Here is a 57,671-nt window from a genome sequence, read left to right as displayed (position 1 = left end):
GCAGTACAAGGCGCGATTGAGTCTGGTGCACTCAGCCAAAGGCGGCTTAACAACTATCTTAAGCTGAATAGGGAAAATGCGTTTAACACTGCCAGTCTGGCGCAACGGCGTGCCAAAGATAAGTCGTTTGGTAAGATGGTGAAGCAGACAGTGAAAAACAAAGCCCGCTTGAGAGACGGCTAGTTCGGGTTTAAGGTCATGCCTTTGGCATGGCCTTAATTTATTCAACTACTTACATACCTGATCTGAAGGTGCATTATGTTTTTTAAGAACGGTAACTTTAGGCTCTGTCTTTCAAGTTTGCTTATCGCTTTTGGTATCACAGGCCTGGCTGCTGGATGTGCTACGACTGATGAGCAAGTGAACAGGACATCTTTGGTGCATCGCTACACAGATAATCAAAACGGCATAGATGGACTGGACAATGTGCGCCGCCTGCTATTCGATGACATCCGCAGAGTGCTGTACGCGGTCAGTGCCGATGACGATGCCCTGGCCGTTTATCGTGTGGCTGAGGATTTATCACTGACTATGCTGGACATGATGTCGGGTAATGAAGCGCACGGCGCTTTGGTGGGGGCATCGGATATGACATTTTCTGGTGTCAACCAAGATATCCAGGTGGTTAGTTTTTATAGTGGTGCAGTTGCGCAGTTTCGTTTGCAGGACAATGCATCGCTGCATCTATCATCTTATCTGACCGATCGCATCGATATCCAACGAGTGTTTAAGCAAAGCAAACCGATTTCAGCACAGCAAGATACGCTGGCGCTCTTGGGCCCTTATGCCATTGTTGGTAGTCATAATGGGATCAGTTACGTGGCGTCCAATGTGTCGCAGGCCCTGGTCAAAGTAACATCAACGCAGGGTAAGCTGAGTGTGAAGCAGATCCTTCGCGCCAGTCAGGTTAACGCGCTGGCGGGGGCGGTATCGGTTGCCTTGTCACCAGATGAAAACCTGGTCGCGGTTGCTGGCATGCAGGCCAACCAGGTCACCATATTCAAAGCGGGGGCGTTGCAGTCACTTGTTTTGCAACACACCTTACCGGATGAGCAACATACAGAATTGACAGAACCTGTGTTTGTGACTTTTGTGCCAGAGACCGGGGGCTTGATGGTTGCAACGCAATCGGGTGTTTATCATTACCAGCAGAACCCCGCCGGGCGCTTTATACTGCTCGAGCAGCTTAGCGTTGCAGATCCCCAGCCACTGCCAGGTGTAACGCGCATAGTCTTTTCACCTGACGGACACTGTTTGCTGGCACTGTCTGAGTCGAGCGATCAGGTTAATGTGTTTGCTCGCCAGTCAAACGGACGCTGGCAGTTTTCTGAGCTGATCAATGTCGCGGGGGCAAAATCGCCAACCTCGGCAGCTTTTTTCTCCCCCACTCAGGTGGCAATCAGTTTTGCCAAGAGTGATGCGCTGCATATCTATGGCAATGTATGCACTCACCAACGCGGCGAACGATAAATAAGCGCCGTCTTTCAGAAGTGAGGCATAAATTAATGGAATATGCCTGACAGCGGCATAAAATTTCTATTTTTGAAACAATTTGTCATGTTTGTAACAGCTTTTAACGCTTAGGGAGCCGATATTGTCCGGTTTTTGTTGAACTTCATTTATTTTCCCTGTTAGTCTAGTGCACTGTGATGATTTGAAATTGTAAAATATTCTTTTTTATTGAAATAATACCTTGCCTGAGGTGACTTCATTGGCCCCGAGTAAACACTTGGTTTGGCTGATTTATCGTCAATCAATTATTGGAAAGTTAACCGCTTTGACTGGATGCCATGCCTTCGTTAAAAGATATTAAACTGACAAAACTCGGAGCATTTGTTCTGGATCTGAGCGATCAGGTTTTATATCGCGATGCCGATGAGGTTTCTATTGAGCCTAAGGTCATGGCGTTGTTACTGTATTTGTATGAAAACCGCGACAGATACGTGAATATCGAAGAGCTGCACCAGGAAGTCTGGTCAGATCGCATTGTGTCTGACACTGCTGTACGTAGTGCGGTTAAGAAGCTCAGGCTGATCTTAGGTGACGATGACATTGCCAATGCCCGGTATGTGAAGTCTGTTTCAAAACGGGGATATAAGCTCGTCTGTGAGATTGCGCCTGTTGATACTCTGGAAACAGAGGTGCAACCAGTCAGCGATACTAGCGCGAGTGATACTTCATCAGACCTATCGCCGGACCTTCCGCCTGAGTCATACTCTCCAAGCGAATCTGCTCTGACCGAACAGCCTCAGGTCACTCAGCACAAGCAAGGTATGGTGTTTAAGATATTGATTGTACTGGTAACATTTGTTTCGGTGAGCATTGGATGGACTAAGTACGACGCCATAACTCAGTTTGTTTTGGACAGCCAGGTGGCAAGCGTTAGTGAGCTTGAACAACTCACCGGGTTCAACGGCGAAAAAGAGAACTTATCTGTGTCTATGGATGGTCGATATGTTGCTTTTACTGGCCGTACGTCTATCGAGGAAGACAGGCAGGTATACCTACTTGACAGGCAAAACAACAAAATCAGGCAGCTCACTTATCATGCCAATAATGCCGCTTTTGTACAGTTTGCTCAGAATGATAAGGTCATCATATACAGCGATTTAATTGGTAATAAAACTTCAGTGAAGTTGTTACCACTGACCTTGTCTGACCCTGAGTCTGGCCGGATCACACTCATTGAAGGTGTAGTTGCGGTAGGAGACCCTTCCCGTGGCCGTCATGCATCAGAGGTGTTATTGCCGATGCTGGTGGACTTGGAAAGTGAGATGACGCTTTACGCCCTTGACCTGCACACACGCGAGTACGTGCGCATGCTGGCCCCCAGTGATGCCAGTGAAATACTGTTTGATGTCAGCTTGTCACCGGACAAACAAAGGGTGGCATTGATAAAAAAGATCAAAGGCCAGTTCCACACTTTGTTGTTTGACTTAGCAACCAAAGAAGAAACGCTTTTATATAGCAGTAAACATACGTTGTACGGTGTTGAGTGGAAAAGCAACTCTTCTGTATTGATCATGGCGAAAGGGGCGCTTTTCCAGGTTGACAGCCTGACAGGGGGGCATACCCGATTGATAGAAGACAGTGATGTACTGTTGCGTAGCTTTGATACACATGATGGTGCCGATATAGTATTGCTACAAAAAGAGTTCAGCCGGGCGAAGCGTCTCTATATAGAACACCAACTTACTTCTCAAATAGAAGCCAGTCAGATAATCAACACCACACCTCAGGTTGTCGCCATGATGTATGATGAACAATCCGATGAGCACCGGTGGGTAATGCATCTAAAAGATGGGATTACAACCATAGGGCATATGACCATGAGCACCCGGGAGACAAAGCCCTACTACAGCTCAGAAGAGAATGTTGAGTTACTGGATGTATCGTACCTGGCTGGCGGTATTTTGTTTAAAGAAGGCCCTAAGCTGGCGTTTTACTCCTTTGAACACAGTCAGGTTCAGTATATTACCTCTTCAATGGAGACCAGTAGTGATGCCGCTTTCAGTGCAGATGGTAGTGCTATCTATTACGGCGTTAATGTGGCTGGTGAGTGGGAAATACAGAGCTATGACATCACTTCTAAAGTCAGTAACCTGCTGATACCCGGGTATCGCTCTATTCGTCCTGCTGGAACTGGCTATATCGTCGCAGAGCCGATAGATGCACAACTTTTCTATTTATCCGATCTGACTGGCCCGGCAAAGCCATTGAATCACCCGATTGACTTCAGATACATTTGTCGCTGGTACGTCCGTGGCGATCATATTGTCTGGACGGCATTTGATGATCGCAACACTTATCTGCACAAACTTAACTGGCAGACCGGCGCTCATCACGCCTTTGAAGATCGCTTTTATGCGCTTTACCCTACTATTGCTGCGGATACAGCTGGAGAAAAGGTGCTCGCGCTGTCTGTACAATTAAACGACACTTCTATTGCAACAATTAAAATAGATCACTAAGATGATACCTGAAAAGGGACCGAGTGTTTGGGTTACTTACCCTCGCTCTGTTTTCCTTATTCGCTCTACCTAATAAAAAATAAAAGGATCATTCGTGTGAAAAAAGCAATCTGTATCACCATTATTTCTCTTTTCTCTGGTACTGGGTCATTTTCTGCTTACGCAGATGAGCAGGAGCCAGTCGAACCTCGCTGGATATGCAAACTTGTGAGCTGTGATAAACCGCACGATGGAAGAATGCGCTAGTAGAAGATTCAATTAATCCAGCGAAACTTTTTTAAATTGCAAAAATAAGCCTTTGATATAAAGGCTTATTTTTTTGGTTATAAAAAATAGATGTAACAGTTGTTTAGAAAATTAAGATAAATTTTTATATTTTCATCCGAGTTAGCAACAACCGGGCAGGGATTGGGGAAAGGTTGTGACTGAGTTGCAGTTTGGCGCAGTTTGCCAGCACTGTCAGGGAGGATGGGTGATATGCAACATGTTTCTTGCAAGGACAGGAAGAAGCAAGTACCGAGCTCACAAGGAATGAAAACGCAGTGCTTGGTGTTGGCTCAATAAAAGCCTCAGAATTGGTTTGTTGTCTTTTTGAGGTTTAATGTTGCGTTTTGTGCAACTTGCAGGCTAAGTAATAATAATAACAATAATAATGTCCAGACCAACACAGGGAGAGCAACAGGAACAGTGTTGGAAGCACTGAGTGAGTGCCTGCTACACGCGGTATTAGTGCTCTGGTTTTTTACAAGGATAGGTCGATGAACGTCAGGGAGTGATTGCCGGCGATGCAGTGGTCCTACTGCCACTGTATCGCTGGTCCGATTCATCAATGGTATTAACAGGTTATACTTGCTGTAACAGGAAAATTGTATTCCGTACTAAAATAACAATAATAATCTCAACACTAAATGTAGGGTTGCCAAGCAACAAGTCGTCACGGCTATTCGTCAATACACTCAGATTGGCGTTTGTTTGTCAGCCCTGTTTTTTCTCATAGCCGGGGATCCGTTCGTGGATCACTTCATCAATCTGAGCGGGCTTCAGGAATTGTTCGGCGTACTTTAGATACACTTTTGACTCAACAAAGACGTCAAATAGATCCGGGTCTATGTGGTCACCCAGTTTCATTTTTCCCATAATAAATAAGCACTCACTGAGCTTTTTAGCATCTTTATAGGGCCGATCTGCTGCTGTGAGTGCTTCGAAAATATCTGCTATGGCCATGATCCTGGCGGGTATGGACATCTGCTCGCGTGTTAACCCTCTTGGGTAACCTGTACCATCCATTTTTTCATGATGGCCGCCGGCGAACTCTGGCACGCGGCGTAAATGTTTGGGAAAAGGGAGTGCTTCGAGCATTTCCAGTGTGATGTCCATGTGCCGGTTGATGATCTGACGTTCTTCTGAGGTTAATGTCCCTCGCGCAATATTGAGGTTATAGACTTCATTGTCAGTCAGTAGGGGGTGTTCTTCTGTGCCGATGCGTACCGACGTTTGCTCGGCAATGCGCTTTACGCGCTGCTGGTCTTCTTCACGCATAAACTCGCCACCTATATTGGCATGACGCAAAAATTGCCGATCTTGCTCTAACTGGGTGAGTTTTTCTTCTAATTCCGCGCTTAGCTGGTTTGCTTGAGCCTGTTCATCATCCCGTTCGAAACGGAGTATACGCTTGGTGTAGTCGAGTTCAAGATCCCGCTTCGCCAGCTCAATTCTGGCATCAATCAGGGCGATTCTATCGTTTACCGACTCCAGTTTGGTGGCTTTATCCATCACATATTCTGGGATGGCTATCTTACCACAATCGTGCAGCCAGCCAGCTAATGACAACTCAGCCCTGTCGGCTTCGGTCATTGAGAAGTCAGCCATGGGACCTGATTGTGCCTCATGTACCGCTTCGGCAATCATCATAGTGAGCTCTGGTACCCGGCGGCAGTGACCACCGGTATAGGGGGATTTTTCATCAATGGCTTTTGCTATCAAGCGGGTAAAGGCTTGAAACAGCGTTTCCATACCATCAATCAGCTGGCGGTTAGTCAGTGCCACTGCAGCAAGAGCGCCAATAGAGCAAATCATTTCCGTTTGCTGCTGTGAAAACGGGACAATTTTGCCTTTACTGTGCGGGTTAATGAGCTGTAATACGCCATTGAGCTCTTGCTCATGGTTGAGTAACGGGATAGTCAGCACTGACTGAGTGTGGTACCCGGTTTTGGCATCCATTGCCCGCGCCGCCGAAAGGTCATATTCCTCACACTGATAGACGTCATCTATTTTGATCACCTCGCGTTTTGCGGCAGCCAGCGCAACCAGTGCGCTTTCATTACATTGACCATTTTCCAGATAAATGGGGATGGGAGGGAAGGGGATCGGTTGCTTTGAAGTGCCGCCCATATGCAGATCCAGAGGCCCGTTTATCAGCGTGGCAAACTGCAATTGCATGTCATCTGATACGGAATAGATTGTACCGCCATCGGTCGCGCTGAGCTCCATCGCAGAGAGCAGGATGTTTTCCAGCAACCGGTCGGTATCGTGCTCCGATGCTAGCTCTATGGCCAGTTTGAGCAGATGTTGCAATGCGACCTGTGAGCCTGCCTGCTCAATCTTATTTGCGATGTTTCGAATATGCTGTTCCATAACTCACCTGCTATTTCGATGTATGGGTGTAACTGCCATCCCACTGCGCACCGGGCGGATTAGCCTGTAAAACCAGGATCCGCTCGCTCATTAGCGTATAAATTTTTCGCTCCGGGGCGCGCTCTTTAAGTTTAGTAAAAGCTGACAGTGCCTGCTGCCATTGTTGCGATAAATAAAGTGACCAGGCCTGTTGATGAGCCTCCAGCTCATCGCTTATTTCAGGAGATATCGCATCATGGCTACAAATGGGTTCATACACAGTCACTGCCTGGTTTTTACCCTTGACCTTGACCTTATCAATCGGGCGACATATCAGTCCCGGGCACTGGGCATAGGTGGTTTCATTGATCAGGATCCCGACGCCATAGAACTTGGTCAGGCCCTCAAGGCGGGAGCCCAGATTAACGGCATCGCCCAGCACGGTATAGGCGCGACGATACTCAGAGCCCATATCGCCTACATTCATATCTCCGGTATTGAGGCCAATACCAATTTTAAAAGGAGGTAAGGACTGCTCGCGCATCGGTGCTTGTAGCGCCTCCACCTGTTCTTGCATAGCCATGGCACAGCGTACTGCCAGCTCAGGATGTTGTGCAACAGGCAGCGGTGCATTCCAAAAGGCCATCACCATGTCACCGACATATTTGTCTATGGTGCCCTGATGCTCGAAGATGATCCGTGTAATAGGCGAAAAATACTGGTTGAGATAAGACTTGAGCCGTCCGGCATCGAGGGATTCTGAGATGGTGGTAAAGGAGCGAATATCGGCAAACAGCACAGTAATGTCGCGTTTTTCACCTTCCATAGAAACACTGTCCGGGTTATCCAGCATGGCCTGAATATGGGCCGGTGGCACATATTGGTCGAAGATTGACTTGATCTGGAGCCGCTCTTTATGCTCCCGGACAAAACCCAGGCTACCGAGGATCATCGCCTGGCTGACTAACATGGCCAGAATGGCAACCTGAGGTAAATCCAGCCTGAGGGCAACCCATAAGTAGGCACTCAGCACCACAAACAAGGCACTCAGGCAGAGTGTAAAGACCGCTATCCCGAGCACCTCGAGTCTGGGCAAAACCAGGACGCACAGAAAGCCAAGTAACAACAACAGCATAATGACGGCGCCATCCATCCAGTTTGGCCTGCTTGGTAACAGCTCGGGAAACACCAGACCTTCAAGGACATTCGCATGTACTTCTACCCCGGGGTATTGCACGCCCACCGGGGTTGTTCGCAGGTCGGCGTGGCCAACGGCAGACGTGCCGACAAACACAATCGCTTGATCAAATAAATTTCTATCTATTTCACCACTCAGCACGTCTGCGGCGGAGACATAGGGAAAGCTAAAAGCCGGGCCGCGATAAGGCACATTCACCCGGCCATAGTCGTCTGTCGGTATCAGTGCAGTACCCAGCCGGATCCCCTCCACGCTATGCCCAGCACCAAAGGGCTTAGTGACCACTTCAACCTGCTCGGCCATGGTATAAAGTCGTGCAGCTTCCAGTGCCAGTGCCGGATAGAGCTGTCCCTGATGCTTGGCCAGCAGCATAGAGTTGCGAATAAATCCATCGCTGTCGGGGGCGCTATTAATAAAGCCACTGCCAGGGCTGTTTTGCTGTAATTTAGTGACATTCGCGACATGTCCGGCAAAGGACGGAACGGGCAAGGCGGTGGCAGCAATGCTGCTGAAAAAAATGGATTCGGGCAAAGTGCCCACCCGGATCTCAGGCTGATGTTCAAACAGCAGACCAAGTACGGTATCTGTATCCTGAAGCCGGCTGGCAAATGCCTCGTCGGCGTCAATACTCGGTGCCAGGGCGTGCAATGCCTCAGTGACGACTGGCGTAGCGGTGTTGCTGAGGTGATCCAGCACTTGTTGTGCCGGGTTTAATTCCGGTTCGGAAAATAAGATATCGTAGGCAATTACAGCAACGCCAGCATCGGCCAGCTGAGACTGTAAACGCGCCATCACATGACGACTCCAGGGAAAGCGGCCGATTTGTTTCAGGCTGGGCTCGTCAATATCAACGATCACTATCGGTAAAAAAGAGCGTGACTGCATAGGCAGGGTTGATTTAAGACGCAGATCATAGCCCAGACCTTCCAGACGTTTCAGTGCTTCACCATAGGGTGAGGCAGGAGACAGTGTTAGTAGTTGCAGCACGATAAAAAGGGCGATAAGGCAAATGCCGCACAGCCATTGCTGATAGTATTTACGCCACAATCGCGGGAGGTTCATGGCAGAGTCAATCCCTCGCGTGCCAGAATCGTGATAAAGGGCTTGTTCTGGCGCTTAATATCCGCCGCTATTTGGTCCAAGGCTGCGTCACTGCGGTCCGGGTCGTGGCTGATTAAAACCAGGTGTTTCACCGCGCCTTGCTCGGCCAGCAGCAGGGCATCTTTGATAAGTGAATGTCCCCAGCCATGTTTGAGTGGGTAATCATCGGGCACAAACTGACCGTCGTGGATCAAATAATCTGCGCCCTTGACAAAGTCCACCCATTGCTGAAATGAAGTAACAGGCAGGCCGGGCGGATTGAGTTCATTGTCGGTGGCATAGACCACGTCGATGCCATCAGCGGCAATTCTGTATGCGCTGCCACCGCCTGGGTGGTTCATGGCGCAGCGTTGAATATCAAAGCACTCGTATTGCCAGTGATCCTGAGCCTGTGGCACAACCTGAATGTCAGCCGCTAAAGTGGTGTGCGGCACAGGAAAGTAGCTCCCCAGCATTTGTTTTAAGATGGCGTCCGGGGCATGCTCTTCGGTGACACCGGGCACTATGGTGATCTGCCGCTTGGCAATGTATGCAGGAATAAAAAAGGGAAAGCCCTGAATATGATCCCAGTGATTGTGGCTCAATAAAATATAGAAAGGCTGGCGGACATGCATCAACTCCTGGCCCAGCACCCTCAGCCCGGTGCCAGCATCCAGAATGATGCGCTTACCGGCGTCGCTCTCAAGGGTGACACACACTGTGTTACCCCCATAGTGCACGGTTGTTGGGCCAGGTGTGGGGGTTGACCCCCGCACACCATAGAACTTTATTTTCATACCTAACCCTTTGGTGACGTTTTACTTATTTCGTCACTGTTGAACTACCTGGCCGGCTTGTAAACTCACCCTGGCGGGAGACGACTGCTGTATTACAAAGACAAACTCTGTACTGCTGCTTTGTTGTAGTACGGTTTTCAGCTCGCCGCTAACCGAACTACTGAACAACTGGGCGCCATCCTCATCAAAGCTGGTATCCCAGCTACCTGGTGATTCGCTCAGAAGTAACTGTCCAACATATAAAGCGTTAGAGCCGCTGGCCTGGGCAAACAACAATAATTTGCCGTTGCTATCTATCCAGGCCTGATTCAGTCGCACGGCTTCGCCAGACAGTTGCTCAAACTTGAGCACACCGCCATCGGCAAAGCTGGTATCGAGTGCCCCCGAGCTGGTCACCCGTACCACAAAGTTACTGGTCCCCGCGTAGCCAAAGACAATAAAGCCCTGGCTGGCATCGACCACAGATCCTCTCAGGGTGATGTCATCACCCGCGCTCAGGCCAATATCCAGCAAGGCCAGGCCGTCTGTACCAAAGCTGGTATCGGGTGTACCTGTCACACTGGCCTTGGCAAGCAGCAGCTGCGGCGGTGTTGGTCCCGGCTGGCTCTGACCAACGCCAACCAGGGCGCTCCCTACAGTATGGATCATAGACACTTTGTGTGCATTGGCGCTGCAACTGTGCATTGCGGGGACGCTGTACTCAAAGAAATTCGACAAGGCTCCTGAACTGGAAATGATAAAGGCCTTGCTGTGGGTGTGGCAGCTCTCTGTGGCCTGACCAAGGGCCAGAATATCTCCACTTGGTAATATCGTCAGCTGAGTGAGATCTAAAGCTGTGGCGTCTGCCTGATAGTCGCTGGCTTTGAGGCTCAACACGCCGCTGCTGGCAAAGTTACTATCGAGCGTCCCTAAGTTACTGAACTTGACTAGCGTAGCCATGGCCTGTTCATCACCTGCTGATACAGACACGGTGCCCGAAGCGCTCAGTAAAACAGACCCATCGCTGTTTTCGTTAAGTGCGCCAACAGTGGAGCTGGACATGAGACCCATGGTGGTTAGCGGCACTGTGGATACTAGGCCCAGGTTGGCAAAGGAATTGCTCCTTTGCCCGATATTATCCAATTTCAGTACATAGGGCACGGCCTGTGGGGTGCTTTGCCAGTTGTTGGCCTGACCGCTGAGTAGAAGATGATCCAGTGACCCACTAAATGTGGAGGATTGTCCAGCGACAAATTCCTCATCACGACGTCCAACACTGACAGTGCGCTGACCAAAGGACCCAAAGTTCTGGTTCAGCTCTGCTGCTGTAGTCACTTCACTCAGCCAGTGTTCTGACAGGTAATTGTTACCCAGGTAGGTAAACTTCTGGCCACTGAACAACAGTCCACCTTGTGTTTCGAGTAAGTTGAATGCCTTCAGCCCGGTGCCGTGGTAGATGCTGAAACCATTGCTGCCCGGCAGCCAGTTGGTGTCTATCTCACCATTAAGTCCCACTTTTACCACCTGTACAACCTGATCATTACCAAAGATGCTGCGCTGAAGGCCGAGGTAATAGGTGTCGCTGTCTGCAACTATACCAATACCGGAAGCGCTATAGTCTGATATGTCGTTGGCTGAATCTGTCGGAAGCTCGCTGAGCTGATAGACGCGCTTGCCAGTGCCCGCAAATGCGCTATCCAGCACACCGTCCATGGTTAATTGCAGCAAATATGCAGAGCGCACTTCACCGGATTCATCAAGTGTTGTCAGCCCGGTGACCAGCAGCGTGTTACTGTCCTTCACTAGTACATGGCGGGTAGTGTCATTAAATGCACTGCCATCTAGTGCGCTATCTGGTACCTCAGTAATGTTGATTTGTAACAAGCCACCCTCCTGGAAGCTGGTATCCGGCGCCAGAGTGCTGCGTGTGAGACGCACTAGCATCACATCCTCACCTGTTTCGGTCGACGTGATCTCGCCATATACCAGGTAATCACTGGATGGTAAGGTAACCATGCCACGTGCATATTTGGTTGGCGTTTGTGCCAGCGATTGCGTAGCGACTATCTCGCCTTGCGCGGTGATCCTGGATAGCGTGACTGTGCCTGAGGTGGCAGTGCTTGTGGCGCTAATATTACTCAGGACCGTGACTGTTTCATTGTCTTCCAGCGCAATGGCGACCGGGGTCACAAAGACATTGCTGCCCAGCGGTAACGTCATATAGCCATTACCATTGGCATAACTGGTATCCAAAGTACCGTTACTCAGTAAACGGAACAGCAATAACTGCTGCGAACTGACCGTTTCATTTGGTTCTGCGAAGCTGACATACCCGGCGACATAAATACGCCCTTGATCGTCGATGGTTGCAACTTTTGCCCAAACATCATGAGGTATGCCGTCAATGACGATACCGAAGTCACTGTCGAAGTTACCCGATACGGCAAAGCCATTATCCGGCTGGCCATTACTGAGCTGTCTGCTGACGTACGCACGATGGATATTGCGTTTGGCTGTATCATTATAATGACCTACGGCTCCGACACTGACTAACTTGCCATCGCTTTGTAAAATTGTTTGCCCCGGGCTATGGAACTCAAGGCTGGCATTTAGCGCTAATGTTAAGCTGCCATCATTGCCAAATGCACTGCGCTTAGTCGCAATGTAACGCGGTGCGCTCTGGGTAACAAAAATACTGATCTCGCTTTCGGCGCAGAGCTGAGGTGTGCCGGAGTCACAGACGGTAACCGTCAGCACATAGGTTTGCGCGCCATTGCTGGCAAGTTGTTCGGCATCGGCCACGGTGACTTTACCCGCACTATCAACCGAGAACAGCGCCGCATTGGTACCAGATAGCTGATAACTGAGGGTATCGCCATCCGGATCTGAGGCACTGATCTGCAAAACCAGCGCTCCGTTGCTGATATTGGTCTCTATCTCTACCGACCCGGGCTCCACAGAAGGTGCGTAGTTTTTGTCGTTCACGGTGATGGTGACCGTCGCAACGTTGGAAATTTCGCCTAGGTCGTTGCTCACCACGTAACTAAAACTATCACTGCCTACGAAGTTAAATTGGGGGACGTAAAAGGCTATGCCATTGGCTGAATCTATTAAGGCACTGCCATGGGACGGTTCAATAACAATCATAATGCTATTGATCAGCAGATCGCGTCCTTTGGCCAGATCATTGTTCAGGATGGAGATGCCCACATCCTCATTTTTGTCAGTTTGCGCACTGTCATTCACGGCCACCGGGGTGGTATCCGGGGCCGTGATGGTGACGGTCACGGTGGCGGTGTTAGAGAATGCGCCCTGGTCGTCCTGAACACGATAGGTAAAGCTGTCTTCCCCTTCAGAAGTACCGGTATGAATATAGGTAATTGTCCCGTTGCTACTGACCTCTGTGCTACCCATTTGCGGGCTTTGCACTATCTCAACGGTGCCAGCTTGCACTGTGCCATCGGTGTCACTGTCGTTATCCAACACTGCAATCGTGACGGATTGGGCAACTTCGACGGAGGCGCTATCGTTGCTGGCTACGGGGGCCATATTCAGTCGCTCAACCGTGATAGTCACCGTTGCCGCGTTAGATACACTGCCTTCATTGTCCTGTACCTGATAAGTGAAAGTATCACTGCCCGAGAAGCCACTGTTTGGGGTGTAAATAAAGCCACCCAGGCTTACCGTATCGAGTGCCACACTGCCGTTTTCTGGTGCCGTCACCACGTTCAGGCTGTTGTAGTTCAGGCTGCCATCGCTGTCGCTGTCGTTGGCCAGTACATCTATGGTAACCGGCTTTTCTTGCTGTGTTGTTGCGCTGTCATCTGCGGCGACCGGGGCGATATTGTCTCCCGTTACTTCAATAAACACATTCGCGATATTAGAAACGGCACCCAGATCGTCCTTAATTTGGTAGGTAAAGCTGTCACTGCCGCGATAGTCGGCGTCACTTTGGTAGATAAAGTGGGTATTGTCGCTGCTCAGGCTGACGTTGCCATGGCTGGGCCCTTCAACCAGGGTCAGGCTGGTCAGATCCAGGCTACCGTCAATATCCTGATCATTGGCTGCAACCAAAACGCTGATGGTTTGTCCCTGAGCCACTGTCACACTGTCGTCGCTGGCCAGCGGCGCGTCATTCACCGCAATAACTTCAATTATCACAAATGCTTGTACGCTGGCTGTGCCATCGTCTATCTGATACACAAAATAGTCTTGTCCGTAACTGTTCTGCTGCGGGGTGTAGCGAAAACTGCCCGTTTCGCTGAGTTCCAGCGTACCCATGTTGGGCTGTTCAATAATTGATAAAGTGAGCGGATCTTCATCGGCGTCGCTGTCGTTTTCCAGCACACCGGGGATCTCGACAAACAGCTGCTCGTCTTCGTTGGTCTGATAGTTGTCATTTACAGCAACTGGCGGAAAGTTACTGACTTCGGTTTCGATAAGCAGTGTGATGGTGGCCGTGTTTGAGCCGCCATTGCCATCCTCTACCCGATATTCAAAGCTGTCTGTGCCAGTAAAATCCGGCTCGGGTTGGTAACTAAAACTGCCATCCGAATTGAGTGTCAGCGTTCCATGTTGCACGTCCGTCACTGGGGTGGTGTTCACCGTGAGTGCATCGCCATCGAAGTCGAAGTCATTGACCAGTAACCCTGTGCCGCTGACGGTCAGCACGCTGTTTTGTGCCAGTGCGTAGTGATTGTCAAAGGCGATGGGATCCTGATTGACGCGTTCAATCAGTAAGCTGACCTCGGCCTCGGCAGTCACCCCCTGGCTGTTATTGATGCGATAGCGAAAGCTGTCTGTGCCAAAAAAGGCTTCCCGGGGTACATAGGTAAAGCGGCCGTCGGCAAACAGCATCACGGTGCCGTTCTGCGGGGCTCGTACCGGTGTGGTGACCAGTGTCAGTGGTGTCAGGCCATTGGCGTTATCGTTGCTAAGCAGGTTGCCTGAAATAGACTCAAATTGTACACCGCTAAAGCTGTCAGCCACGGCCACCGGGGTGATTAGATTGGTGGCTGCCAGCATCCGTGATTCGCTAAAAGCGCTTTCACCGCTGCCATCTATGCCGGTGATCCGGGTGTAGTAGTGTTTTTGTGGGTCCAGGCCGCTGAAGATATGGGCGGAGTCAGTCAGGGCTATGACCCGCTGAGCGCCCGGCAAGGTGGTGATGGTGCGCACATCATCAATGGGCGACTCTGCCAGATATGCGTTATAGCGCAACAAGCTGGGCAATGGCTGCCAGTCGAGCGCTGCGTTGCCGTCGCTGCGTGGGGTGCTGTTAAATGCGATGCTGCGTGGTAACCAGGTGATTTGCTGGGTGGCAACGGTGCTCAGATTGCCACCATTGTCTTCTACCCAGACCTGCAATTGCAGACTGCCGGGCTGTTGTGAGAAGTTGGCCGGGTTGACCCCTGTTTCAGTAAATGCGAATGGATCGCTGCAATTACCATCGCACAAAACCTGTGCCTGTTGCGCGTTTTCAAAGCCAAGCAGCACCCGGCTTACCCCATCGGGATCAGTAATGGCATCCAGAGAGACGGTCAGGTTGCCCCGGTAGGTGCGCTGATTTTCGGGGAAGAGCACAGTGCCGGTACCATTGACGAATTGTGTATTAACCACCTGACGGGCGGCCAGGTTACGGTTAGCAAATCTGGCCTGATAGTCAAAAGGGATCAGATTGGCCTGGCCTGATGGCGCATCCGGCTGCGGTTCGTTGTGATCTTGTGCAGCTGGTGTGCCTGTATCAGGGTTTGCTGATGTGGTGGTTGTCTTGTCACCATCGCCTGAACAACCCGATAATAGCCCGGTGCAAAGTAGCGTCAGAATGCCCAGTTGGTGTAATTGCGAGCGCTTCATCCCCCGTCCCCCTAAGGTTGACTCAAAATAAACAAGCCCGAAGCGGTGACACTCGGCTCATCAATTTCATTCAAATTAAAGTTGCCACGTAACTTGTTCAGCTCATCGCTAAACTGGGTGTCGATCGTGCCTTCAGCGAGGTTTTGCCCGTGTGACGCAAAGTTCACCCCTAAGGTCATGCCGTTGGCGTCTATCAGGCCATTAAAGGCGGCAAACCACTCGCCCTGCTGATCGTTAAAAGACAAAACGCCTTGTGGCACGGTGCCGTTGTCAAAGTCGACGTTGATCTGCATCTGAATATTACTGACGGCACCTGCGGAAGAGCTAAACTCGGCGCGCTCCAGCTGTGAGTACAATGCAGTTCCGGTACGTTCAGCCAGCAGATCTTCGAGTGGATCAATCCCCACGGTGTCGAGGTTCTCTTCAGTGATAAAGCTGTTTTCTGAGATATCACGGCCAACATCCGGTAAGGCGGCTTCAAAGGCAGCTTCAGTGGCGGGAGCTGTGGCTACCGGGGTTTGTGCTATGGCCAGTGTGGTTGCTTCACCAGGGGCGTCATCCAGTTCACTGGTTTCTGAAGTATTAGCGGCATCGTCTTGTGCATCCGGGTCGCTGCCGCTGGTGGCTGCCTGAGCGCTGGGTGTCAGGCGTGACAGTTGTTGTGGTGGTGCAAGCAGCGGAGTGACTTCGCCACTTTGGCTGACCGTGGCAAAGGAAAAATTACCTTCCTGGCCCAGCAGTAGCGGTTCGTCATTGATGTCCACTTCAATGGTACCATCCCAGACGGCCAGCAGTAAGGTATCACCCTGCCATTCCACTTCATAGTGGGTGCCCCGGATCCCGATACTGCCCACCGGGGTGCGAAGCTGGTAATTGTCTTTATTGCCTTTTATTTTGCCCGTGATGGTGCGCAACCCGCCCGTTACCAGCTCCATCACAACCGAGCCATCCTCCTCGGAAGCGCCGGTATATTCATTGATAATGAGTTGCGTGTTTTCTTTCAGCGCGATCAGGGCGCCATCTTGCATACGCAGCTGCGCATTGCTTTGCTGGCCGGTATTGACCACATCAACATCAAACACCGGGCTGCGGCGTTTAAGTGTCCGCTGTGCGGCACTGTCACTGGCGGTTGCTACTACCTGCCCCCGAGACATCAGGGTTTTGCCTGCCGGGGCTGCGATACTGGTATGAGCGGTTAGCAAGCTGGACAGCAGCAAAGTCAACTGTGTGCCGTGTCTGAGTGGCTGCCAGCGGGTGCGAGGATTAGAAATCATAATGTACTCCTAAAGACCATTCAGTACGATCATAACTGTACAGTTGCAGTGAGCTGTCTTTGTCGTAATAAGCCAGCTTGGTTTCCAGGCCCCATGCGGGGGTTATCTGGTACACCCAGCCCAGATGAGCGATGTGGAGCGTTTCGTCGCGCACTTGCAAAAAGAAGGGGTGTGCAGCGCGATGTTCTATATCACGGTACTGAATCCTGGCGTTAAGGCGGTGTGCATCATTGAGCCGATATACCAAAGCGGCGCTTAAATGGGCGTAATCGCGCGCATAGTGCTCTGCTGTCGGCTCTTCTGCTGGTTGCCAGGTGTACCCTGCGCTGACGCGGACTAACCAGTTGCGGGCCGCACGGCTGATGGCTAACCCGGAGGTATACAGGCGACTGTCGAGCTCGCTGTCTCTGACGTTATTGAGGTTAAATGCGCTGATGTTCAGTGTGGCTGCCCAGTGTTCATCAATGGTGTATCTGAGTGCGCCAAACACGCCGGCATCCTGTTGATAGGTTGCTGAATCGAGTGACATTACACCCAACTGCGCACCCACATGTAGTTGCAGATCATCGATATCCTGAACATAGCTTACATTGGTGCTGAGCTGAGTTCTGTCGAATTCATCACTGTCCTGATGGCGTTGATCTGAAAGCTGAATATTGGCCCGCCATGCCTGGTGCTGGGTTTGTTGCCAGCGGCCATCAAAGCGGTAGCTGGTGCGGGCAAAGGCATCTGAGGCTTCGCGGCTGCTGTCATCGAGCAAAATAGGCAGGCCGCCAATTACAATACGGTCATCGGTGGTCCCACTGTTGACGTTACTGTCGTGACCCAGCGCCAGTGATACCCGATGCTTAAGCTGCTGCGCCATACTTGCCTGATTGTCTTCAATGGCATCCAGCGCGCGCTCAACTCTTTGTCTAAATTCATCGCTGAGTGAGGTGGTCAGCAGGCTATTGAGCGTGCTGGCAGCTTGTGGGTAATTCTTCTGCTTGTTATAGGTTAAGCCAAGCAAGTACAAGCTCGACTGGTGGTTGGGCTTGACTGCAAGCACGCGCTCAAGTGCAAAAACGGCCTCATTATAATGGCCCGTTTCGAGCGCGGCTCTGGCGTACAAAAAGTCGAATTCAGCATCGCCTGCGGCGGTTTCGAATTGTGACTGCGCCAGTGCGTAGGCTTGCTCAAACTGGCCCTGATCCAGTGCTGATTTGAGTTGTGTGAGCGGCGTCGCTGCGGCCAGAGCGGCACTATTGTGCAGTCCAACCAGTAAAACGACCGGAATAAACGCGCGATGAAGTAATAGCTGCATAACAGATCACCCAAGGTTCGATTATTCTCTGGTACTGCCGGTCAACTTTGTTTGTAAGCATTATTTAATACTCAGGCACAGTGCGATGGTGGCCTCAGGCTGCCATATAGAAAGCCACCGACAATACGCCAAAGTATCACTGATAAAGGCATAACCGCTTAATCCCTATCAGTTTAAGTTAACGGACCAAGAGAGTGTGATTAAATTATAGACAGTGCCAGCAATAATTCACTCGAAGTTACGGGTACAATTCATGTTTGTGTGGTGATCTGAGTTTTATTTGGGCTGGGTGCTGTCAGGCAGACCTGGGTTGATTAAAGGGAAGTGTGCGCGTAGTTGCTGGTAGGTGCCATCCGCGATGATATCGCTGAGGCCCTGATTGAATTGTGCGATAAGCTGACGTGCACGCGGATGGCTTTTGACAATGCCAATATGCAATGGCCAGGATGCCACCACCTGAGTGTGTAAGGTAAAGGTGTCACGCTGAAAATGATGACTGATGGCATAGGCTGCTGCAATGCGATCGGCGAGTAAACCATCGACCCGGCCAAGGTCGAGCTGGCGCAGACACTCAGTTAAATGCAGTTGTGTGATAACACTGATATCTGGGTGTCCGCTAAGCAGGTTTTGATAGGCAAAACCACGGATCATGCATACCCGCCTGCCAGCCAGAGAGCTTAATCCGGAAAAGGACAGAGCCTGATCGGCGCGCGAGATAAATATCAGCTCGTTGTGTAAGTAGGCGTCGCTGAACAGGAATTGCTTTGATCTTTCGCGGGTATACCAAAGCGCCGGGATCAGGTCTATCTCGCCGTTTAATGCTAGCCGCATTGCCCTGCTGAACGGGGCAACCTCCAGGGCAAAAGCTTCGCCGCTGCGCGCAAAGGCGGCGGCAATAATCTCATAGCTGAGGCCGCTATCATCGCTGTGCACATAGGGTGGCCACACGCTATGACTCCCAAGCAGCATAGGTTTTGCGACGAGCGGGAAGGCGTTAAGCAGGCATAAAAACAGTGCCATGAACATCAACTTGCGCACAACAACCTCCCTACTCACAGACTGATTTTAGTGTAGCTGAAATTGCCTCAATTGATATGCACTGGCAAGTATTACGCGTAATTGTAATCTTGTGTTTCGGATCTGCTAAACAATGTAGATTTCACTTTGCCCGTCATGCCGATGTCACAATGGGCGTTTTATATTGGCTTATGGCCAACAAACAAAGACAACACATGATGACAACAAAACAGCGTATATATTGGGTATCACTGATAGCCGGAGCGGGTCTGTGCCTGGATCAACTTAGCAAGTGGTTTGCCAGCTATTACCTCAATGGCTGGCAGATGACCAGCTACTGGTTTGATCTGGTGCGCCTGGGATATCGGGAAAACAGCGGGGTGTTTCTGAGTCTGGGCAGTGAGTTACCGCCGCCACTGCGCAGTGTCTTGTTTATTGGGGTGATAGGTTTGCTACTTGTGGCGATACTAATGTACACGCTAAAAGGTGCTGAGCTAAACCGCAATCAAGTCACGGGCCTGTCTTTGGTGTTGTCGGGCGGAGTGAGTAACTTAATTGATCGGGTACTAAACAATGGTGCAGTGATCGACTTTCTTAACCTGGGTCTTGGTGAGTTTCGCACGGGAGTGTTCAATATTGCCGATGTTGCTATCCTGTGTGGTGCTGTGATGGTGATCCTCTTTACCAGCCACAATCACCATGTGGCCACGCAGAAAACCTGACATCAGCTGTTGGCTTCATCAGCGTGCTATTGGCTGACGGGTAACTCGGAAGGTTTGCTAAGCAGATAGGCCATGACCAGTAGCTCGGTCAGTGCCACACCAAGTAGTACATACCAGGGGGCCGTGGTCATACACAAGAGTATGAACCCAAGCAACATCCCAAGGCCCGCGCCCCATTTGCCTTTGACCGGTACTACCTGATGGGTGTGCCAGGCATGCAGTGTAGGGCCAAATTTAGGGTGGGCCAGCAGCCAGTTGGCTAGCTTAGGGTTCGAGCGGGTAAAGCAGGCCAGCGCAAGAATAAAAAAAATGGTGGTTGGCATGACCGGCAGAGCCATGCCAATAAAGCCCAGTGCTACGCATAAGATCCCGGCAAGATGCAACCAGAAGCAACGGTTAAAGAGTTTTTGTGCGTGTTTTTTCATCGCTGTCCTTCCCGGTTTTATCCCATGGGTTTATCTCGTTGTTACTTTTTTCATTATAGCCAAAAACACACGCACGAGTAGCCGCTGTAATATTTCTGCGTTGCGTGTAATATTTAGCCAGTTTAGCGATGAGTGAACAGGGTTGTATTTCAGGGCAGTATCGACGCGGTGGTATCTCTGAGCTTTAAACGTCTAGGGGAGGCAGCAACCGATGGGCTGCTGCCATGTGGGTATTTAGAAGTAGTAACCAATATTGATATTAAAACGACGTTCCGTTTCATCGCTGTTACCCGCGATGGAGCCGCCCACAAACGGCTGATTCTTCGCAAGCACATAATCGATATAGGTAAAGAAGGCACCAGCAGAGAGTGACACGCCAGTCACGTTCATCCAAGTGTCTTCGCTGTCGTCCGACTTATCATAGATAATGCCGTAGTCATTGTAGAATTGCAGGCCTGTGATAGGCCCAAACTCCACAGGCAAACTGTAGGCTAGGTTAGCATTGCTCATGGTGGCTTCGGCCGCAATAGAATCGAAAAATGCATACGCGCCAACCGCCATGCGTGTGGCTGGTGTGTCGACGTCATACTCGTATTCGCCATGCTGCAATTGTAAGTTCCAGGGGCCATAGTTACCGTTCAGGTGAACTGCCCAGGCCATATAATCACCGGCACTGTCGGTGCCATCATGCAGGCCGCCACTCAGACCAGAGACGCCTACCTCTGTCGTGCCCCCTTTGTGTTTAAAGTGATAGGCATAACGACCCGCAAAGGTGTTGTATTCGCCCAGCGGCTGAGTGGGGTCGTCGTATACGCCGTCTCCCGCTTTACGAAAGCCTACTATGTCGTAGGAATAGCGGTCGCTGCGATCTTCGACATAGCCATCCACACCACCGAGTTCGTCATTCTTAAAAAAGCCCAGGTCCAGCTGCCAGTTGTCGGCAACCTTACGCTTAAACAACACACCCATATCGTGGTCGTCTTCTAACCCAATATAGTAAGTGGTGTTAAAGAAGTAATTGTGAGAATTATAAGGCCAGTTACCAAAAGGCACTTTGGTCATGCCCACCTGAGCCTGCCAGTCTTTGGCAAAATCATAGTGTAAATAGGCATACTTGACCGCGGTCATGTAGTCGAAAAAGCGGATCTCGGCATTGAGGCCAAAGCCACCCACATTGCCCGAAAAGTTAAGCCGAAAAATATCGAAGTCAAAATCACCGCCGCGATTTTTGTTGTCGTCATCGTAGGAAGTGTGGCTGAGATTAGTCCGAACCGCTCCGCCTACTTTAATGCTGGGCTTGGCAGGCGCCGCCTGCTGTGCCTTTTTATCGGCTTTCGCTTGTGCTTTTTCACGTGCTTGCTCACGTTCCATTTTATGAACTTTCTGCTGGAGCAGTTCTAGCTGCTTCTTTAGCTGTGCCAGTTCATCTTCGCTGGCAATGGCAGGGCCAGAAGACAACATCATAGCGCCGCACAGAGCCGTCATGAGTCGAGAGAGTTTTAGCATGGGAGAACACCCGTTTGTTTGAGTTAGTGAGAATAAATTATCTCTCAATAGCCTAGACTATCCGCACTCAGGTTCCAAGTAATTGGCCGTGAGCGGAGGGAAATTTCCTGAATCTTTGGATAGTTGCACAAGTATCAACTATATTTTTGACTAGTATCGTGCGCTTTAATTAGCAACAGTCGGTATACGCGTTTTCAGCGTTTTGGCGCAGTTAATTAGCCCAGTGAGGAATCCATCCAATGACCATTTCGCAAAAGCTCAGGCTGGCTTTTATCGTTGCCATTGTCTCGCCTATTTTAATCATTGCCGTTTTGATAGTGACCCAAACCCGACAACTGGCGCTCGATAAGTTTGTTGAAATGAGTGGCCGGGAAGCCTTACAGGTTGATAACGGGATTGGCATGTTTTTCGATGAAATAGCTAAAAATGTGGAGTTCTTGGCCACTAACCCTAAGCTTACCCGGGCACAAAGCGAGGTACAGGTTTACACCAATAAAAGCACCGCCAGTCAGCTTAACTCCCGCGCAGGGAGTGAGGTTGAACAAGCAGTCTACGACCTGTTTGAGCGCTTTGGTGATACCCATCCGGGCATTGCGTATATCTATTTTGGTAACACCGAAGGCGGCTATATTCAGTGGCCGCAGGGGGAGGTGAGCGCAAACTACGATCCGCGACCAAGGCCCTGGTACCATAGCGGACAAGCGGCTGGTGGTAAAACCACCATGACTGATGCGTATTACTGGGCCCCCGATGACATGGCCATTGTATCAACGGTGCGCTCGGTCAGATCGAATGGCCGGGAGATTGGCGTGACCGGTATGGATGTGTCTTTGCAGGGTCTGACCAAGATCATTCGTGAGGTTAAACTGGGCGAAACGGGCTACCTGATGCTGGTGGAAGACACAGGTAAAATACTGGTTGATGCCAAACACAGCGACTACCGCTTTAAAGACGTAAAACAGGTCGAGAATGGCTTGTATAAGACCCTTGCCGCCAATCAGTCTGGCTTATATGAAATCCAGATTGAAGGCACCGACTACTTTGCCAGCATTTATACCTCAAAGAAACTGGGCTGGAAGTTCATTGCCTTTGTGGAGCAAAGCGAAGTGATGGCCGCAGCCAATGCCATGACCTGGACGCTGGTGATCCTCAGCGTGGTGCTGGTGGCCTTGTTTGTAGTGCTGGCGAATTACATTGCGCATGTATTATCCGGTCCCATCGTAGAAGTCAGTGATGGCCTGACCATCATTTCTCAGGGCGGGGGCGACTTGACCCAGCGCCTGCAAGTCGACAGCAAAGATGAAACCGGCAAGCTGGCCGATAGCTTTAACAGCTTTCTTAACCTGATAGCACAACTGGTAATTGACATTAATGCCTGTGCCCAGCAGCTCAATCAAACCGCGCGAGCGACGGCGACGGAGTCGGAGGAGCTGACCAGCTCCACCGCTCAGCAACAACAGGCGCTGGAAATGGCAGCAACGGCCATTAATCAAATGGCTGCGACTGCTAACGAAGTGGCGTCCAGCTGTGCCAATGCCGCAGAGCTGGCAACGCAAACCCAGCAAGCCTCGGAGCTGGGCCAGTCTGTGATGTCGGAAGCGGTAGACAGTGTGGCGGCGCTGTCGGATGTGATCAAACGGGCCACGTCTGACATTAACCAGCTGGACAGTGAAAGTGAGAACATTATGTCGATCCTGAGCGTGATCCGAGGGATTGCCGAGCAAACCAATTTACTGGCATTGAATGCTGCCATTGAGGCTGCCCGGGCGGGAGAGCATGGTCGCGGCTTCGCGGTGGTTGCCGACGAAGTCAGGGCGTTGTCGCAGCGCACCTCAGAGTCGACCGAAGAAATTGCCTCGCAGCTCGACAAGTTGAGAAAAATGACAGAAGGCGTATCGCAGGATATGCGCAGCAGTTTGACCCGCACAGACAAAACGGTCGAGCTGACCGGCTCTGCGCAAAGTCAGTTCAGCGAAATCACCCAGTCTATTCAGACCATCAGCGATCTGAACACGCAAATCGCCACCGCGGCGGAGGAGCAACAGCACGTCGCAGAAGACATTAACCGCAACGTGATTGAAATAAAAAATGCCGCAGACAGCGTGAGCGATGTGGCGAACAACACCAGCGAAAATGGCGATAAAATGCAGCGTTTATCCGAGCAATTAACCCAGCTGGTTGGTCAGTTCAAAGTGTGATGTCAGCACCGCGTGATGAATATCACTCATATTCGCTGGGAGGCTCTTACGCCGCCCAGACATTTTAGGTAAGGTAGTGCCAGTTTTAGTTTAAAAATAGGTGTTATATGGAACTTTCTGCCTCAGTAAAATTGGCACGTACCGAGTCCGGCCTGGAGTATTTTGACGTTAACGGACCGCTGTGTCAGGCCAAAATTTATCTTCAGGGTGCACAGATCACCGAATTCATTCCAGCAGGGCAGAAAAACCTGCTGTGGGTCTCCGAGGACGAAACCTATCTCGAAGGTCAGTCTATCCGTGGCGGTATCCCGATTTGCTGGCCCTGGTTTGGTGTGCATGCCGAACCCGACTGGCCGGCACATGGCTTTGCGCGTAAGCAGGTTTGGCGTGCAGAGCGGGTTGAAGAAGACGAGTCGGCTATCCGCATTATCTTGTCTTTACCAATGGCCAGCATAGATCGCACTTTCTGGCCCCATGAATCCAGTTTGACGGTCGAGTTTGTGCTCAGCGAGCAGCTCGAAGTCAAACTCACTAATACCAATACCGGCAGCGAAACCTTCTCATTGACTCAGGCGTTGCATACTTACTTTCCAACCCCGGCAATAACGCAAACCCGCGTGGATGGCCTGCAAGGCGCTAAGTATATTGAGTTTGGTGAAGGGCCTTTTACTCAGGATGAGGTGGTCACGTTTGCCCGCGAAACCGATATGGTCTATACCCAGGCACCTGAAGTGCAAATTATTGAAACGCCGGACGGCAAGATTCACGTCGGCCGCGAGCACTCAAGCTCTTGCGTGTTGTGGAACCCCTGGATAGAAAAATCGAAACGTCTGAGCAATTTCCGTGATGACGAATACCATACTATGCTGTGCCTTGAAGCGGCCAATGTGATGGACGACGCAGTCACCCTGGCCCCGGGTGAATCCCACACCCTAACCACCAAAATCTGTTGGCTTCAGTAAGACCGAAGCAACGCTTCGCAGCTATCGTGCAAAGTCGTGCTTTAGCGCGGCCTTTGCGCAAGGTGAAATGAGCCATTTTAGCGAACGCTGCGCAAACCTTAGGGCCCGAACCTGATGCCCTCCACATGGATGATGAGATGAACACCTCAAGTGCAAACGGCGTCGCAATGCGCCAATATTGATTTGACGATTCAATATAAATCACAAGAGGTGTTCAAATGAAAGTATGTCTAATTGGAATTGATTTGGCAAAAAATACGCTTCAAGTCTGTGGTGTTAACCAGGCTGGAAAGCCTATTTTTAATAAAGCACTAAAAAGAAACAAGCTGTTGCCATTCCTGCTGAACTATCCAGACGCTATTGTCGCGATGGAAGCTTGTTCAGGCTCAAACTACTGGGGACGTGAATTAGAAAAGCTAGGCATCAAGGTAAGACTGATCCCACCAATTCACGTAAAGCCCTTTGTTAAGGGAAATAAAAACGATAGAAACGATGCCTTTGCTATCACAGAAGCTGCCGTAAGGCCGAGCATGTATTTCGTAAAGCCGAGAAGCCTGGAACAAACAGAATCTTCCATGCTGCATAAAGTGAGAAGCCGCTGGGTGAGCCAAAAGACAAGGCTGACAAACCAACTACGCGGATTATTGAACGAGTACGGAATTGTTATAGCTCCAGGGGACAAAGCACTAAAGCAGACGTTACCAGAAATCTTAGAGGATGGAGAAAATAACCTAAGTTCAGGCATCAGACATCTAATAGACAATATCAGGCAAGAGTGGCTAGAAATGGAAGCAAGATTAAGTGAGGTAGACTCTTTAATGCGCTCACAAGTAAAGTCAGATGAAGATTGTCGGCGATTGATGAAGATCAAAGGTGTATCGACCATCACGGCCACAGCAATTAAAGCCTTTGCCGGCGATGGTAAGCACTTTAAAAATGGCAGGCACTTCTCTTCAAATTTGGGGTTAGTCCCTAGAGAGCACTCCAGTGGAGGTAAACAAAAATTAAGTGGCATAACCAAACGAGGCAATCAATATATCAGGCGCTTGCTCATTCAAGGAGCATGGAGTGTCTTACGTTATGCTAAACAAAGTGATGATGACTTATCGAATTGGGCAGAGAAAGTAATGGAGCGCCGGGGCAAACACAAAGCAGTAGTTGCGGTGGCAAATAAACTAGCTCGAATAATCTGGTCAATGTTGGTAAATAAAACAGAGTACAAAAAAACATAATCCCACCTACTAAGCAAGTGAGGTAATGATTTAACAGGTTAAACCGACCTCTGTGAACGCTGATGAACACATAGAAACATCAAATTCGAAAGGACGATTAGCAGCAGAGGGGCGGTTCTCATTAGGGCCAAAGGTCGACGAACCTTACAAACAGGCCGGATATACGTAAGCAGCTTAACCAGTTGATCAAAGAATGAAAGATTAGTTGTCTAAACCTTAAAAAAGTCTGGACAGAGTCGAGGTGTACATATAAGTGTGCCCACTCGTACCTCAACACAGACCGAAGCAACGCTTCGCAGCTATCGTGCAAAGCCGTGCTCTAGCGCGGCCTTTGTGCGAGATGAAATGGGCGTCTTTAGCAAGTGCTGCGCCGTTTGCGATGAAACCCTACGCTGCCATCTTACACTCGACACTTCGTCATCCCGTGCTCAACACGGGAACTACGCAAAGTCATATCAATGGTTGGAATACTCCGCAAACTGACCGAGCAGCAGTGCCTAGCTTGGCGCCCCCAACTCGGCGCCCCCAACTTAAGAACGAAAACTACAGATAAGACAAGCGCCTGTCTGGTGCTTTTCGTCTTTGCCAATTTCCCGTATTCTGCACACAGTGATAGACGAACAGGGAATACGATGGCGGTACTGATTGTTGATGACAACCCAGAGGTGCGGTTAAGCGCCGCATTTTTGCTTGAAGATCATGGTTTTGAAGTGTTTGAAGCCGAGCACCCGGAGGTCGCCAAGCAATTTCTGAGCTGTAAACAGATAGCGCTCATTTTGCTGGACATGAACTTCACCCGCGACACCACATCCGGCAATGAAGGGCTGGCCTTTCTGAGCTGGCTACAAGCTCAGTCCCGGCCACCGGCGGTGATCTGCCTGACCGGCTGGGGCAGTGTGACACTGGCCGTCGAGGCAATGCGTTTGGGGGCCGCTGATTTCATTGAAAAACCCTGGCAAAACGCGCAACTGCTGGATGCTATCCGTAAGCAGAGTAAACTCAGTGTATTGCAGGCAAAGCGCAGTGTGACAGCGGATGCTGAAGTAGCGTTGCCCACTTATTCATGGCGCTCTGCGGCAATGCAAACGCTGCTTGGTAAGCTGGAGCGGATCGCGACCACAGATGCCAGTGTGTTGCTGTGTGGCGAAAGTGGATGTGGTAAAAGCCATCTGGTGGAAACGCTCCATCAACAGTCGGCACGCAGCGGCGGGCCGCTGATCAGCGTCAATATGGGCGCGATCCCTGAAAGCTTATTCGAAAGTGAAATGTTCGGTCACACCAAAGGGGCCTTTACCGATGCTAAATCACAGCGTAGTGGCCGTTTTGAGCTGGCCAATGGTGGCACCTTATTCCTCGACGAGGTGGCGACCATCCCCCTGACCCAGCAAGCTAAACTGCTGCGGGTGCTGGAAAGCGGGGAATATGAAAAGGTCGGTAGCAGCCGTACCGAACGTACCGATATTCGCCTTATCTGTGCGACAAACAGCGACCTTGAGCAGGATGTGGCACAAGGGCGTTTTCGTAGCGATCTGTTTTATCGCATCAATACTTTTACCTTTGAACTGCCGCCACTGCGGGCGCGACTGGATGATATTGTGCCTCTGGCAGAGCATCTGCTGGTGCGTCATGCGGCGCGTTATAAGCTGGCTACTAAACCACTGGACAGCGGCGCGCAGGCTGCACTATTGGCCTATCGCTGGCCCGGCAATATTCGTGAGCTCAGCCACGTGATGGAGCGGGCCTTATTGCTCAGTGAAGGGGCACAGATCTGCGCTGCGGACTGTCAGTTGCGCTTAGCCAGCCCCAAGCCTGAACAGGTACATAAGCCAGCGTCACCCGCGTCAGGCGCTACGCTGGCCGAAGTCGAAAAGGCACTGATTGAGCAAACACTGGCGCTCCACCAGGGAAGGGTTAGCGAAGCGGCAACAGCACTGGGGCTGACCAAATCGTCTTTGTATCGTCGTCTGGATAAATACGGGCTGCGCAGTGAAAGCTAACTTTGAGCGCGCTCTGCACTGGCATCTGGCCTTGCTGGGGCTGGTAATCGTGGCCTTGCTGTCCGGGGTGTTGTGGCAACAGGCGCTGCCCTGGTGGCAGATTGTGCTCGTTAGTAGTGCAGTTAGCGGAGGATTGTGGTGTCTGCATAAACAGCGGCTGGCACAGCTGAAGCGAATTTTTTCCCGCGCACACTGGCAGCTCGAAGCCATGTTGCAGGCGGATTTTAGTCAGCAGCTGCGGCCACACTTTGAATCCGGTCAGGTGGCGGCATTTGAACAGCAACTGATTGCTCTAGGTGAGCAGTTACATCAGCAGAAATCGCGTTATAACTCACAGATATTCGTGATTTATCAGCTTATCGACAAGCTTAACACGCCGATTCTGGTGTTTACCGAGGATTCGCGGTTAAGCTACGCAAATCAAGCATTTGAAAGCTTGTATAGACAACCTTGGCAACACTATAAAGGCGCCACGGCTACCTCGCTTGGGCTGGAAGAAGCACAGCAGAGCTGGCAGTTTATCAGTCATGCTCAGGCGGCCCGCTGGCAGCTCCACAGCAGCTACTTTTATGAGCAGGGTACCCGCCACAGCCTGCTGGTGGCACTTGATATTACCAAGGCATTGCGGCAGAAAGAGCTGGCGGCCTGGCAACAGCTGATCCGGGTGATCAGTCATGAAATTCGTAACTCACTGACGCCGGTCAGTTCACTGGCACAGAGCCTGGCAGAGCGCACAACGTCTGCCAGAGAGCAACAGGCACTGAGTGTGATTGAGCAGCGCTGCCAGCATTTGCAGCACTTTGTGGCGCGTTATGGTGAGATCAGCAAAGCCATAGAGCCGCAGATCCAAAAGATCCCACTGGGGTCCTTGTTTGAGTCGGTCCGAGACTTGTTTACATCGCAACATCCCACACAGCAGATTGAACTGGACTGTCAGGCCCATCAGTGCAACTGCGATCCTCATTTGCTTGAGCAGGTGCTGATCAATCTGGTTAAAAATGCCATTGAGGCCAATCAGGCAGCCAGTCCGACGGCTCAAAGGGTACGCCTGCGCAGCTATTATCTCAGCCCGGCGGTGGTGATTGAAGTTGCAGACGAAGGAGGCGGATTTGCCAACCTCGACAATGTCCTTACACCGTTTTATTCCACCAAGGCAGATGGCCAGGGTATCGGCCTGACGTTCAGTCAGCACGTGATCGAATGCCATGATGGCCACTTCGAGGTGGCCAATACGAACGACAATGAGCGACCAGGCGCGATAATCAAGATGATTTTACCTAGTTGATAATAATTATCATTTGCGTATAATGAAGCTCAGACTGATCTTAACCTGAGCTGACGCCGTATTATAAGGCCAGCAAACCCTGACCCGGGAGTGGACTGTGTTGGTTTTAATTCCTTTAATCTTATTTATTATCGCGACTGCGTGTGTCAGCCAGCTCAGGCTGGCCAGTTTGATGACGGCCAAACTCAGGGTATTGCTTGCCTGGAGCAGCGCGGGTATCCTGGCACTGGCTAAGGTTTACGCTGGGCTGAGCCTGCCCGCCGCACTGGCGGTGTTTGCTGTGGCGGGGGGGATATTGCAGATGATAGGGTCGCCGGATAAGCACACAGATGCCTGACCTAAGGCCTAACCCAAGGCGTACCTAAGGCCTAACCTAAGGCCTAACCCAAGGCCTAACCCAAGGCTTAACCCAAGTTGTTTTAAAGTGTTTCAAAAGATAAATACCTACTAATTTTCAAGCACATTGTTTGCCATACTTAAGCCTGTTTAGGATCACTCAATCGAGGATGAGCATGGCTGTGCGTTTGACGACGACTCACTTTGTGGCATGGTGCGCTGCATTGTTGTTACTGATATTCACTACCCACACGCGTGCCAGTGACTGGCAAACACTTCATACCGAGCATTTCAGAGTACACTATACCCCGGCTCAGCAGGCCTGGGCGCGCTCTGCCGCCACAGAGCTGGAACTGGTCAGAACATTGGTGCTACAGCAGCAGGGTCGGGCGCTGGACAGCATTGCTGACGTGATAGTGTTTGACCCCATCAATGGCGCCAACGGATTTGCCCTGCCAAGCACCGACACCCCTTTAATGGCGCTGTTTACCACGCCGCCTCAGTCGGACTCTGTGGTTGCGAATAGCCCCGGCTGGCAGCAATTGCTGATCCTCCATGAATATATCCATCTGGTGCATTTGTCTCAGCCCAGCCGCAGTCGCTGGCGTCAGCACTTGCGTGACTGGTTCGATATCTACGATCTGTCCAGTGCCGTGTTGCCCCGCTGGGTGGCCGAAGGCTATGCCACTTTGCTGGAATCACGACTGACGGGGCGCGGGCGCCTTTACGATAACTACAGTGAGGCCCTGTTGCGCGCCTTTGCTCGCCAGGGGGCACTGTTGTCTTACGGCGCGCTGAGCAATGGGGATGGCAGTTATCGCTCCAGTGCCATGGCTTATTTGCTGGGCGTGCGCTTTCTGGCCTGGCTGGAGGATAACCACGGTAAAGAAACGCTGGACGGCGTCTGGACGCGTGTACACGGGGTGCATAAGCGTAGCTTCGAAAATGCCTTTAAAGGCGTATTTGGGCAAAGTGCGGCGCAGTTGTATCGGCGTTTTATTGCCGAATACACCTATCTGGCGATGACCGAAGAGCGCTCGCTGAGCGTGCTGAACAGCCCTTTATGGCTCGAATTTGACTACGCGGCGAGCGATCCCGTGTTATCCCCCGATGGGGCGAAAATGGCAGTCACTGAGCGCAATCAGGACGGCGAACGCTGGCTCAGAGTGTATAAAACCGAAGAGAATAGCGCAGCAAAAAAAGCCTTTGAGCAGGCACAGCAAGCGATTATAGATGCCGATCCGCAAGACATAAAAGACAAGCCGCCCGCTGTGTTTAAGCGTGAACTGGTGGCTGAGCTGGCCGCCATTGACTTTGCCGGGGCACAGTATCCACAGTGGCAGGACAAAGACACGCTGTATTTTGTGGCCCGTGCCCGGGTGAACGAAGCGCGGGATAACCGGGTTAACGACCTCTATCGCTGGCACATTCCGACAGGGGAGGTCACCCGGCTCACCAGAGAGCTGGGGATCCGCCGATTTACTTTGCTTGATGGTGATACTCTGTATGCTGAACAGGTGCGCGATGGCTTTTCTGAGCTGGTACGCGTTGAGCTAGGCAGTCAGACAGTGACGCCCCTGAGTGAGCGTGATTTGGGCACCGTCTACGACTATCCGCAGCTTGCCCCGGATGGACGCCAGCTCGCTTATCTCAAAACCGCCCTCAACGGCAACTGGCAGTTGTATATACAAGATTTGCAATCGGCTGAAATACAAAGTGTACCAATGCCTCAGGGATATCAGTACCTGACCGCGCCGGCCTGGCAGCAAGACGGGCTGGGGATCTACTTTATCGCCGGGCTGGACGCTCAGCTGGGTATCTATCGTTACGATCTAACACACAATCGCCTCTATCAGGTGACCTCAGGGCAAGCCGTGTTTGAGCAGCTGGTAGTGCGTGCCGCGCAGCCGCTGCTTTATGCCCACTCTACGCCTTTGGGTACCCGATTACATGAACTGGACAGCCAGGTCAGTGAGCAGTTAGTGACCGCGCTCAGCGAGGACTTTGCGGTGCCGCTGGGTAAGACCGATCCGGTGGTGCTACCCGGTGCACAGATCTATGATGCTGATGATACGGCGGTGACCCACAGTGACTATCAGTGGCTGGCGCAAAACGTGTCGGCAGCCATATCAGCCCAGGCCAGTACGGCCAGCAGTGAGCTGCTGAGTGTCGGTCTGAAAGGCAGCGACCTGCTGCAACAATTGTCCTGGCAGTTGGGGCTGGCCCAGAGCAGCGATAATGTGCTTAATGGCAGCTTTGCGGCCCTGCGCTACCGTTCGGGAGACTGGCGTTTTGATGCTCACCTGAGCGACTATCGTTTTGATAGCCGCCGCCAGCACGGTGAAGCGCAGCTGGCAAGGTTAAATGGCATGGGAATGAGTACTCGCCTGAGTCATGAATGGCGTTTTGATACCTTGACCATTGCGCCTTTTGCCGCGATCACCCACTACGATGATGAAGGCCTGCAGGCCATCACCACGCAGTGGGCCGGGTTAGATCACGGGTGGTATAACTACCGCCAGGATTTTGCGCTGGGGTATCGGGTTAAGGGCGCCTTGCTCAGTGGCGACGCCACAGGACATGGTTATGACTGGCAGGGGTTTGGCAAAGCCTGGGACTGGCCCTGGTTTGTGGGTGTGCAGTCTCAGTATCGTACCTCGCAGGCCATGCGGCTGGGGGGATTTGACAACAACCTGCTGAGCGGGCGTACACGCAGCGATCTGATATTGAGTCCTGAATTGCCGTTTCAGTTCGCAACGGGCCGACATTATTATGGCTATGAGCTGGCATCCAGCTGGAAGCTCGGGCAGCCCAGAGTGTTTATCAAACATCACCGTTTTGATGGTCAGCGCATTGCCAAAAGCTACGGCGTGAAATGGCAGCTCGATTTGAGTCAGCAGGCGCTGGGGTGGGCAAACTGGTTTGCGCCTGCCGGGGTGACCGATCTGCGTTTTGATTTGGGCATTGCTCGGGTAGAAAGCGATCTGGCCGACGATACCTTACGTGCCTGGCTGGGACTGTGGTATGCGCTGTAAGTTATCAGGTTTTTGTGTTTTATAACTCATTGATCTAAATTGACACTTTAAAACTTAACCTGTATGTATAAACAGTTTTATGTGTGCATTACAGTGGGAGTACTTTTATGGTCAATGTGAGCCTGGAACCGGGTATCAAAAAGATCGTCAGTGAATTTATTAAAGCGGGCTGTCCATCGGCCCGGGCGCAGTCAATTGCCGAACGACGTCAGGGTTACCTGGATAGTGTTGAGCTGGCCGAAGAGTGTGAGCATGTGTACCTGATCACTGATCTGGAGATCAATGGCTTGATGCTCCGAATATACCGGCCGTCTGCGCAGGCCAAACTTCCGGTGGCTGTTTACTTTCATGGCGGTTGTTTTGTCAGTGGCGGGTTTGAGACCCATGAGCAGCAACTGAGAAAGCTGGCTAACCTTTCAGGCGCTATGGTGATCGCCATCAGATACCGGCTCGCGCCCGAACATGACTATCCGGCTGCACATGATGACGCATTTAATGCGACGCAGCTTATCCGTCAGCAATGTGCGCAATGGGGTGGTGATCCTGACAATATCAGCCTGGTGGGTGACAGTGCGGGCGGGCATTTGAGCTTAGTTACCGCTTTACGATTGAAAGACAAATCAAACTGGCTGCCAGCCAGGCAGATTTTGATTTATCCTATGCTGGATGCCACAGCCTCGAGCCGAAGTTATCAGGAGTATGGCACGCATTATATTATTACCAGAGAGGCGCTCGAATCGGGTTACGAGCTGTACTTTGATCAGGTGCCACGTACACATCCAGAAGCGAGCCCAATACTCAGATCTGATCTTGCCGGGCTGCCGGAAACACACATTATTACAGCTCAGTTTGATCCCCTGGTAGATGAAGGGGAGCAGCTCTACCGTACATTGCTGGAAGTCGGTGTGCCTGTACAGTGTCGGCGCTACCTGGGGGTGATCCATGGCTTCTTTCAATTGTCTGCGATTAGTGCGGCGGCCAGAGAATCGATTGCGCATGTGGCCAGTCTGATCCGAGCTCAGCCTTAAATTTCGTGGTATGTGATTTAGCGTGACGAAAAAAGAAAAAGGCAGCGGAGGCTGCCTTTTAGGGAGAAAAGTTTAACTCAGTATTACTGGTAGTCTGCTACCAGGCTCAGGCCTGAATAAGCGTTATAGGCACGAATACCTACCCAGTAACGGCCTGCACCATCGTTTCGTGTACAGTTTTCCGTGTTACCCCAGCGGTAAGGACGGCAATCATAAGTCGTCGTTGTAGGTTGCTCACCTTTACGTACGTACAAGTCTGCATCACCGCTGCCACCTGAGATATCAAAAGTGATGTTGGTAGCACCAGCCGGTACGTCGAAGTAGAAGTAAGTCATCTCACCGCGTGCCGCCGACAGGCCTGTTTTGGCAACGCCTTTTTGCAGTTGATCTTCACCACCTGGGCCATACACCGGTACTTCTTTCGTTGTGGTTGCAGTTGCGCCCGTGCTGTCCGTGATGGTCAGTGATACCGTGTAGTTACCCGCTGCGGCGTAAGTGTGGCTCGCGGTTGCACCGAATCCAGTGCCGCTGTCACCATAGCTCCACTCATACTGAGAGATAGCACCGTTTGGTGAGCTTGAAGCGCTGCCGTCAAAGCTACACGCCAGTTCAGTACAACTTGCCGTGAAGTCTGCGGTGGGAGTTGGCTCATTGTTGTTGTCGCCATCCGGAATACCATTGAAGTGGCTAGATACTTGTGGCCAGATCTTGCTGATCTTAACGCCCTGGTTAGTACAGCCACCAAAGTGGTGCAGTGCAATGACCTTGTTGCTTGCCGCTGCCAGTACCGGTGAACCAGAAGAACCGCCTATGGTGTCACAGTAGTAGCCCATGTCTGTGCCGGTGCCACGACCATTCGCTGTCACTACGTCTGCCTGACACAGGCCATTGTTGTTCTGATCCGATTCAATCGCCAGCTCTTTGGGGTTACCTGCGCCGTGCTGAGGAATGTAGATGCGCTCGCCCTGAGTCGCATCGCGAACATCCAGGCCAAAGTAGCCAAACGGTTGTGCTTTGTTGAACTCGTTGATGGTGAACAGGGTGTAGTCGAGCGTGTAGTCAGAAGACAGGAAGTCTTTACCTGTGACTTTCACGACTGTTTCAAGGTTTGAGCCATTACAGCTGGTGTGTTGATAGTTGAACCATACCTCAGTATTTGCCAGCTCAGACGCTGAACCCACGCAGTGTTCGTTGGTGAACATGCGGTTGTCCGGGCCAACACGCCAGCCGGTACACAGGCCGCTGCCGTTCATCAGCAGGCGGGCAACCGGGCGAGTACGCTCAAATTCTGTTGGGTTTGAACCTGCCCAGCACTGTACGTCACGACGTTCGTTCACGCCACAGGTCGACTCAATGCCCACATCCGTTGACGCATTCATGGCTTCCATCATCGGCGTGTTTTCTGTGCCGTGGTCGTAGAAGTCGATAACGGCTGGCATCATCGCCTGGGTTGCAATCTGCTCTGAGCCAGACGCGCTGCCCGGGGTGTATTCAACCACTGCGGTGTCGGCAGAAATAGACATCGCCGAGAAGCTGCTTACGCCGTCATCGCCCAGCTTGCTGTTAACCGTTGCGGCACGCATATTCGCTTCGGTGTACTCGTAACGCTCACTGCCATCAACCGAGCGCACAACCAGCTTGCCGCCATTGGCCAGATTGACATTTTTAAAGTGTAGTTTGATGTAGCTGGCATCCGGGTGGCTGATGGTACGAGTGATAACCGTGCTGCCTGTACTGCTCAGTGTGGCAAATTCCTGACCGAGCGAAATATTGGCATCGGCACGGGCACCAATGATGGCCTTACTAGCCTTGCTGGTGTATTGCATCATTTGTGCTTCTGTCAGTGGCGCGGTGTTTTGAGCCAGTGCAGCGGTAGAGAGTAAGCCTAGCGCAGAGACAAGATAGGTGAGTTTCATTGCTGTTCCTTTTTCACTTGTTGTTGAATGATTTTTTAGAATAAAAAGTTATTGAATAAATTTCGCACAGGTACAAAGGTAATCACAAAAATCGGCATTGTAAAGAAAGTGATAACAAAAATTTAATTAAGTAAACCATCACTCGCTTTTCAGGCTGTGTGGCGTCTCACTATGAGGTTCAAAATTTTTATTTCGAACAGGAGCTCATTGTCAGTTTAGCTTGAAAGATACGTAAATAATTAGAAAGTTCAGCAAAATTAGGTGAAAGCCATCAACTTTGTATTGTTTTTCTGGTTGTGTCAGCCGCTGTGATCGTGTTTCAGAAGTTGAAAATCAAAGTTAACGAAGGTTTTACATCCTGGAGAGGGCAAAGCCAGAAGGGGCAATTGTCGGGCAGTAACGTCGAGGGGTCAGATCAGAGCGTTTGCATCGGTGCAGCGCACGCAGCTGCGCTGCACATCGTGGTTGCACCTACTGCTCAGTCAGTGACTGCAACATGCTGTGTTTGGCGGTGAACACCCGGCTTTTTTCCGGATCTGAGGTTTTTTCTATCGCCAGCTCAAGCAGTTGACGGGCTGTATCATGGTCGCCTTGCAGGTAACTGATCTTGGCCAGCTCAAAATAGGGCTCGGGCAGATAAGGGGTTTGTTCCACCACTTTAACCAAAATGCGCGTGGCTTTTTTCAGGTGGCCTTTGGCAATGGCGCTGCGGGCATTCATCAGAAAATCGAACGGGGTTTTCGCCTCACTGAGGAGCTGCTGCTCAAGTTTATCTATCAGGTCCGTGGCCTGTTGTTCTTTGGCCAGCACCAGGTAATTCGATAACAAATTGTGGCTGATCAGGCGATGTTCCAACGCATACTGGTAAATGCGTTCGGCACTGGGCTGGTCGCCCGCCCGGCGATGCAATACCGCAGCAATATTGATCAGCTCCGGGTCGTCCGGCGCATAGCTGCGGGCGCGCAAAATACGCGCGGCGGCCAGATCAAACTCCTCTGCCAGCATGGCCTTTACTGCCAGGTTGGCGTAAAACTTAGCTACCAGATCCTGGTACTGGGCCGAGGCAACAAAAATGGCATCCTGAGCGGGGAAGTAATCAATCACAGTGCCGGGTCGCACCACGGTGATCCAGTTCTCGTCTTCCGGCTCTTCTGGTGCCAGTAGCTTAGTTTTAAAGTGTGAGGAGATCAGTATGGTATCGGCCACCTGCTGATACACAGGTGCCGAGGCCACTTTGCGATAACGGGTATCTATCCCGGCCACAAAGGCATAGGCCTGAGTGAGCACCGCCAGTGAAATACAATTGCCGCCACCGTGTTGTAAAGACGCACTGGCGCTGTAGGTTTCGCCGCGATAGTGAAACTCGTCAAGCTGACCATGCAGATAGTCGTAAATCACTCTGTCGCCACGTGTCCCGGCTGCAACCTGTTGCTGGTAAAAGCGCAAAAAAGCCTGCTGCTCTTGCGCTGGCAAGGCAAAAATCGCTTGCTCGTCAATCACCGCAACGGGGCTAAACAGGGCATGATTAAAGGGCATATCAGGACGGGGCGGCGGTGTAACCGGGCGCTTTTTAGTCGTGGCACAGGCGCTGAGCAGCGCAGCAAACAGGCAAGTAAGCCACAGGCGGACAGGCATAAAGACTCCTTAAAACACGCATTCAGCGTGCCCGTATGGTCATGGTTTTTGTTATTATTTTTACCCGACTTTACACGTATCCCGGCGACCTGCCAACGGGTTTATGGGGGGTAATTGGCATCGCACATTGCAAGGATATCTATACGATGTTCTATCACACGTTTTCGACATGCAAGTAGCATTCTGACCGCTAGGTTATTCTCTTCTTGTCTATGGAGGTATGTAAGAAAGAGCACATGCCCAGAAAGCATGTACTCCTACACTTAGATTTGCGCGCTTTCAGAGAGCTTTGTTTTGTCTATTGGTGCGTTTTTAGGAAGCTTTGGTAGCTTTGAACTTGCAGGTAAACCACCAAAAATTTGGTCTAGATTGTCTCGATTGATTCTTTTCACGTGAAGATATCCTTCTGTATTTACTATTTTTGATCCTGACTAAGTTAATAGCTTATATAAATCGGCTTATTCGTTTGATAGGTTTTCGAGCCGTCGGGGTGCTTTTTCATATAAAGGGGATCTAACGGAGTCACTCTAGGTAAGGTTGATCTATCAGGATCTCCACTGACTCCACCCATAATTTTTACCAACGAAACACGCTCAATGGCTCTCATCGCTTGCTTCCTTTTTCTTTGCCTTTAGCTTAGGTCTATGAATAAATTAATAAACCGGCTTGTTCAACCATCAACGGCTTTTTTGCTTTTTCCCAAAGTAGGGTCTATTGGGGCGAATTTAGGTAGTTGAGGGATGTCAGGATCTCCTGGGCCACGACCTACAACTTTTGCTAATAAATTTTGGTTAATTGTTTTCATTAATTAAAGTTCCATTAGAACGTATCACTCTATTTATAAACGTAGCCAATGCGATAGATTCGAGAGAGTATAGAGTGTATTGAATATGTAACCGTAATTGGTGTAAATAAAACAGGCCCAATAACTCTCATTGTTTGCTTCCTTCTCTATTATTCCTGATTATGAATAGATTAATAAATACAACTAAATAGAGGCCTATGACGTTTTTTTCTTTTTATCGAATATTGGGTCAATGGGGGCTACTTGGGGCAACTGAGGTAGATTAGGGTTGCCAGCTGTACTCCCCCCAAAGACCTTGCTTAGAAGCCTATAGTTAACTGTTTTCATAAATTAATTCTCCTTTTGAGCGCCTAACATGCACTATAAATGTAATAAGGGTCAGAGACTCCAGAATGTGAAGAGTATATTGAGTTGGTGACCATATATGGTGATAAATAAATGGGTAACTAAGGACTTTATAAAAGTAAAGTTGGATTTCAATCCAAATAGCAAGGCAAAGCAACGATGAAGCAAATAACAACAAGCAAATACAGCACTCTGGAATAGTGAGTGCATAGTCCGCTCTAGCCTTCCTAAAAAATTCGATTTTAGTTATTCTGTATGCTGCTTCGGCCTGGACCCCTCTTGTGAAAAATAGCAAAAGAAAGATTAAATTTAATATCAAACACCACAAGTAATAATGCCTGGTCCAATTAATGGCTATTGGATTAACTGTCGTATCGACGAGTTGTAATAAAAGCATTAGGGAAAACAACCATCTGGCGTTGTAATCTTTCCAAGTAAGAATTAGGCCGATAAAAACGACAGAGGAAAGCATCATTTCAATAAAATGCATCAGTCTTCTCCCTTGTCTTCTGCGTTTGGTTCCATTGGTGGTTCTTTCTGTAGCGGTTTTTTCGTTGTTCTTCTTTCAGCGTTATCTGCCAAAAAGCCAAAAAAGCTTTTCCAGTCTTTCCCGAAGATCATCAGGATATCCAGCAGCTGCTCGAGATCCATAATGGTTTTGCCACTTTCCCAGTTTGAAATAGTGGACTGGTCAACCGGGACGGACATTTTTTTAGCCAGTTCTGCTTGCGACATTTTTTGTTGTATTCGCAGGCCACGCAGTGACGCCTGAATGTCCCGTCGGGCGCTGTTTAGCCAGTTCAATCTTTGACGTGTATTCATTGTACATCCGTATATGAATATTAAAACAGTGAAGTTACATTTTGTTTCTTATTATTTTACTGGGTGTAATTTAACAGCTGTTTAAAAAATGTAAAGTCTCAATGTGTTGATTTGTACCCGAAAATTTTTAGCCTATTGCTCTAAAAGTTTGCTTGATTTACAGGGTTTTAAGTAAAAATCATGGGTTTTAAAGGCTTTTATGTTCCAGCGCGGCTGGCTGACTATGCGAAGAAGTCTGGGTACTTTATGAATCGATTCATAATGCGCTCACGTCATTATGTAAACAAACGTAACCTGCCATGGTGGTTTTTTAATTCATGAAGCTTTTTCAACTGCCTGTATGCGCTGGCAAAATGTAAATAAAACGCCACATTTTTAGCGATGTTTTTTCGCCATTGGTTTCGTTTTATTGATGCGGCAACTACACAGGGCAGGCCTAAAAGTTGTTTTTGGTCTGTGCTCTTACCCGTTTTGCTGGCGGCAAAACTCATCCTTATTACCCAGTCTGAGTCCATAGTCATTGCACAATTGTGGCTTATAACTTCCACCAAACAGATTTCTTTGCGCAAATCCTTACTCAACTCATGGAGACTAACATGGTGGTTTATCAAAAGGCACTCCTGGCAGCGGCGCTCTCGCTGACCTGGCTGCCAAACAATGCACAGGCCCTGCGTCTGGCTGCGCCGGGCACTTTTTGTAGTGGTCTGGATCGGACCCAGATAGACGTCGGCGAGCATGTTGAAAATCAATATATGACTTATCTGGCATTGAGCCCCAAGCTGGCCGACACCGCGCTGAGCGTGTCAGGCAGCCAGTCTTCAATTGTGGTGTCGTACAATGGCCGCTGTGAAGTGCTGAGCGGCAGCAACTACAACGGGCTGCACGTGAACCTGCCGGACAGTGGTGAGTTCTACGATGGCAGTAAACTGGATTTTCACCAGCAGGTATTCGGGGGCGAAGGGAATGACGAGATCCGCACCGGTAATAAAGTCGACTATATTTACGGCAATGGCGGTAACGATCAGATCTTCTCGTTTGGCGACTTTGAGCGTGTAGATGGTGGTGCCGGTGCAGACTGTGTTGAGCAGGGTGATGAAGGTGCGATCCCAAGTAACATTCAAAATACAGAAGCAACCAGCTGTGCCAACTATGCCCCTGCCAGTTGTGAGGGCCTGGACCGCAGCAAGATCAGCGTCGCGGATGATAACTCCTCTAATCCGTATATGACTTACCTGGCGGTGTCGCCCAATGTGCGCGGTGAGAAGCTCACGGCCGAAGGTGACGATGCCCTGGTAACCGTATATTACGCAGGCAGCTGCGAAACCTTCGATGTGGGCAGCCACAACGGCTTCCAGGTAAACCTGGCCGATAGCGGTGAAGAATACGACGGCACGGCGCTGAACTGGCACCAGCTGGTGTACGGCGGCGATGGCAACGACACCATACTAACCGGAAATAAAGTGGACTATGTGTATGGGGGTAAGGGCGATGACACCATTTATACCTATGGCGACTTCGAAAAAGTCGACGGCGGTACCGGTATGGACTGTCTGACCGAAGGCTCAAGCGGCAGTATCCCAAGTAACATCAGTGGTATTGAGCAATATTCCTGTACGCCAGCGGGGAATGTACCAGACAGCCTGACAACGGCCTACGCGCGCTGTCATATGCAAACTGGCAGCTTTGACAGTGAGCTGAATAACGGGGTGTGGAAACTTCGCGCGCTCGACAGCAGTCTGGCCCTGTTTGTTGAAGAACACGAAGAGTATGTGTTTGCTTACTCCGCAGGCTATCAGCACTGTGCATTTACTAATGCGGTGGAAGCCGTTGAGGTGCAGCTGTCGAACGGCAACGATACCTTGTTGGCGAGCGGCGTTGGTCGCGATATGACAGTGTATGGCCTCAATGGTAACGATACGATTGTGACTGGCCGGGGTAACGACCTGATCTTTGGCGGTGATGGCAAAGACAAGATCCGCGCAGGCGACGGTAACGACTGGGTTGCCGGTGGTTCGGAGATTGCCACCGATCACCGTGGCGTGGTGCACCGAGTGCGCATCAGTGGCTACAACAATGACGGCGCTGACGACATCAAAGGCGAAAACGGTAACGATGTGCTGTTTGGTAACCGGGATGGCGACAATATCTCAGGGGGTGACGGGGAAGACATCATCTTTGGCAATGATGGTAACAAAGACCGGTTATACGGTAACTCAGGGGCCGACATCATTGTTGATTCCGGCGGTGGTTCCTGGGGCAACCGGGCTAAGTCCTGGGGTGGCAGTGGTCAGGACATTCTGGTGTGTGAGCGAGGCAGTTGTGAGCTGAGTGGTGGTGGTAGTAAGGACTTCCTGGCAGCCATTTCCACGTTCTCTAACATTGGTCTGTACGGTGGCGGCGGCGGTGATATTCTGTTCGTGCGCGGCGATGAGATCCCGCTGGGTACCGGTGGCAGTGGCAACGACTTTGTCTATAACGAGTGGAATGACGATGATATCAGTGGCTATCTGAGCAGTGTGAAGCATAAATTGGGCTACTTTGACCGTGCGGCACGTAAAGCGGGCAGTGGTATGTCATCACGTCACGAAGAAGTGCTCAGACTGAAGCAATTTTACGATGAAAAAGGCTACCGTGAATTTAAAAGCCGTATTGCCGAGTTGGTTGACGAAGACACCTTTGAGGCCTGGCTGAAAAATCGTAGTAAGAGTGTGTACGACTTACAGTAGCTGTACTGCATCTTTAAAAAACTTAGGGTCTGTTAAAGGATCCGTCCCGAGCAAAGGGGAAGTCTGTGACTTCCCCTTTTTTGTCTCAGTGGTGAACTGCAAACCTGCACTATACTGCTCAGCGCAAGGCTCAGAAAGTAACCAAAATACCAGTTCCAATTCCGGACAACTTGTCCGCTCCCGCCCAATTGCATGATTAAAAATATTTAAGTTAATGATTTAATTGCTATAAATATCTGGCATGAAACTCGCTCCAGGCGTTACAGCGTGAATGTAAATGGAGCTGAAAATGGATCTAATCAAACCACCTGAACCCACCAAATATTGGCGTCGTTGGTATTGGGCACTGGTGCCCGTCTTTTTGCTGGCAGGACTTTGGCAATTTGGTGCGGGCGAGTCTGTCACCCGCTTGGCCCGCCAGGAGGTGTTGACAGCAACCGTAGAATACGGACCGCTGGCCATTGGGGTCGACAGTTTTGGTGTATTGCGCAGCGCCGAGCAGCATCTGCTGAGCGCAGAAAGCGATGCGGTGGTGAAGCACATTCATCTTAAAGCCGGGGCGGCGGTAAAGGTGGGGGACGTGATTGCCACGCTCGACAACCCGGACCTGTCTCTGGCGGTTGCGCAGGCACAGCAGGCACTGCAAGACAGCGATATGGCGTTGCAGCAGCTGACACTCAATCAGCAGCGGGAGTTTCTCAGTGAACAAACCCTCCTCGATAAGGTGGCAGGCGATTTGGCAACGGCACGGCTCCGGCAGCAGGCCGAGCAGGGACTGGCTGAAAAAGGGATCATCTCACAGCTGACCTTTGCTCAGACCCGCTCGCGGGTAGCCAATTTAACCCGTCAGCGAGACAGTGCGCAGCAGCGCCTGATGCAGCTAAAAAAGCTGCATGCCAGTGCGCAGCAGCTGGCGTCGCAGCGAATTGTTATCCGGCGCCAGGAGTTGGCGCGCAGCCGTGCTAGGTTAGCTGCACTGACGATCACGGCGCCCGTTGCGGGTATTTTGGAGCGTATGCCGCTGGCTGTAGGTCAGCGACTGAGTGTGGGTGACGAAACTGCATTGATCGGCAGTCAGACGCATTTGCTTGCCGAACTGAGGGTGCCGCAATCTCAGGTGCAAAAAGTACAGCCAGGGCAGGCGGTGACGGTGCGGATCCGCGACCAGCAGGTCACAGGCACGGTGGGGCGGGTTGATCCTGTGGTGGTCGATAACAGCGTGAAAGTGGAAGTGGCTTTGCCTCAGGCATTGCCCAAAGCCGCCCGGCCTATGCTCAGCATTGATGCCAGTATCACGGTCGCTGAGCTGGAGCAGGCTTTGTATATCCGTCGTCCGGCGAATGTGCGTGAGCGGCAGAGCGCCCAGTTATATCGACTTGCCGAAGATGGCTCTACGGAACTTGCCACTGTGCACTTTGGTGCACTGGCTGGTCGCTATGTGGTGATTGAACAGGGTGCGCAGCACAATCAGCGCTGGATTATTTCTGACTTGAGCAATCTGGCACAACAGGGCGTGCAGGTCGCGCTGAATTAAAGCTTTAAGGGTCAACTATGGCACAATGAGGTGTCGGTTTGTCAGCGGGGAAAGTATGACACAGATAATAGAAATGAAGCACATCAGTAAAGTGTTCGAAACCGAAGAACTACAAACACACGCACTGAGACAGGTGAGTCTGAGTATAGCGCAGGGGGAGTTTGTGTCTGTCTCTGGTCCGTCCGGGTGTGGTAAGTCCACTTTATTGTCCATTATGGGATTGCTGGATGAAGCAAGCAGCGGGCAATACCTGATCCAGGGCACAGAGGTGGGGACATTGACCGCCGATCAGCGCGCGGAGTTAAGAAACCGCCACATCGGGTTTATTTTCCAGTCTTTTAATCTGATCGATGAATTATCGGTGTTTAATAATGTGGCGCTGCCGCTGCGCTATAGCACCACCCGGTTGTCGCGTGATGAGGTGCAAGCGCGGGTACAAAGCTGCCTTGATAAAGTGGGCTTGTCGCATCGAGCAGCGCACAAGCCTGACCAACTCTCTGGCGGACAGCAACAGCGGGTTGCCATTGCCCGGGCGCTGGTCGCCAACCCGAGCATTTTGCTGGTGGATGAGCCGACGGGCAACCTGGATTCAAAAAGCGGGGACGCAGTGATGCAGCTGATCGCCCAATTACATCAGCAGGGTACCACCATTTGTATGGTGACACATGACCCCAGATATGCCGATATGGCGCCGCGGCAGATCCGTCTGCTGGACGGTGAGATCGTGGGCAGCAGCCACACACGTGATACAACGCGCAGCGCGATTGCCTGAAGGAGCTGAGTTAAATGTGGTCAGATATTCAGGATGCACTGAGTGCGCTGTATCGCCGCTGGCGAATGACAGTCTGTTTTGGTTTGTTGCTGTCCAGCGCCATGGCGGCACTTTTGGTGGCGGGCGTGCTTGCCTGGCAGGCACATGGTCCATTGCCCTATGAACAGGCTGAGCGTCTGGTCTGGGTTGATGGTGAGTTGCACAATGAACAGGGTGAGGTAACCCTCAGTGAATCACTCTCGGCACCCGCAGCCTGGGATTTGCACCAGACCCCAGGGCTGTTCGAGCAGGCCTCACCCGTGTATTACACCGATATGCTTTATGTAAACCATCCGCAGCAACCGCGTATTTCGGCGGCCCTGGTCGAACCGGGCTATTTTTCGCTGTTTAATATGACGCTGCAAAGTGGCCATTATTTCACGGCTTCGACACTGCAGGGGCAGCAGGCGCAAAGTGCAACCCAGGTTGTAGTCAGCGCGCGCTTTGCACGGCGCTACCTGTCCGAGCAAGATGCCCTTGGTCAGGTTATTCAGCTGGACGAGCGGCGTTTTCAGGTCGTGGGTATTCTGGCCTCCAACAGCCGCGAGCCAGAGCTGCTTCGGGCGGCGCAGTACAGCGACGTGTTTTTACCTTTTTTTAGTCATACTGCGACTGAGATCACCCCGTTTGCTCACATGGCGATCCGCAACAACCTGATGCTGGTTGGGCGCACTTTGCCCGGGGCCAATACCGTGTTGCAAGCACAGGCCTTGCAATTGGGTGCGGATATTAATGAATTATCCAGGCAGTATGGCTTTGGCGATACCAGTTTCAGGCTAACCCTTCGCCCGCTCGACAGCAAGCTCAAAGGTGCTTTGCAGGCAATGGGCAGCTGGTTGCTTAGTGCCGCACTTGGTGTGATTGTGGTGACCTTATGTAACTTGTTTGCGTTATATCTGCTGGATTTTAAAAGCCGCCAGGCACAGCTGGCGCTGCATCTGGCGCTGGGTGCCCGCCCGTCCCGGCTGTTTCGCCAGGTACTGTGTCATGCTGTAGCACTTTTCGGGTTATCCGCTTTGGTCGCGACGGGACTGGCACCAGGCCTGCTAGCGCTGGTGCAATACTGGGGCGAAGATATTCTGGGCAGTATCACCTGGTTGTATTTGTCCTGGCAGGCCTATCTGGGCATGTGGCTGGTAGCGCTCGTACTGGCCTGGGGATTTGCCCGCAGTGTGTTTGCCTTTGTTGAGCTGGATGGCCTCAGACAACAACTCAGTGGCTCTGGTAAAGGGCAGGTAAAGCAGTTACCGGGCTGGCTGAGTCAGTTGCTGATTAACGCCCAGCTGGTCATCGGCATGGTGGTATTGTGCTTTAGCCTCTGGCTGTTAAGTCATTACGGCGCGCAGATGAATAAAGCGCAGGGGTTTGATGACAGCGGATTAGTCCAAGTGCAAATGCAGCAGCTGGACTTTGAGCGCAGTGAACAAAAAGCGCAAGCCCGGCGCCAGCTGAGTGAGGCCAATATCGAGGCGTTACTGGCTCAGCCTCAAATAGCGGCGGTAAGCTTAGCGGCAAATCATCCGCTGGAAATGTCCTGGGTGGAGCCTATCAGTACGGTGCCAGACAGTGCCCGGCAGCTGACAGCTTTTGGCCAATGGAGTGGGGTGGGCTACTTTGCCACCGTTGGGCAGCGCGTGCTGGCAGGCAGTGAATTCAGCGCCGAGCAAATGACGCTGGATGCCCCTGCTGAGGCGGTGATCATTAACCAAAGCCTGGCCAGCAAGCTCGGCCTGACGCTGCAAGATGTTGGCATGACCCTGTATTCGCGCAATCAGCGCCCGGTCAGGTTGCAAGCCATTGTGGAAGATGTGTATTCCCCTGCGCTGGGTACCCCGGATATTGTTTATCTGCCGCACAACTTCTTTGTCACTAATCTGATGATCAGACTGGCGCCAGGGCAATCATTGACAAAACCTGATCTGAATGCGCTGCTGCGCGTACAAGATCCTACACAAAGTGTATTTCAGTTAACCAGTATGACGGCGCATGCTAGGGCCATGAGTAAATCGGCCAGGCTCAGTGCCTACACAGGTATTGCGCTGAGCTGCCTGATGATGTTGCTGGTGGGAGCGGGCTTGTATGGCGTACTGGGCTACCTGACGCTGTTATCTGCTCCGGTATGGCGAATAAAGTGGCAGTTGGGAGCTAAGGCAGGCATGTTGTTAAAAGAGCACTTGATTATTCGGGTTTGTAAGGTCTTACCAGTTGCTGTTGTGGCATTTTTGTTACTTGCTGGCGTGTGTTGGGTGTTTAAACTGGCCTTTATGGGTCTGCTTTTTAGCTTCGGGTTGGCTGTTACTTTTATGTTTTTAATGGTTTTATTGCTTGATTGCTACCACACCAACAAGCTGCTGAAAGAGTTTTGCTAAATCAGTAACAGATTCTTACAAATGTCACGTTATTGAACGTCTCTATATTGGTAAGATAGGCGGTGGGAAAATATCAATAGGTAAAGTCATGAAAGCACAAGCACTAAAATGGATCTTTCCCGCTGTGGCTTTGGGCCTCGGGGTGGCAGGCTTTTCAGCTGTCAACGCGGTCGCAAAGGGCGAGGAAGAAAAGCAGGTCGTAGATACGCGCCCCGTGGTACAGGTCGAGTCTGTTCAGGCACAGGATCATCAGGTTTTAATCCAAAGCTATGGTGAAGTGATGCCGCTTGAAACAACTCAGTTATCCGTTCAGGTTGCCGGAGAAGTCGTTTACTGGCATCCCAACTTTGTTGCGGGTGGTGTGGTTGCTAAAGGTGACGTCTTGCTCAGCATCGAGAAGGACAATTACGAGGCTGCGGTATTGCAGGCCGAAGCTCAGCTGGCCAGTGCCCAAGCGGCATTGATAGAAGAGCAGGCGCAGGCAGACGTGGCAGCGGATGAAGCCAAGCGCTTCCCAAACAAAAAACACACCGATCTGTTTTTACGTAAGCCACAGGTGATGAGCGCCAAGGCGGCGGTTAAGTCGGCTAAAGCGGCATTAATGCGTGCCCAACGCGACCTGGATAACTGCGACGTGGTTGCGCCATTTAACGGCCTGATTGTCTCTCGTGATGTGGGCTTGGGTCAGTTTGTCTCAACAGGCAGTGTGGTTGCCAAGCTGAACAACATTGAGCAAGCCGAAATCGTGATCCCTATTGCTGGTTTCGACTCCGTCTTTTTGCCTGAAACCATCAGCGGTACCAAAGCGACCCTGTTCAACAAAGGGGTGAATGGCTTTACCCGCGAAGCGCAGATCCACCGTGATCTAGGCACCGTTGATACCCAGACGCGCATGAGTAATCTGGTGGTACGGATTGATGACCCTTATGCGCTGAACAGCGACCAGCCGAAAGTGAAGTTTGGCACCTATGTGCAAGTGAGCTTTCTAGGCAAAACCCTCAAGCAAATCTACCGCTTGCCGCAAGAGTTGGTGAATAATCAAACCGTTTGGCTACTGAACGACAAAGCCGAGCTTGAACCGCGCCAGGTACAAGTGGTCCGTGAAGAAGGTGAATACTTCCTGGTTGGCGCTGGCCTGAATAACAGCGACAAAGTGGTAGTTACTTTGCCTGAGTATCCACAGCGTGGCATGTCGGTGAAAGTGGCAGGTGCCGATGAGTCAAACACGCAGGGCGCCAGCCTGGAAAAGCTATAACGGCAGGGACCGACAATGAGTGAACAACACACACCGAGGCAAACGGGGCTGATAGCCTACTTTGCACATAACTCAGTGGCTGCGAACCTGATGATGGGCTTTATCCTGATCATGGGTATCATCAGCTACTTTACTATCCAACGGCAGATGTTTCCCGCCATTGAGCTGAACCTGATCTCCGTCAATGCAACCTATCCGGGCGCCTCTCCTCAGGAAATCGAAGAGAGTATCCTGATCAAGGTGGAAGAAGCGCTCAAGGATGTGACCGAGATAGACAAGGCCGTGTACCGCGCATTTCGCAACGGTGGCAGCGTACAACTGGAAATAGACACCAGTGCTGAGCTGGCCGATGTGGCAGACAAGGTGCGCTCCCGGGTGGATGGCATTGCGACTTTCCCCGCATCAATGGAACCCATTCGTATACAGCAAATTGAGTTTACCCAGGACGTGGTACAAATGGCGCTGGTCGCGGACTTACCGCTGACACAGCTTAAGCCATTGGCCAAAGAAATCGAAGACGAGCTGTTGCAGCTGTCTAATATTTCTCTGGTGGATCGCAATATGCCTGAGTACGAAATCGGCATTGAAGTCGACCCTGATGCACTGCGTCGCTACAACATGTCGATGGCTGACGTATCCGCAGCCATTAGCCGTTACTCAACCAATGTCTCTGCCGGTCAGATCCGTACCAATGCGGGCCTGATCTCAGTGCGCGTCGAAAACCAGAAATATCGAGGTGATGAATTCCGCCGTATCCCGGTTAAAGTGGGGTCGAATGGTGCTAAGGTGCTGTTGCAGGATGTGGCAGAGATTAAAGATGCATTTGTCGAGGGTGAATTCTACTTCAAGCTCAATGGGGTCAACGCGGCTTATCTGTCGGTGAAAGCCACCAATGACCAAAACATGGTTCCGATTGCCAATACCATTCACGATTATATTGAAGCGAAAAATGAATCGTTGCCAGAAGGTGTGGAGTTATCGGCTTTCGTTGATATGACGTACTACCTTGAAGCACGTCTGGCCATGATGAAAAAGAACATGTTTCAGGGGGCGATCCTGGTCGCCATTATGCTGACCATTTTCTTGCGCTTTAAGCTCGCGTTTTGGGTGATGGTGGGTCTGCCGGTGTGTTTCCTGGGCGCCATTATGATGATGCCGGTGTTTGGTATCAGCATGAATATTGTTTCTTTATTTGCCTTTATTATGGTGCTGGGGATCGTGGTCGATGATGCCATTGTCATCGGCGAGGCCGCCTATACCGAAATTGAGCGCAAAGGGCCCGGCGTCAATAACGTGGTTATCGGTGCCAAACGGGTGGCGACCCCGGCCACATTCGGGGTGTTGACTACCATGGCGGTGTTTGCCCCTATGGTGATGTCCAGCGGTCCGGAAGCGGCCTTCTTTAAGTCAATTGCCGTTGTGGTGATGCTGTGTCTGGCCTTCAGTCTGATCGAATCTAAGTGGATCTTGCCTGCACACATTGGCCATACCAAGTTTTCGCCAATGCGTGAGGGCAGCTGGCGTGCTAAGTTCAATAAGCGTTTCTTTGCCTTTGTAAATGGGCCTTATCGCAACCTGGTCGAAACCTGTGTGCAGTGGCGCTGGACGGTACTGTGTGGCTTTATTGGCATGCTGATCCTGAGCGTTTCGCTGATCACCTCGAATCAGGTGCGCTTTGTTGCTATGCCCAAAGTGCCCCATGACTACCCGATGGTGAATCTGACCCTGAACGACAATGCCTCGGACTCGCAGACGCTTGAAGCCCTGGCTACCATTGAAAACATGATGTTGAAAGTGGAAGAGGAAATTGAGCAGGAGTACGGACAGGGCATGATCAAAGACATCATGGTCTGGAATGAGGGTCGTACAGAGGGCAAGGTACTGGCGGTGCTGGTCGATGAAGACGCGCGTCCGTTTGATGCCTTTGAGCTGTCACGTCGCTGGCGTGAAAACATGCCGGACATCGCCGGTGTGAAGTCCCTGCTGGTAATTGATGACGTGAACGATGAAGGTCAGGGGCAAGGTGAGTTTGGCTATCTGCTATATGGCCCGGATATTGATATGCTCAATGCGGCGGGTCGTCAGTTTATTGCCATGCTGCAACAGGAAAAGGGTCTGTTTGATGTCAGTTCAAGTATCGACCCGGCAAGCAAAGAAGTACAGCTGGTGCTCAAGCAGGTCGCGTATGACCTGAACCTGAGCCTGTCGGACATCGCTAATCAGGTGGGCATGAGCTTTTACGGTGGGGAAGCGCAGCGCGTGATCCGCGACGGTGAAGAAATCAAGGTCATGGTGCGTTATCCGCGCCTGGATAGGGAAGCGTTCTCGTCACTGAAACACACCGTGATTACCACGCCTGAGGGCAAAGACGTGATGCTGGGCGATGTGGTTGAGTTTGTGGAGCGCCCGGGGGTGAGCTACATTCGCCGTGAAAACGGCTATCGCACTGTGTATATCTACGGCAATATTGATGAGCAAGTGATTGAACCAAATGAGGTGGTCGAGAACATCAAAGACAACCTGTTGCCCAAGCTGATGGAGCAGTTCCCTGAAGTGAAGACTGAGCTGGGCGGCGATATCGAAGAAGATCAGGCGCAGGCCAACGAACAAATGATGTTCTTTATTGCCGGTATGTTCATTGTGTACATCCTGCTTGCGGTGCCGCTGAAGAGCTATGGTCAGCCACTAATCATCATGTCGGTGATCCCATTCAGCCTGGTCGGTGCTATCTGGGGCCACTGGTTCTTTGGCCTGGATATGAGCATGATGTCGACCTATGGTCTGATTGCCGCAGCCGGTGTGGTTATTAATGACTCACTGGTTATGACGGACTATGTAAACCAGGTCAGAAAAGAAGGCGTGAAGCTCAAAGATGCGGTGGTCGAAGCCGGATGTGCGCGTTTCAGGGCAATAACCCTGACGTCTATCACCACCTTTGCCGGGGTTATGCCAATCATCTTTGAAACCAGCCTGCAGGCCAAGTTTGTGATCCCCATGGCGGTATCGCTGGGCTTTGCGGTGCTGTTCGCAACCCTGATCACCTTAGTGCTGGTGCCTTGTTTGTATATCATTTTAATTGATATCGGCAAGGTATTCGGCAAAGTGTTCGGTGTATTTGGTAAAGCCGGGCAGCTGTTCAACCGCAACAAGGTGAGCCAGCAACAAGGTTAACGGTTTGCCATAGTAGCAATCTTTAGAGGCCAGCATTTGCTGGCCTTTTGCGTTTTACCCAGAACGTCTGCGCTGCTCGCGGTGAATTGCATGACATCTCAGGCGTTTATTTGCTATGTTAGGGTCACAATGGTTTTTAACAAATTAGGAACAAGTGAGTGACCAAAACGCTGACCCCGCCAGTGGCTAAGAAAGTGCCACACACCATGACACACCACCAACATCAAAGGACGGACAATTATTACTGGATGCGTGACGATAACCGTCAGGACGCCCAAATCCTGGATCATTTACACGCTGAGAACGCCTATTGCGAGGCGATGATGAGTGATCACAAAGCCTTGCAAGACCAGTTATTTGAAGAAATGAAAGGGCGCATTGTCAAAGATGACAGCACGGTGCCGGTGAAGGACGGGCGTTTTTGGTATATGAGCGAGGTCAGTGGTGACGACGAATATGCGCGTCACTATCGGGGCAGTGATGAAGCCCTGAGCGATAAGCAGTTGCTGCTGGATGTCAATCTGCTGGCCGAGGCATACGAGTTCTTTGAGCTGGGTGATATGGCCGTGAGTCCCAACGATAACTTGCTTGCCTACAGTGAAGATACCGACGGTCGCCGCATTTATACGGTGCGCTTTAAAGACTTGCAAAGCGGCGAGATGCTCTCAGATGTACTGACCGAAACCGAAGGGGAAGTAGTCTGGGCCAACGACAGCAAAACCGTGTTTTATGTCCGTAAAGACTTGCAAACCCTGCTGGGTTATCAGGTATATCGTCATGTTCTGGGCACACCGCAAAGTGATGATCAGCTGGTCTATGAAGAGCAGGATCGCCAGTTCTATATGGGCCTGGGTAAGAGCCGTGATGAAAGTGAGATTTATATTCACCTGGCTGCGACCGAAACCACCGACATTCTGGCGCTGTCGGCCGACGAGCCACTGGGTGAATTTGCGCCTTTGTTGGCGCGTACACCCGGCCATGAATATGGGCTGGATAAGCTGGGCGAGTACTACTATTTAGTATCGAACCGCGAAGCGAAAAACTTCCGCCTGCTGCGTGCCACCAAAGAGACACTGAGCGAGCCTGCGCAGTGGGAAGAGCTAATTGCACACCGTGAGCACGTACTGCTTGAAGGCATGGAGTTATTTAACAGTCATTATGTGGTCACCGAACGAGAACTTGGCCAGATCCGCTTTGTAGTGCACGACTACAGCGGGAACAGTTATCAGCTTAAATTTGATGATGCCTGTTTCTATGCTGGCCTGGGCTACAACCCTGAGCCCGAGGCTGAAACCGTGCGGATCTATTATTCAAGCCTGACTACGCCAAGCAGCATCTATGACTTTACACTGTCCGGGGGCAAGAAGACCCTGAAGAAGCAGCAACGCGTGTTGGGTGAGTTTAATTCGGAACATTATGCGTCTGAGCGTTTACACATCCGTGTGCGTGATGGCGTTGAGGTGCCAGTGTCGCTGGTTTATCGCAAAGATAGGTTTAATAAAGACGGCACCAACCCCTTGTTGCAGTATGGCTACGGTGCGTACGGGATCACCATAGATCCGAACTTTTCCAGCAACACGCTGAGCCTGCTGGACCGTGGCTTTGTGTATGCCATTGCCCATATTCGTGGCTCCGAAATGCTTGGCCGAAGCTGGTATGAACAAGGCAAAAAAGCGCACAAGCAAAACAGTTTTAACGACTTTGAAGACGTCACCCGTGCTCTGGTGGAGCAAGGCTATGGCGCAGCGGATAAGATTTTTGCATCGGGCGGCAGTGCCGGTGGCCTGCTCATGGGGGCGGTGGTAAACCAGGCACCTGAGTTATATCGCGGTATTGGTTGCCATGTGCCCTTTTTGGATGTGCTGACCACCATGCTGGATGAAAGCATTCCGCTGACCACCAATGAATACGACGAGTGGGGCAACCCCAATGATGAGGCGGATTATCACACCATTCTGGCCTACTCGCCCTATGACAATCTGCGCGCAACAGACTATCCCAATATTCTGGTCACAACCGGGCTGCATGACTCTCAGGTGCAGTACTGGGAGCCGATGAAATGGGTGGCCAAATTGCGTGAGTTAAAAACAGACAGCAATCTGCTGTTGTTTAAAACCGATATGGATGCCGGGCATGGCGGCGCGTCGGGTCGCTTTAAGAGCCTGCACGAAAAGGCGCTGGAAATGGCCTTTTTTATTGGCTTACTTGAAGGCTAGTACAAAATTAATCACCGGTTGATAACGCTCAACCGGTGATTATATTACTTACTTTTGATTTATATTAAGCGAGATAAGCTTTTAGCATCCACACCAGCTTTTCCTGCTCTTTGATGTAGTCGCTCATCATGGCGGCGGTACCTTCGTCGCTGGCATCGCCGGCTTGTTCAAGAATGTCGCGCTGCATTTTAATTAACGTGGTAAAACCATCCAGTAAACTTCTTACGGCTTCCTGACCGTCACTGATCCCTTTGGCTTCATTGATCTTACTGTGCTCCAGATAATCGCTGAAAGCATGTAAAGGGGTGCCTTCAATGGTCAGAATACGCTCTGCAATTTCATCAACCTGAAGTAACAGCTGGTTGTAAATCTCTTCAAACTTAACGTGTAACTCAAAAAAGTTACGGCCCTTGATGTTCCAGTGCACACTGCGGGCGTTCATGTATTGGATCTGGTAACTACTTAACAGGGTATTGAGGTTGCTTACTAATGCCTGACTTTTCTGACTGTCTAATCCAATGCTGTTGCTCATCGTTTACTCCTGTACTGTGGTTAAAAAAGAAGACGCGAGTTGGGGCGTCTGATTGATTGTTAGTGTGGCTAAAAACGCGGCAGATGCCAAATGGGAAAAGTCGATTGCAGACATCGACATTATTGAAGGCGGTGCTGCACTGCCTGCGCCACACTGTGAGGGGAAAAGCTTATACAACAGCGGCTTAATCCAGACTTAATGATGCTTAAAGTTTGCCACTTTGCCACTCGAAGCGATAACAACGCGCACTAAGTTGATCTACCTCAAATGGCAAATGGGTTGCTTTTTCGCCGCTGTGGCACTTTGATTTAGGTCAAAATTCCCCCGCATCAGAGGCGCATAATGAACTCAGCAGGCACAAGGTGTGAACGCAATGTCAGGGTAAAAAAGCGCACATCTGAGCCATTTAATTTAGGTGTCTATAGAGGCGTGTCGGAGCACTGAATACAGGTGCCGCACCCAAGGAGCGTATCATGCAAGGTAAAACCCCTTCTCAACATAAATCCGAAATCGCTGTAGTTGTTATCGCATTATTGACCTTTGTGGTTGGCCTGGTCGGTCACCTGGCTGGTGCCAGCTACGCAAACTCAGATGCATTTGGCTATATTGCTGCACCTATTCCTCTGATAGTGGGGATCATTGCGCTGGTGGCTTACAAAATTGCGGCGAATGGCGATCACTGATCGCGTTTGAGCACCTCGACAATGTAATCGAGTACAGTGCGGGAATAAATCAAGGTCGTATGGCTGAGGCGAAAGATTTTGTGCTCAGCCATACCCTGTAGTTTGGTTTCATCCAGCAGCACGGTGCCATCTGAGCGACTGCCCTTTTTCAGCAGCGGCATCAGACCAATCGGCAGATCGCCGGCAATGCTGTAGAGTTTGGCTTTAAACGGCCAGTTTTGTTGCTGGCTGAGCAGATATTCCACGCTGTTTTTGAGCAGCATATCAAAGCCGCGGTCATGCATATGTTTGGCAATGTAACTGCCTTTGTGTGGGGTGCCCAGAGTGATCACTTTACTGATGGCGGTGCTGGCCTCTGAGTTATGAGTCAGGTAATCCCGTGCCACCAGGCCACCCATAGAGTGGCACACCAGCGCGGCCTCATGACCTGCAACAAAGGCATCAATTTGCTCAAAAATAGTGTGTCTGTCGGGGGTCAGCGTGTTGTAGCTGAGGTTGAGGATCTCAAAACCAAGCTTTTCCAGCCGCTCGCACAGCGGGCGCATGACAAATCCTGACATATACAATCCATGTAATACAACAACTCTGGTTACTGCCATTGTGGTTTCCTCTTATGCACCCGGGTGAGCTTATCCCTGCAATGTTTCGGGGATAAGATGTACGCTGTGTTGTTCATCACTGAACCAAATCTCGCCATCCTGTACCGTGACCGTCAATGCCATAGTACGGGTCAGCATCTCTGCCATCACGCTGGTTGCGCTATAAGGCAGGCTGATGACTTTGAGGTTGGTATACTGGCGCAGCGTGTTTTGGTTCTTTTGCCACCAGGGTCCCTGATTGTTCTCACCATAGGTATAAAGTACCACTTGTTTAGCGCGGTTGCTGGCTTTTTTTAGCCACTTTTCTTCCGGTAAGCCAACGCTGAGCCACAGCTCGATTTCATCACTGTAATTTTTTAGCCAGATATCCGGCTCATCTTCGACGCACAAACCTTTACTGAAGCTGAGTCCGTCCTGATATTCCAGCGCAAATGCCAGTAGCCGCACCATCACGCGTTGGGCGTTTTCCGAGGGATGTTGTGCCAGTGTGACACTGATGTCCTGATATACATGGCGGTCCATATCGCTGAGCGAAAGGTTGGCCTTTAAAATAGTTGCTTTGAGTGCCATTGCCTGTCCAAGTTAACAAAAACGCCATTATATCGGTAAACATGGAATTTGTGCGGGGAAAGTGATGTAGATCTACATTAGCCTCGATGCAGGTAATAACGGAACAGACATGCTTGTAAAAGTGCGCAACCAGGTAGCAACCATGGCCCGTTGAAAATAAAGGTGAGTGTTAGCAGTATGGCGGGCAGGGTTGCATAGTAAACAAGGTGGCCATTGGTATAGCGGCTGCACAGCCAGTGAACTGGCAGCCCGATGGCGAGCCAGCCTGCCACAGAAAAAGCGAGATAAAATGCTGAGAGAAGGGCGACGGTGATAAACATACGCACTATTTCAATTGGACTGGTGAAGTCACCTAACCTCTGAGTAGCAATACCCAGTAACAGGAGCAGGCCGGTGTAAAAAACACTTTTTATTGCTGCACTGTCCCAGCTTCCTTTCAAAATACATGCCTCCTGTTATCTATAATGCATTGCTGACCCAATATCCACGTTTATAGTACACTATGCGTTATTCATGTGTCGTGTGGCCGGGCAAATTCGATAGTGTGTGCCCAAGGCGTTGAGTCAGACACAGCCAGATTTAATAAGGTAGAAAACGATGAGCAGAACAGGTATCCAGTGGTTTCCCGGACATATGAACAAGGCGCGCAATGAAATCAAAGAGATCATGCCGCAAATGGATGTGATTATTGAAGTGCTGGATGCCCGCATACCTTATAGCAGTGAAAACCCTATGGTAGCGCAGCTACGCGGTGATAAGCCGGTCATCAAAATTCTGAACAAAGCCGATCTGGCTGACCCAGAGCTGACTCAGGCCTGGATGGAGTATTTTGAGCGCGAAGATGGGGTGAAAACCCTGGCGTTTGGTCACGACAAAGGCAATGAAGTGCAGCGGATCAATGCTTTGTGTAAAAAGCTGGCACCGCAAAAGGTCGGCCAGGATAAGCAGCTTAAAGCCATGATCATGGGCATTCCCAATGTTGGCAAGTCGACGCTGATCAATATTCTGGCTGGACGGATTGTCGCGAAAACGGGCAATGAACCGGCTGTGACTAAGGCCCAGCAACGTATTAAGCTCGAAGACGGCATTATGTTGTACGATACGCCGGGCATGTTGTGGCCTAAGGTTGAAAACGAAAACTCGGGGTATCGTTTGGCTGCCACCGGTGCCATTCGTGATACTGCCATTAACTATGAAGAAGTGGCCAGTTACACCGCCGAATACCTGTTGCAGGCATATCCTCAGCTGTTACAGGCAAGATATAAAATTGACGAGCTGCCCGATTGCGACTGGACCTTTATTGAAATGGCCGGACGCAAACGTGGCTGTATTCGCGGCGGCAATCAGGTCGATACCCATAAAATGTCGGAGATCCTGATCAACGAACTGCGCGATGCCGTGATTGGCCGTATCACCATGGAAACCCCGCAAATGCGCGATGAGGAAGAAGAAATGGTGGCACAACTGCGCCAGGCGGCAGAGGCAAAGAAAGCAGCCAAAGAAGAAGAGAAACGCCAGCGTCGCGCCCGTGCGCGTAAAAACCGCCGTTAAGGTTTGCTTTGCGTAAAAATCAGGCATAAAAAAAGCCCGGGGCAGGGCTTTTTGATTTCATATCTACCGTCACCGATATGAGCAATGTAGCAAGTAAAATGTGAGTTGGTTGCCGGTAAGCCACATCAAGGGGCGTTAATGCTTTTCACCTGCAACCAGAGCTTTTTGCGTAAGCAACACGTACTTCTGAGTCGAGAAACAAATTAAGTACTAATACCAATTTCACTAAATATCTGTTCAATTTGACGGAGCAAATATGACGCTAACGGCGTTAAAAATTTCTCATTTAGAACAACTAAATAACAAAATTTTTGCCT

Annotated in this window: 40 protein-coding genes (1 of these 40 running past the window's edge); 22 read left to right on the top strand and 18 right to left on the bottom strand. The window is 50.9% G+C overall.

What is annotated here, in order from left to right; all coding sequences use genetic code 11:
• The 3 genes from rsgA to C3B51_RS01970 all read left to right on the top strand — a co-directional run.
• On the top strand, nucleotides 1-183 hold the end of the coding sequence (gene rsgA, locus C3B51_RS01980; RefSeq protein WP_130243980.1) for a ribosome small subunit-dependent GTPase A. Its footprint begins 858 nt before the window's first position; 183 of the gene's 1,041 nt are visible here — the last part of the coding sequence; its start codon lies off the left edge, out of view; its stop codon occupies nucleotides 181-183.
• Between the two features lie 75 nt (nucleotides 184-258).
• Complete coding sequence (locus tag C3B51_RS01975; protein ID WP_130243979.1) at nucleotides 259-1,470, top strand: hypothetical protein; 1,212 nt, start codon at nucleotides 259-261, stop codon at nucleotides 1,468-1,470.
• Nucleotides 1,471-1,790: 320 nt separating this feature from the next.
• Complete coding sequence (locus tag C3B51_RS01970; protein WP_130243978.1) at nucleotides 1,791-3,971, top strand: winged helix-turn-helix domain-containing protein; 2,181 nt, start codon at nucleotides 1,791-1,793, stop codon at nucleotides 3,969-3,971.
• Between the two features lie 975 nt (nucleotides 3,972-4,946).
• Here the strand turns inward: C3B51_RS01970 and C3B51_RS01965 are convergent.
• From C3B51_RS01965 to C3B51_RS01935, 7 genes are all read right to left on the bottom strand, one after another.
• Nucleotides 4,947-6,605 carry an HD domain-containing phosphohydrolase gene (locus tag C3B51_RS01965; protein ID WP_130243977.1) on the bottom strand — a complete coding sequence of 553 codons (1,659 nt, stop codon included), beginning with the start codon at nucleotides 6,603-6,605 and terminating at the stop codon, nucleotides 4,947-4,949.
• Between the two features lie 10 nt (nucleotides 6,606-6,615).
• Nucleotides 6,616-8,844, bottom strand: a complete 2,229-nt coding sequence (locus tag C3B51_RS01960; protein ID WP_130243976.1) for a CHASE2 domain-containing protein — start codon at nucleotides 8,842-8,844, stop codon at nucleotides 6,616-6,618.
• A complete protein-coding gene (locus C3B51_RS01955; RefSeq protein WP_125718510.1) occupies nucleotides 8,841-9,659 on the bottom strand; it encodes an MBL fold metallo-hydrolase in 819 nt (272 codons plus the stop codon). The genes C3B51_RS01960 and C3B51_RS01955 overlap by 4 nt, the downstream gene beginning before the upstream one ends.
• 33 nt (nucleotides 9,660-9,692) lie before the next feature.
• Nucleotides 9,693-15,494, bottom strand: a complete 5,802-nt coding sequence (locus C3B51_RS01950) for an Ig-like domain-containing protein (RefSeq protein ID WP_130243975.1) — start codon at nucleotides 15,492-15,494, stop codon at nucleotides 9,693-9,695.
• Between the two features lie 11 nt (nucleotides 15,495-15,505).
• On the bottom strand, nucleotides 15,506-16,768 hold the full coding sequence (locus C3B51_RS01945) for a FecR family protein (protein WP_130243974.1): 1,263 nt from the start codon (nucleotides 16,766-16,768) through the stop codon (nucleotides 15,506-15,508).
• On the bottom strand, nucleotides 16,758-18,071 hold the full coding sequence (locus tag C3B51_RS01940; protein ID WP_130243973.1) for a tetratricopeptide repeat protein: 1,314 nt from the start codon (nucleotides 18,069-18,071) through the stop codon (nucleotides 16,758-16,760). The genes C3B51_RS01945 and C3B51_RS01940 overlap by 11 nt, the downstream gene beginning before the upstream one ends.
• A gap of 276 nt (nucleotides 18,072-18,347) precedes the next feature.
• Complete coding sequence (locus C3B51_RS01935) at nucleotides 18,348-19,109, bottom strand: substrate-binding periplasmic protein (RefSeq protein ID WP_130243972.1); 762 nt, start codon at nucleotides 19,107-19,109, stop codon at nucleotides 18,348-18,350.
• A gap of 194 nt (nucleotides 19,110-19,303) precedes the next feature.
• Here C3B51_RS01935 and lspA point away from each other — a divergent pair, with 194 nt between their 5' ends.
• On the top strand, nucleotides 19,304-19,810 hold the full coding sequence (gene lspA / locus C3B51_RS01930) for a signal peptidase II (RefSeq protein WP_240701831.1): 507 nt from the start codon (nucleotides 19,304-19,306) through the stop codon (nucleotides 19,808-19,810).
• Between the two features lie 26 nt (nucleotides 19,811-19,836).
• Here lspA and C3B51_RS01925 read toward each other — a convergent pair whose 3' ends face one another.
• Together C3B51_RS01925 and C3B51_RS01920 are read right to left on the bottom strand one after the other, a co-directional pair.
• Nucleotides 19,837-20,235, bottom strand: a complete 399-nt coding sequence (locus C3B51_RS01925) for a YbaN family protein (RefSeq protein ID WP_125783486.1) — start codon at nucleotides 20,233-20,235, stop codon at nucleotides 19,837-19,839.
• A 234-nt stretch (nucleotides 20,236-20,469) separates the two neighbouring features.
• Complete coding sequence (locus tag C3B51_RS01920) at nucleotides 20,470-21,741, bottom strand: carbohydrate porin (protein WP_125718498.1); 1,272 nt, start codon at nucleotides 21,739-21,741, stop codon at nucleotides 20,470-20,472.
• A 239-nt stretch (nucleotides 21,742-21,980) separates the two neighbouring features.
• On the opposite strand from C3B51_RS01920, the gene C3B51_RS01915 reads away from it, so the two are divergent.
• The 8 genes from C3B51_RS01915 (at nucleotide 21,981) to C3B51_RS01880 (ending at nucleotide 33,814) form a co-directional block, all read left to right on the top strand.
• The gene (locus C3B51_RS01915; RefSeq protein WP_130243971.1) at nucleotides 21,981-23,939 is read left to right on the top strand and encodes a methyl-accepting chemotaxis protein; all 1,959 of its coding nucleotides are present in this window, start codon (nucleotides 21,981-21,983) and stop codon (nucleotides 23,937-23,939) included.
• 107 nt (nucleotides 23,940-24,046) lie between these two features.
• On the top strand, nucleotides 24,047-24,901 hold the full coding sequence (locus C3B51_RS01910; RefSeq protein WP_130243970.1) for a D-hexose-6-phosphate mutarotase: 855 nt from the start codon (nucleotides 24,047-24,049) through the stop codon (nucleotides 24,899-24,901).
• Nucleotides 24,902-25,119: 218 nt separating this feature from the next.
• Nucleotides 25,120-26,133 carry an IS110 family transposase gene (locus C3B51_RS01905; protein ID WP_130243969.1) on the top strand — a complete coding sequence of 338 codons (1,014 nt, stop codon included), beginning with the start codon at nucleotides 25,120-25,122 and terminating at the stop codon, nucleotides 26,131-26,133.
• A gap of 632 nt (nucleotides 26,134-26,765) precedes the next feature.
• On the top strand, nucleotides 26,766-28,130 hold the full coding sequence (locus C3B51_RS01900; RefSeq protein WP_130243968.1) for a sigma-54-dependent transcriptional regulator: 1,365 nt from the start codon (nucleotides 26,766-26,768) through the stop codon (nucleotides 28,128-28,130).
• Entirely contained in the window at nucleotides 28,120-29,415 is a 1,296-nt protein-coding gene (locus tag C3B51_RS01895) for a sensor histidine kinase (RefSeq protein ID WP_130243967.1), read from the top strand. The genes C3B51_RS01900 and C3B51_RS01895 overlap by 11 nt, the downstream gene beginning before the upstream one ends.
• Before the next feature lie 97 nt (nucleotides 29,416-29,512).
• Nucleotides 29,513-29,752, top strand: a complete 240-nt coding sequence (locus C3B51_RS01890; protein WP_125718489.1) for a hypothetical protein — start codon at nucleotides 29,513-29,515, stop codon at nucleotides 29,750-29,752.
• Between the two features lie 175 nt (nucleotides 29,753-29,927).
• A complete protein-coding gene (locus tag C3B51_RS01885; RefSeq protein ID WP_130243966.1) occupies nucleotides 29,928-32,786 on the top strand; it encodes a TolB family protein in 2,859 nt (952 codons plus the stop codon).
• A gap of 107 nt (nucleotides 32,787-32,893) precedes the next feature.
• The gene (locus C3B51_RS01880) at nucleotides 32,894-33,814 is read left to right on the top strand and encodes an alpha/beta hydrolase (RefSeq protein ID WP_125718483.1); all 921 of its coding nucleotides are present in this window, start codon (nucleotides 32,894-32,896) and stop codon (nucleotides 33,812-33,814) included.
• A gap of 83 nt (nucleotides 33,815-33,897) precedes the next feature.
• Here the strand turns inward: C3B51_RS01880 and C3B51_RS01875 are convergent, their stop codons facing one another.
• From C3B51_RS01875 to C3B51_RS01860, 5 genes are all read right to left on the bottom strand, one after another.
• A complete protein-coding gene (locus C3B51_RS01875; protein ID WP_130243965.1) occupies nucleotides 33,898-35,730 on the bottom strand; it encodes a PKD domain-containing protein in 1,833 nt (610 codons plus the stop codon).
• Between the two features lie 471 nt (nucleotides 35,731-36,201).
• Nucleotides 36,202-37,365, bottom strand: coding sequence for a tetratricopeptide repeat protein (locus C3B51_RS01870; protein WP_130243964.1), 1,164 nt, complete (start codon nucleotides 37,363-37,365; stop codon nucleotides 36,202-36,204).
• 670 nt (nucleotides 37,366-38,035) lie between these two features.
• Nucleotides 38,036-38,170, bottom strand: a complete 135-nt coding sequence (locus tag C3B51_RS24030; RefSeq protein ID WP_276319641.1) for a hypothetical protein — start codon at nucleotides 38,168-38,170, stop codon at nucleotides 38,036-38,038.
• A gap of 834 nt (nucleotides 38,171-39,004) precedes the next feature.
• Nucleotides 39,005-39,337, bottom strand: a complete 333-nt coding sequence (locus tag C3B51_RS01865; RefSeq protein WP_240650330.1) for a helix-turn-helix transcriptional regulator — start codon at nucleotides 39,335-39,337, stop codon at nucleotides 39,005-39,007.
• A 275-nt stretch (nucleotides 39,338-39,612) separates the two neighbouring features.
• Nucleotides 39,613-39,828: a hypothetical protein gene (locus tag C3B51_RS01860; RefSeq protein WP_130243963.1), complete on the bottom strand. Its 216-nt coding sequence runs from the start codon at nucleotides 39,826-39,828 to the stop codon at nucleotides 39,613-39,615.
• Nucleotides 39,829-39,933: 105 nt separating this feature from the next.
• Between C3B51_RS01860 and C3B51_RS01855 the strand changes: the two genes are divergently transcribed.
• From C3B51_RS01855 to C3B51_RS01825, 7 genes are all read left to right on the top strand, one after another.
• On the top strand, nucleotides 39,934-42,063 hold the full coding sequence (locus tag C3B51_RS01855) for a calcium-binding protein (RefSeq protein WP_130243962.1): 2,130 nt from the start codon (nucleotides 39,934-39,936) through the stop codon (nucleotides 42,061-42,063).
• Between the two features lie 289 nt (nucleotides 42,064-42,352).
• The gene (locus tag C3B51_RS01850; protein ID WP_130243961.1) at nucleotides 42,353-43,597 is read left to right on the top strand and encodes an efflux RND transporter periplasmic adaptor subunit; all 1,245 of its coding nucleotides are present in this window, start codon (nucleotides 42,353-42,355) and stop codon (nucleotides 43,595-43,597) included.
• 55 nt (nucleotides 43,598-43,652) lie between these two features.
• The gene (locus C3B51_RS01845; protein ID WP_206076587.1) at nucleotides 43,653-44,369 is read left to right on the top strand and encodes an ABC transporter ATP-binding protein; all 717 of its coding nucleotides are present in this window, start codon (nucleotides 43,653-43,655) and stop codon (nucleotides 44,367-44,369) included.
• A 14-nt stretch (nucleotides 44,370-44,383) separates the two neighbouring features.
• Nucleotides 44,384-46,777, top strand: a complete 2,394-nt coding sequence (locus C3B51_RS01840; protein WP_130243960.1) for an ABC transporter permease — start codon at nucleotides 44,384-44,386, stop codon at nucleotides 46,775-46,777.
• Between the two features lie 88 nt (nucleotides 46,778-46,865).
• Nucleotides 46,866-48,032: an efflux RND transporter periplasmic adaptor subunit gene (locus tag C3B51_RS01835; protein ID WP_125718469.1), complete on the top strand. Its 1,167-nt coding sequence runs from the start codon at nucleotides 46,866-46,868 to the stop codon at nucleotides 48,030-48,032.
• Between the two features lie 15 nt (nucleotides 48,033-48,047).
• On the top strand, nucleotides 48,048-51,203 hold the full coding sequence (locus C3B51_RS01830; protein ID WP_130243959.1) for an efflux RND transporter permease subunit: 3,156 nt from the start codon (nucleotides 48,048-48,050) through the stop codon (nucleotides 51,201-51,203).
• 158 nt (nucleotides 51,204-51,361) lie between these two features.
• Nucleotides 51,362-53,419, top strand: a complete 2,058-nt coding sequence (locus tag C3B51_RS01825) for a S9 family peptidase (protein WP_125718465.1) — start codon at nucleotides 51,362-51,364, stop codon at nucleotides 53,417-53,419.
• Between the two features lie 64 nt (nucleotides 53,420-53,483).
• Here the strand turns inward: C3B51_RS01825 and C3B51_RS01820 are convergent, their stop codons facing one another.
• On the bottom strand, nucleotides 53,484-53,951 hold the full coding sequence (locus C3B51_RS01820; protein WP_046005814.1) for a Dps family protein: 468 nt from the start codon (nucleotides 53,949-53,951) through the stop codon (nucleotides 53,484-53,486).
• Nucleotides 53,952-54,015: 64 nt separating this feature from the next.
• On the opposite strand from C3B51_RS01820, the gene C3B51_RS24025 reads away from it, so the two are divergent.
• Nucleotides 54,016-54,150 carry a hypothetical protein gene (locus tag C3B51_RS24025; RefSeq protein ID WP_276319640.1) on the top strand — a complete coding sequence of 45 codons (135 nt, stop codon included), beginning with the start codon at nucleotides 54,016-54,018 and terminating at the stop codon, nucleotides 54,148-54,150.
• A 274-nt stretch (nucleotides 54,151-54,424) separates the two neighbouring features.
• Nucleotides 54,425-54,634 carry a hypothetical protein gene (locus C3B51_RS01815; RefSeq protein ID WP_010384994.1) on the top strand — a complete coding sequence of 70 codons (210 nt, stop codon included), beginning with the start codon at nucleotides 54,425-54,427 and terminating at the stop codon, nucleotides 54,632-54,634.
• Here C3B51_RS01815 and C3B51_RS01810 read toward each other — a convergent pair.
• The 3 genes from C3B51_RS01810 to C3B51_RS01800 all read right to left on the bottom strand — a co-directional run bounded on the left by C3B51_RS01810 (nucleotide 54,628) and on the right by C3B51_RS01800 (nucleotide 56,243).
• Nucleotides 54,628-55,233, bottom strand: coding sequence for an alpha/beta hydrolase (locus C3B51_RS01810; RefSeq protein WP_125718463.1), 606 nt, complete (start codon nucleotides 55,231-55,233; stop codon nucleotides 54,628-54,630). The genes C3B51_RS01815 and C3B51_RS01810 overlap by 7 nt on opposite strands.
• A 30-nt stretch (nucleotides 55,234-55,263) precedes the next feature.
• Nucleotides 55,264-55,803: a YaeQ family protein gene (locus tag C3B51_RS01805; RefSeq protein WP_125718461.1), complete on the bottom strand. Its 540-nt coding sequence runs from the start codon at nucleotides 55,801-55,803 to the stop codon at nucleotides 55,264-55,266.
• 77 nt (nucleotides 55,804-55,880) lie between these two features.
• A complete protein-coding gene (locus C3B51_RS01800; RefSeq protein ID WP_130243958.1) occupies nucleotides 55,881-56,243 on the bottom strand; it encodes a hypothetical protein in 363 nt (120 codons plus the stop codon).
• Between the two features lie 157 nt (nucleotides 56,244-56,400).
• On the opposite strand from C3B51_RS01800, the gene ylqF reads away from it, so the two are divergent.
• Nucleotides 56,401-57,354 (top strand): ribosome biogenesis GTPase YlqF, encoded by a 954-nt coding sequence (gene ylqF, locus C3B51_RS01795; protein WP_046005817.1) that lies wholly within the window; start codon nucleotides 56,401-56,403, stop codon nucleotides 57,352-57,354.
• Nucleotides 57,355-57,671 lie beyond the last annotated feature (317 nt).

It is taken from the genome of Pseudoalteromonas rubra (genome assembly GCF_004212645.1).
Taxonomy (GTDB): domain Bacteria; phylum Pseudomonadota; class Gammaproteobacteria; order Enterobacterales; family Alteromonadaceae; genus Pseudoalteromonas; species Pseudoalteromonas rubra_G.
The sequence above is the reverse complement of the archived record's forward strand: the minus strand, read 5'-3'. Positions and strand labels throughout refer to the sequence as shown.

Coding starts and splice junctions, on each gene's coding strand:
- C3B51_RS01805 (WP_125718461.1), bottom strand. CDS start 55,803: ATGGCACTCAAAGCAACTATTTTAAAGGCCAACCTTTCGCTCAGCGAT.
- C3B51_RS01830 (WP_130243959.1), top strand. CDS start 48,048: ATGAGTGAACAACACACACCGAGGCAAACGGGGCTGATAGCCTACTTT.
- C3B51_RS01885 (WP_130243966.1), top strand. CDS start 29,928: ATGGCTGTGCGTTTGACGACGACTCACTTTGTGGCATGGTGCGCTGCA.
- ylqF (WP_046005817.1), top strand. CDS start 56,401: ATGAGCAGAACAGGTATCCAGTGGTTTCCCGGACATATGAACAAGGCG.
- C3B51_RS01835 (WP_125718469.1), top strand. CDS start 46,866: ATGAAAGCACAAGCACTAAAATGGATCTTTCCCGCTGTGGCTTTGGGC.
- C3B51_RS01850 (WP_130243961.1), top strand. CDS start 42,353: ATGGATCTAATCAAACCACCTGAACCCACCAAATATTGGCGTCGTTGG.
- C3B51_RS01875 (WP_130243965.1), bottom strand. CDS start 35,730: ATGAAACTCACCTATCTTGTCTCTGCGCTAGGCTTACTCTCTACCGCT.
- lspA (WP_240701831.1), top strand. CDS start 19,304: ATGATGACAACAAAACAGCGTATATATTGGGTATCACTGATAGCCGGA.
- C3B51_RS01845 (WP_206076587.1), top strand. CDS start 43,653: ATGACACAGATAATAGAAATGAAGCACATCAGTAAAGTGTTCGAAACC.
- C3B51_RS01900 (WP_130243968.1), top strand. CDS start 26,766: ATGGCGGTACTGATTGTTGATGACAACCCAGAGGTGCGGTTAAGCGCC.
- C3B51_RS01905 (WP_130243969.1), top strand. CDS start 25,120: ATGAAAGTATGTCTAATTGGAATTGATTTGGCAAAAAATACGCTTCAA.
- C3B51_RS01950 (WP_130243975.1), bottom strand. CDS start 15,494: ATGAAGCGCTCGCAATTACACCAACTGGGCATTCTGACGCTACTTTGC.
- C3B51_RS01810 (WP_125718463.1), bottom strand. CDS start 55,233: ATGGCAGTAACCAGAGTTGTTGTATTACATGGATTGTATATGTCAGGA.
- C3B51_RS01970 (WP_130243978.1), top strand. CDS start 1,791: ATGCCTTCGTTAAAAGATATTAAACTGACAAAACTCGGAGCATTTGTT.
- C3B51_RS01815 (WP_010384994.1), top strand. CDS start 54,425: ATGCAAGGTAAAACCCCTTCTCAACATAAATCCGAAATCGCTGTAGTT.
- C3B51_RS01910 (WP_130243970.1), top strand. CDS start 24,047: ATGGAACTTTCTGCCTCAGTAAAATTGGCACGTACCGAGTCCGGCCTG.
- C3B51_RS01840 (WP_130243960.1), top strand. CDS start 44,384: ATGTGGTCAGATATTCAGGATGCACTGAGTGCGCTGTATCGCCGCTGG.
- C3B51_RS01975 (WP_130243979.1), top strand. CDS start 259: ATGTTTTTTAAGAACGGTAACTTTAGGCTCTGTCTTTCAAGTTTGCTT.
- C3B51_RS01880 (WP_125718483.1), top strand. CDS start 32,894: ATGGTCAATGTGAGCCTGGAACCGGGTATCAAAAAGATCGTCAGTGAA.
- C3B51_RS24030 (WP_276319641.1), bottom strand. CDS start 38,170: ATGAAAACAATTAACCAAAATTTATTAGCAAAAGTTGTAGGTCGTGGC.
- C3B51_RS01915 (WP_130243971.1), top strand. CDS start 21,981: ATGACCATTTCGCAAAAGCTCAGGCTGGCTTTTATCGTTGCCATTGTC.
- C3B51_RS01925 (WP_125783486.1), bottom strand. CDS start 20,235: ATGAAAAAACACGCACAAAAACTCTTTAACCGTTGCTTCTGGTTGCAT.
- C3B51_RS01920 (WP_125718498.1), bottom strand. CDS start 21,741: ATGCTAAAACTCTCTCGACTCATGACGGCTCTGTGCGGCGCTATGATG.
- C3B51_RS01955 (WP_125718510.1), bottom strand. CDS start 9,659: ATGAAAATAAAGTTCTATGGTGTGCGGGGGTCAACCCCCACACCTGGC.
- C3B51_RS01855 (WP_130243962.1), top strand. CDS start 39,934: ATGGTGGTTTATCAAAAGGCACTCCTGGCAGCGGCGCTCTCGCTGACC.
- C3B51_RS01820 (WP_046005814.1), bottom strand. CDS start 53,951: ATGAGCAACAGCATTGGATTAGACAGTCAGAAAAGTCAGGCATTAGTA.
- C3B51_RS01960 (WP_130243976.1), bottom strand. CDS start 8,844: ATGAACCTCCCGCGATTGTGGCGTAAATACTATCAGCAATGGCTGTGC.
- C3B51_RS01865 (WP_240650330.1), bottom strand. CDS start 39,337: ATGAATACACGTCAAAGATTGAACTGGCTAAACAGCGCCCGACGGGAC.
- C3B51_RS01870 (WP_130243964.1), bottom strand. CDS start 37,365: ATGCCTGTCCGCCTGTGGCTTACTTGCCTGTTTGCTGCGCTGCTCAGC.
- C3B51_RS01965 (WP_130243977.1), bottom strand. CDS start 6,605: ATGGAACAGCATATTCGAAACATCGCAAATAAGATTGAGCAGGCAGGC.
- C3B51_RS01860 (WP_130243963.1), bottom strand. CDS start 39,828: ATGAGTTTTGCCGCCAGCAAAACGGGTAAGAGCACAGACCAAAAACAA.
- C3B51_RS01940 (WP_130243973.1), bottom strand. CDS start 18,071: ATGCAGCTATTACTTCATCGCGCGTTTATTCCGGTCGTTTTACTGGTT.
- C3B51_RS01945 (WP_130243974.1), bottom strand. CDS start 16,768: ATGATTTCTAATCCTCGCACCCGCTGGCAGCCACTCAGACACGGCACA.